General features: G+C 68.8%; 55 protein-coding genes and 2 pseudogenes (2 of these 57 only partly in view). 38 read left to right on the top strand and 19 right to left on the bottom strand.

Annotated features, from left to right (window positions below; genetic code table 11):
• Together MMSR116_RS15785 and MMSR116_RS15780 are read left to right on the top strand one after the other, a co-directional pair.
• Positions 1–900 carry the 3' portion of a bifunctional protein tyrosine phosphatase family protein/NAD(P)/FAD-dependent oxidoreductase gene (locus MMSR116_RS15785; protein WP_010682147.1) on the top strand. 801 nt of this gene lie to the left of the window's left edge, so 900 of the gene's 1,701 nt are visible here — the last part of the coding sequence; its start codon lies off the left edge, out of view; its stop codon occupies positions 898–900.
• Between the two features lie 68 nt (positions 901–968).
• A complete protein-coding gene (locus MMSR116_RS15780; protein WP_039892208.1) occupies positions 969–1,589 on the top strand; it encodes a response regulator in 621 nt (206 codons plus the stop codon).
• Between the two features lie 164 nt (positions 1,590–1,753).
• Here the strand turns inward: MMSR116_RS15780 and MMSR116_RS15775 are convergent.
• From MMSR116_RS15775 to MMSR116_RS15760, 4 genes and pseudogenes are all read right to left on the bottom strand, one after another.
• Positions 1,754–2,187 (bottom strand): annotated as a pseudogene (locus tag MMSR116_RS15775) (DUF6691 family protein).
• Positions 2,184–2,525, bottom strand: a pseudogene (locus MMSR116_RS15770) (YeeE/YedE family protein); the annotation flags it as partial. The pseudogenes MMSR116_RS15770 and MMSR116_RS15775, both read right to left, overlap by 4 nt.
• A gap of 52 nt (positions 2,526–2,577) precedes the next feature.
• On the bottom strand, positions 2,578–2,964 hold the full coding sequence (locus MMSR116_RS15765) for an ArsR/SmtB family transcription factor (RefSeq protein ID WP_010682150.1): 387 nt from the start codon (positions 2,962–2,964) through the stop codon (positions 2,578–2,580).
• Complete coding sequence (locus MMSR116_RS15760; RefSeq protein ID WP_051072109.1) at positions 2,964–3,623, bottom strand: peroxiredoxin; 660 nt, start codon at positions 3,621–3,623, stop codon at positions 2,964–2,966. Before MMSR116_RS15760 ends, MMSR116_RS15765 begins: the two co-directional genes overlap by 1 nt.
• A 228-nt stretch (positions 3,624–3,851) precedes the next feature.
• Here MMSR116_RS15760 and MMSR116_RS15755 point away from each other — a divergent pair, with 228 nt between their 5' ends.
• From MMSR116_RS15755 to MMSR116_RS15725, 7 genes are all read left to right on the top strand, one after another.
• Positions 3,852–5,276, top strand: a complete 1,425-nt coding sequence (locus MMSR116_RS15755) for a cytochrome ubiquinol oxidase subunit I (RefSeq protein WP_010682152.1) — start codon at positions 3,852–3,854, stop codon at positions 5,274–5,276.
• A gap of 12 nt (positions 5,277–5,288) precedes the next feature.
• Entirely contained in the window at positions 5,289–6,299 is a 1,011-nt protein-coding gene (gene cydB / locus MMSR116_RS15750) for a cytochrome d ubiquinol oxidase subunit II (protein ID WP_010682153.1), read from the top strand.
• Entirely contained in the window at positions 6,299–6,397 is a 99-nt protein-coding gene (locus tag MMSR116_RS15745) for a DUF2474 family protein (RefSeq protein ID WP_106428208.1), read from the top strand. Before cydB ends, MMSR116_RS15745 begins: the two co-directional genes overlap by 1 nt.
• Before the next feature lie 503 nt (positions 6,398–6,900).
• Complete coding sequence (locus MMSR116_RS15740; RefSeq protein ID WP_244625470.1) at positions 6,901–7,491, top strand: c-type cytochrome; 591 nt, start codon at positions 6,901–6,903, stop codon at positions 7,489–7,491.
• Positions 7,488–8,420, top strand: coding sequence for a c-type cytochrome (locus tag MMSR116_RS15735; RefSeq protein WP_106428209.1), 933 nt, complete (start codon positions 7,488–7,490; stop codon positions 8,418–8,420). The genes MMSR116_RS15740 and MMSR116_RS15735 overlap by 4 nt, the downstream gene beginning before the upstream one ends.
• A gap of 30 nt (positions 8,421–8,450) precedes the next feature.
• Positions 8,451–9,221, top strand: a complete 771-nt coding sequence (locus MMSR116_RS15730; RefSeq protein WP_010682156.1) for a hypothetical protein — start codon at positions 8,451–8,453, stop codon at positions 9,219–9,221.
• A gap of 8 nt (positions 9,222–9,229) precedes the next feature.
• The gene (locus tag MMSR116_RS15725) at positions 9,230–9,442 is read left to right on the top strand and encodes a hypothetical protein (RefSeq protein ID WP_010682157.1); all 213 of its coding nucleotides are present in this window, start codon (positions 9,230–9,232) and stop codon (positions 9,440–9,442) included.
• Positions 9,443–9,481: 39 nt separating this feature from the next.
• On the opposite strand, the gene MMSR116_RS15720 is transcribed toward MMSR116_RS15725, so the two are convergent.
• The gene (locus tag MMSR116_RS15720; RefSeq protein ID WP_010682158.1) at positions 9,482–10,450 is read right to left on the bottom strand and encodes a molybdate ABC transporter substrate-binding protein; all 969 of its coding nucleotides are present in this window, start codon (positions 10,448–10,450) and stop codon (positions 9,482–9,484) included.
• 448 nt (positions 10,451–10,898) lie between these two features.
• Here MMSR116_RS15720 and MMSR116_RS15715 point away from each other — a divergent pair, with 448 nt between their 5' ends.
• Positions 10,899–11,147, top strand: coding sequence for a hypothetical protein (locus tag MMSR116_RS15715; protein ID WP_010682159.1), 249 nt, complete (start codon positions 10,899–10,901; stop codon positions 11,145–11,147).
• Here MMSR116_RS15715 and MMSR116_RS15710 read toward each other — a convergent pair whose 3' ends face one another.
• The 4 genes from MMSR116_RS15710 to MMSR116_RS15690 all read right to left on the bottom strand — a co-directional run bounded on the left by MMSR116_RS15710 (position 11,148) and on the right by MMSR116_RS15690 (position 14,416).
• The gene (locus tag MMSR116_RS15710) at positions 11,148–11,843 is read right to left on the bottom strand and encodes a VIT1/CCC1 transporter family protein (RefSeq protein ID WP_010682160.1); all 696 of its coding nucleotides are present in this window, start codon (positions 11,841–11,843) and stop codon (positions 11,148–11,150) included.
• 5 nt (positions 11,844–11,848) lie between these two features.
• Complete coding sequence (locus MMSR116_RS15705; RefSeq protein ID WP_010682161.1) at positions 11,849–12,394, bottom strand: cytochrome b; 546 nt, start codon at positions 12,392–12,394, stop codon at positions 11,849–11,851.
• Between the two features lie 367 nt (positions 12,395–12,761).
• Positions 12,762–13,622 carry a Dps family protein gene (locus MMSR116_RS15700; RefSeq protein ID WP_010682162.1) on the bottom strand — a complete coding sequence of 287 codons (861 nt, stop codon included), beginning with the start codon at positions 13,620–13,622 and terminating at the stop codon, positions 12,762–12,764.
• 590 nt (positions 13,623–14,212) lie between these two features.
• Positions 14,213–14,416 carry a CsbD family protein gene (locus tag MMSR116_RS15690; protein WP_010682164.1) on the bottom strand — a complete coding sequence of 68 codons (204 nt, stop codon included), beginning with the start codon at positions 14,414–14,416 and terminating at the stop codon, positions 14,213–14,215.
• 222 nt (positions 14,417–14,638) lie between these two features.
• Between MMSR116_RS15690 and MMSR116_RS15685 the strand changes: the two genes are divergently transcribed.
• Complete coding sequence (locus MMSR116_RS15685) at positions 14,639–14,920, top strand: type II toxin-antitoxin system RelE/ParE family toxin (RefSeq protein WP_244625468.1); 282 nt, start codon at positions 14,639–14,641, stop codon at positions 14,918–14,920.
• Between the two features lie 18 nt (positions 14,921–14,938).
• Positions 14,939–16,033, top strand: a complete 1,095-nt coding sequence (locus MMSR116_RS15680; RefSeq protein WP_010682166.1) for a HigA family addiction module antitoxin — start codon at positions 14,939–14,941, stop codon at positions 16,031–16,033.
• Between the two features lie 115 nt (positions 16,034–16,148).
• Here MMSR116_RS15680 and MMSR116_RS15675 read toward each other — a convergent pair whose 3' ends face one another.
• Complete coding sequence (locus tag MMSR116_RS15675; RefSeq protein WP_010682167.1) at positions 16,149–17,435, bottom strand: Y-family DNA polymerase; 1,287 nt, start codon at positions 17,433–17,435, stop codon at positions 16,149–16,151.
• The gene (locus tag MMSR116_RS15670; RefSeq protein ID WP_010682168.1) at positions 17,432–17,860 is read right to left on the bottom strand and encodes a LexA family protein; all 429 of its coding nucleotides are present in this window, start codon (positions 17,858–17,860) and stop codon (positions 17,432–17,434) included. Before MMSR116_RS15670 ends, MMSR116_RS15675 begins: the two co-directional genes overlap by 4 nt.
• 272 nt (positions 17,861–18,132) lie before the next feature.
• Here MMSR116_RS15670 and MMSR116_RS15665 point away from each other — a divergent pair, with 272 nt between their 5' ends.
• Genes MMSR116_RS15665 through MMSR116_RS15655 form a run of 3 tightly spaced genes read left to right on the top strand, consistent with a single transcriptional unit; the run spans position 18,133 to position 22,867 of the window.
• Positions 18,133–19,854 (top strand): SIR2 family protein, encoded by a 1,722-nt coding sequence (locus tag MMSR116_RS15665; RefSeq protein WP_010682169.1) that lies wholly within the window; start codon positions 18,133–18,135, stop codon positions 19,852–19,854.
• A complete protein-coding gene (locus tag MMSR116_RS15660; RefSeq protein WP_010682170.1) occupies positions 19,851–20,429 on the top strand; it encodes a hypothetical protein in 579 nt (192 codons plus the stop codon). The genes MMSR116_RS15665 and MMSR116_RS15660 overlap by 4 nt, the downstream gene beginning before the upstream one ends.
• Positions 20,426–22,867, top strand: coding sequence for an AAA family ATPase (locus MMSR116_RS15655; RefSeq protein ID WP_010682171.1), 2,442 nt, complete (start codon positions 20,426–20,428; stop codon positions 22,865–22,867). The genes MMSR116_RS15660 and MMSR116_RS15655 overlap by 4 nt, the downstream gene beginning before the upstream one ends.
• Before the next feature lie 505 nt (positions 22,868–23,372).
• Here MMSR116_RS15655 and MMSR116_RS15650 read toward each other — a convergent pair.
• Positions 23,373–23,753: a hypothetical protein gene (locus tag MMSR116_RS15650; protein ID WP_010682172.1), complete on the bottom strand. Its 381-nt coding sequence runs from the start codon at positions 23,751–23,753 to the stop codon at positions 23,373–23,375.
• 415 nt (positions 23,754–24,168) lie between these two features.
• On the opposite strand from MMSR116_RS15650, the gene MMSR116_RS15645 reads away from it, so the two are divergent.
• Positions 24,169–24,459: a hypothetical protein gene (locus MMSR116_RS15645; RefSeq protein WP_010682173.1), complete on the top strand. Its 291-nt coding sequence runs from the start codon at positions 24,169–24,171 to the stop codon at positions 24,457–24,459.
• A 54-nt stretch (positions 24,460–24,513) separates the two neighbouring features.
• Here the strand turns inward: MMSR116_RS15645 and MMSR116_RS15640 are convergent, their stop codons facing one another.
• Together MMSR116_RS15640 and MMSR116_RS31905 are read right to left on the bottom strand one after the other, a co-directional pair.
• Entirely contained in the window at positions 24,514–24,984 is a 471-nt protein-coding gene (locus MMSR116_RS15640; protein ID WP_158168882.1) for a hypothetical protein, read from the bottom strand.
• A gap of 80 nt (positions 24,985–25,064) precedes the next feature.
• Complete coding sequence (locus MMSR116_RS31905; protein ID WP_244625467.1) at positions 25,065–25,304, bottom strand: hypothetical protein; 240 nt, start codon at positions 25,302–25,304, stop codon at positions 25,065–25,067.
• 948 nt (positions 25,305–26,252) lie between these two features.
• Here MMSR116_RS31905 and MMSR116_RS15630 point away from each other — a divergent pair.
• From MMSR116_RS15630 to MMSR116_RS15590, 9 genes are all read left to right on the top strand, one after another.
• The gene (locus MMSR116_RS15630; protein ID WP_244625466.1) at positions 26,253–26,474 is read left to right on the top strand and encodes a hypothetical protein; all 222 of its coding nucleotides are present in this window, start codon (positions 26,253–26,255) and stop codon (positions 26,472–26,474) included.
• On the top strand, positions 26,474–27,007 hold the full coding sequence (locus MMSR116_RS15625; RefSeq protein WP_010682177.1) for a GcrA family cell cycle regulator: 534 nt from the start codon (positions 26,474–26,476) through the stop codon (positions 27,005–27,007). The genes MMSR116_RS15630 and MMSR116_RS15625 overlap by 1 nt, the downstream gene beginning before the upstream one ends.
• Positions 27,004–27,318 carry a hypothetical protein gene (locus MMSR116_RS15620; RefSeq protein ID WP_010682178.1) on the top strand — a complete coding sequence of 105 codons (315 nt, stop codon included), beginning with the start codon at positions 27,004–27,006 and terminating at the stop codon, positions 27,316–27,318. The genes MMSR116_RS15625 and MMSR116_RS15620 overlap by 4 nt, the downstream gene beginning before the upstream one ends.
• Positions 27,319–27,328: 10 nt before the next feature.
• Positions 27,329–27,877, top strand: coding sequence for a hypothetical protein (locus tag MMSR116_RS15615; protein ID WP_010682179.1), 549 nt, complete (start codon positions 27,329–27,331; stop codon positions 27,875–27,877).
• Between the two features lie 10 nt (positions 27,878–27,887).
• The gene (locus MMSR116_RS15610; RefSeq protein ID WP_010682180.1) at positions 27,888–28,583 is read left to right on the top strand and encodes a hypothetical protein; all 696 of its coding nucleotides are present in this window, start codon (positions 27,888–27,890) and stop codon (positions 28,581–28,583) included.
• Between the two features lie 77 nt (positions 28,584–28,660).
• On the top strand, positions 28,661–29,422 hold the full coding sequence (locus MMSR116_RS15605) for a hypothetical protein (RefSeq protein ID WP_010682181.1): 762 nt from the start codon (positions 28,661–28,663) through the stop codon (positions 29,420–29,422).
• Positions 29,423–29,518: 96 nt separating this feature from the next.
• The gene (locus MMSR116_RS31590) at positions 29,519–30,202 is read left to right on the top strand and encodes a DUF6011 domain-containing protein (protein WP_010682182.1); all 684 of its coding nucleotides are present in this window, start codon (positions 29,519–29,521) and stop codon (positions 30,200–30,202) included.
• A complete protein-coding gene (locus tag MMSR116_RS15595; protein WP_010682183.1) occupies positions 30,202–30,561 on the top strand; it encodes a hypothetical protein in 360 nt (119 codons plus the stop codon). The genes MMSR116_RS31590 and MMSR116_RS15595 overlap by 1 nt, the downstream gene beginning before the upstream one ends.
• Positions 30,561–31,643: a hypothetical protein gene (locus MMSR116_RS15590; RefSeq protein ID WP_010682184.1), complete on the top strand. Its 1,083-nt coding sequence runs from the start codon at positions 30,561–30,563 to the stop codon at positions 31,641–31,643. Before MMSR116_RS15595 ends, MMSR116_RS15590 begins: the two co-directional genes overlap by 1 nt.
• Here the strand turns inward: MMSR116_RS15590 and MMSR116_RS15585 are convergent.
• The 4 genes from MMSR116_RS15585 to MMSR116_RS15570 all read right to left on the bottom strand — a co-directional run bounded on the left by MMSR116_RS15585 (position 31,640) and on the right by MMSR116_RS15570 (position 36,339).
• Positions 31,640–31,897: a hypothetical protein gene (locus MMSR116_RS15585; RefSeq protein ID WP_010682185.1), complete on the bottom strand. Its 258-nt coding sequence runs from the start codon at positions 31,895–31,897 to the stop codon at positions 31,640–31,642. The two genes, MMSR116_RS15590 and MMSR116_RS15585, sit on opposite strands and share 4 nt — an antisense overlap.
• Position 31,898: 1 nt before the next feature.
• Entirely contained in the window at positions 31,899–32,477 is a 579-nt protein-coding gene (locus MMSR116_RS15580; RefSeq protein ID WP_010682186.1) for a metallophosphoesterase, read from the bottom strand.
• Positions 32,478–32,649: 172 nt separating this feature from the next.
• Positions 32,650–34,203 carry an integrase family protein gene (locus tag MMSR116_RS15575; RefSeq protein ID WP_106428213.1) on the bottom strand — a complete coding sequence of 518 codons (1,554 nt, stop codon included), beginning with the start codon at positions 34,201–34,203 and terminating at the stop codon, positions 32,650–32,652.
• Positions 34,204–35,076: 873 nt separating this feature from the next.
• Positions 35,077–36,339 carry an amidohydrolase/deacetylase family metallohydrolase gene (locus MMSR116_RS15570; protein ID WP_010682188.1) on the bottom strand — a complete coding sequence of 421 codons (1,263 nt, stop codon included), beginning with the start codon at positions 36,337–36,339 and terminating at the stop codon, positions 35,077–35,079.
• Positions 36,340–36,929: 590 nt separating this feature from the next.
• Between MMSR116_RS15570 and MMSR116_RS15565 the strand changes: the two genes are divergently transcribed.
• From MMSR116_RS15565 to MMSR116_RS15545, 5 genes are all read left to right on the top strand, one after another.
• Positions 36,930–37,385, top strand: a complete 456-nt coding sequence (locus tag MMSR116_RS15565) for a hypothetical protein (protein WP_010682189.1) — start codon at positions 36,930–36,932, stop codon at positions 37,383–37,385.
• Between the two features lie 81 nt (positions 37,386–37,466).
• A complete protein-coding gene (locus MMSR116_RS15560) occupies positions 37,467–37,877 on the top strand; it encodes a FixH family protein (RefSeq protein ID WP_010682190.1) in 411 nt (136 codons plus the stop codon).
• Positions 37,874–39,424 carry an efflux RND transporter periplasmic adaptor subunit gene (locus tag MMSR116_RS15555; protein ID WP_010682191.1) on the top strand — a complete coding sequence of 517 codons (1,551 nt, stop codon included), beginning with the start codon at positions 37,874–37,876 and terminating at the stop codon, positions 39,422–39,424. The genes MMSR116_RS15560 and MMSR116_RS15555 overlap by 4 nt, the downstream gene beginning before the upstream one ends.
• Positions 39,421–42,594, top strand: a complete 3,174-nt coding sequence (locus MMSR116_RS15550) for an efflux RND transporter permease subunit (RefSeq protein ID WP_010682192.1) — start codon at positions 39,421–39,423, stop codon at positions 42,592–42,594. The genes MMSR116_RS15555 and MMSR116_RS15550 overlap by 4 nt, the downstream gene beginning before the upstream one ends.
• 41 nt (positions 42,595–42,635) lie before the next feature.
• Positions 42,636–43,382 carry a MauE/DoxX family redox-associated membrane protein gene (locus MMSR116_RS15545; RefSeq protein ID WP_010682193.1) on the top strand — a complete coding sequence of 249 codons (747 nt, stop codon included), beginning with the start codon at positions 42,636–42,638 and terminating at the stop codon, positions 43,380–43,382.
• A gap of 1,421 nt (positions 43,383–44,803) precedes the next feature.
• Here the strand turns inward: MMSR116_RS15545 and MMSR116_RS15540 are convergent.
• Positions 44,804–45,322, bottom strand: coding sequence for a MarR family winged helix-turn-helix transcriptional regulator (locus MMSR116_RS15540; protein WP_010682195.1), 519 nt, complete (start codon positions 45,320–45,322; stop codon positions 44,804–44,806).
• A gap of 120 nt (positions 45,323–45,442) precedes the next feature.
• On the opposite strand from MMSR116_RS15540, the gene MMSR116_RS15535 reads away from it, so the two are divergent.
• The 8 genes from MMSR116_RS15535 to MMSR116_RS15500 all read left to right on the top strand — a co-directional run.
• Positions 45,443–46,726: an amidohydrolase/deacetylase family metallohydrolase gene (locus MMSR116_RS15535; protein WP_010682196.1), complete on the top strand. Its 1,284-nt coding sequence runs from the start codon at positions 45,443–45,445 to the stop codon at positions 46,724–46,726.
• A gap of 10 nt (positions 46,727–46,736) precedes the next feature.
• Entirely contained in the window at positions 46,737–47,606 is an 870-nt protein-coding gene (locus MMSR116_RS15530) for an alpha/beta hydrolase (RefSeq protein ID WP_010682197.1), read from the top strand.
• A gap of 51 nt (positions 47,607–47,657) precedes the next feature.
• Positions 47,658–49,958, top strand: a complete 2,301-nt coding sequence (locus tag MMSR116_RS15525) for a xanthine dehydrogenase family protein molybdopterin-binding subunit (RefSeq protein ID WP_158168880.1) — start codon at positions 47,658–47,660, stop codon at positions 49,956–49,958.
• The gene (locus tag MMSR116_RS15520) at positions 49,955–50,827 is read left to right on the top strand and encodes an FAD binding domain-containing protein (RefSeq protein WP_010682199.1); all 873 of its coding nucleotides are present in this window, start codon (positions 49,955–49,957) and stop codon (positions 50,825–50,827) included. The genes MMSR116_RS15525 and MMSR116_RS15520 overlap by 4 nt, the downstream gene beginning before the upstream one ends.
• On the top strand, positions 50,824–52,023 hold the full coding sequence (locus MMSR116_RS15515) for a xanthine dehydrogenase family Fe-S subunit (RefSeq protein ID WP_010682200.1): 1,200 nt from the start codon (positions 50,824–50,826) through the stop codon (positions 52,021–52,023). The genes MMSR116_RS15520 and MMSR116_RS15515 overlap by 4 nt, the downstream gene beginning before the upstream one ends.
• Before the next feature lie 34 nt (positions 52,024–52,057).
• Positions 52,058–53,206, top strand: coding sequence for an ABC transporter substrate-binding protein (locus MMSR116_RS15510; RefSeq protein WP_010682201.1), 1,149 nt, complete (start codon positions 52,058–52,060; stop codon positions 53,204–53,206).
• An 83-nt stretch (positions 53,207–53,289) separates the two neighbouring features.
• On the top strand, positions 53,290–54,162 hold the full coding sequence (locus MMSR116_RS15505) for a branched-chain amino acid ABC transporter permease (protein WP_010682202.1): 873 nt from the start codon (positions 53,290–53,292) through the stop codon (positions 54,160–54,162).
• Positions 54,159–54,911: the 5' portion of a branched-chain amino acid ABC transporter permease gene (locus MMSR116_RS15500; protein ID WP_010682203.1), read on the top strand. The gene runs 282 nt beyond the window's last position; only the first 753 of its 1,035 coding nucleotides appear in the window; the start codon lies at positions 54,159–54,161; the stop codon falls past the right edge of the window. Before MMSR116_RS15505 ends, MMSR116_RS15500 begins: the two co-directional genes overlap by 4 nt.

Below are 54,911 nucleotides of genomic sequence, written 5' to 3'. Positions count from 1 at the left end.
CTCGGGCGGAACGGGGTCACCTCGAACTACCGCTTCGACCTGGCCCCCTACACTTGGGACCTCGTGCGGAACCTGCGCGCGGGACGCGCCGTGTTCACGCAGCCGCCGATGCCGATTAAGTGTGCCGGCGCCCCACAGAAGGCGATGTACCTTTCCGCTGACCACTGGCTGCGGCAGGGGCGGCTCGGGGACATCGCGGTCGAGCTCTACAATGCCGGCCCGGTGCTGTTCGGCGTGAAGGAATACGTCCCGGCGCTGATGGAGTACGTGAAGCGCTACGACGCGCACCTGAACTTCAACCACACCCTGACCCGGATCGACGGTCCGGCGCGGCGCGCGTGTTTCTCGCGCAAGGCGGAGGATGGCGCCTGCGAAACGGTCGAGACCGACTTCGACATGATCCACGTCGTCCCGCCCCAGCAGGCGCCCGACTTCGTCCGCGTCTCGCCCCTAGCCGATGCCGCCGGCTGGGTCGACGTGGACTCCGGGACCCTGCGCCACCGCCGCTTCCCCGACGTCTACGCGCTCGGCGACGCCTGCAACGCGCCCAACGCCAAGACCGCCGCCGCCGCGCGCAAGCAGGCGCCCGTGGTGGCCCACAACCTCCTCGTCGAGATGGGCCACCTGCGTGGATCCGAGGTCGCCTACGACGGCTACGGCTCGTGCCCGCTGACCGTGGAACGGGGCAAGATTCTGCTCGCGGAGTTCGGCTACGGCGGCAAGCTCATGCCGAGCTTCCCCGCATGGCTGATCGACGGGACGAAGCCGAGCCACCTCGCATGGCTCCTGAAGGAGCGGATGCTGCCCCCGATCTACTGGAAGGCCATGCTCAAGGGACGCGAGTGGATGGCCAAGCCGGAGGGAGGCGCGCCCAAGCCGGCCGGGAAGGCCGCCGCCTGAAACCAGGTCGCGCCGTATCGGTGACGGCGGCCATGCTCCGGGCCTTACCGGCGCTTCGAAGAGTGGTGATGGACCATGTCTGGAAGGAAGGTGCGGTGGTGACCCGGGGCTGCTCGCTTCTCGTCGACGCCGACACTGAGGGTTCGCAGGTCCTCGTGGAGGCACTGCGTTCGCTAGGGCACCGGGTGACCGCCTTCCCAAGCCTGCGCTACGCTCTCGATTGCGTACGCGAGCCTCCCGACGCGTTCCTCCTCGATTACGGCAGCCTCAGGGGCCGCGGTCCGTCCGCCGTCGGCATCTTGCGAGCCGGCTTCCCCGACGTCCGCATCATCTTCCTGTCGCACATCGCCTCGGTGGCCGGGGCCGTGGCGTGCATGAAAGCCGGAGCGGACGAGTTCCTGACCAAACCGGTTTCCGCCGACGAGATCGATACCATGCTCAGACGGAGCGTCGATGCCCCCGCGCGGAAGGCGGTGCCTAGCTTGGCGGAGGCGACCCGCTCGCACGCCCTGGCGACCTTGCGTGGCGTCGGCGACGACCTGCCCACGGCGGCACGCCTGCTCCGAATCAAGGTCCTGACCCTCCAGCGCATCCTCGACGGCCCGATTTCGACCGCACGACCCCAAACCTCGGCCGAAGTTCCGGACATTGAGGCCCGGGCTCGGAGCGCCCTCGGCGCGCATCGTTGAAACCGGTTGTCCAGCGGGATTGTCCGCATGGCCATTCCGAGGGTGGCCCGTCGGTCGAGCGCGCGAAGCCGGAGCCGCGCGTCGTGGCCCAGGGCCACTGGGCTCGGGCATCGATTTCTCTCGGCACCACCAGGCCTCGTGGGGCTGAACAGTTGCCGGTTAGCTCACGGCGCTCTGCGCCGGCGGATGCCAGCGAGGCCGTGAACTGACATGCCGACCAGCATCGCCGCCACGAAGAGGGTGATCTGCGGAAGTCCCAGGAAGAGCCCGGCGAACGCCGGGCCGGGACAGAGCCTGGCCAGCCCCCAGCCGATCCCGAACAAGGCGGCTCCGATCAGCAGGCGCGCGTCCGGCCTCGGGTTCGTCGGCACCTCGAACCGCGGCGCAAGGCAGGTCTGGCCATTCGGGACTTGACCGCCTAGCCGAGCGCCGAAACGCCGTCGGCACCACCGAGCACGAAGGCAAGGCTCGGGTCCCAGGGGCCGGTCGCATCGAGAAATCCCAAGACCTTCTGCTGGTCCGTCATCCCGGAGAGGGCGAGACCGAGGCCGAACAGTAGGCCGGCCGCCAGGGCGGACAGGAGGCGGAACGCGTTTATAGAAAAAAGCCGTGCCGGGTGAGGAATACGGTGAGGATGGCGGCAGCCATGAAGGTCGCCACAGCCGCGACCGACCTCGGCGCCAGACGGGCGAGGCCGCAGACCCCATGCCCGCTGGTGCGGCCCAGGCCGAGCCCGGTGCCGCAGCCGACGAGCGGCCCCGCAAGCGCCAGCAGCCGCCAGGGTTGGTCTAGATGGACTGCCGGCCAGTCCCCCGACAGGAGCCGGAACAGTGCCTGACCGGCGACGAGCCCCACGAGGAAGGCCGCCCGCCAAGCCGCATCGCGATCCGGCGGGGTGAGGAGGCCTCCGGCTATGCCGCTGATGCCGGCGATGCGCCGATCAGCCCGCCGCTCGCGAGCGGCGCGAGGAACGGGGCGAATGCTCCCATCACGGGTCCCCCACCTGTCCGAACATCGCCGCCTGGCCGAGCGCCCGCCTCCGCGCGTCCGGACCGCGCACGGGCACGCTTCTCCGGGGTCGGCCCGCGATCAGGATGTCGTCGAACGCGTCGAGGAGGGCCCGCATGCGGGCGTCGCTCAGGCTGTAGAACACCACCTTATGCTCGCGGCGCGTGGCCACGACCTCGGCGTTGCGTAGCTCCGCGAGCTGCTGCGACAAAGTCGGCTGACGGATGCCGAGCTGCTGCTCGATCTCCGAGACGGACCGCTCTCCCCCCGCCAGTAGATACAGGATGCGCAGCCGGTTCGGGTTAGCGGCGACCTTAAGGAGGTCGGCGACCCGGATAGCAGTCGCCTCGTCCGTGCCTGCGCTCATCACAGGCTTCCCAGCCGGTAGTACCAATCCTGCCCGGCGATGCCGGACTGGGCGAGCTCGTCGCTCGTGAGGGGCGGGTTCACGAGCACCTGGTCGCCGGGTCGCCATCCCTCCGGCGTCGAGACGTCGGACGCGTCGCAGGCCTGTAGCGCCTGCACCAGCCGCAGGATCTCGGCGATGCTGCGGCCCACGGTCAGCGGGTAGGCGACCAGGGCTCGCACGATGCCTTCCGGATCGATGACGAAGGTGGTCCGGACGGTGGCGCTCGACGTCGAGCCGGCTGGCAGCATGCCGTAGGCGCGGGCGATGCCCATTGCGGGGTCCTCGACGATGGGGAACGGCACCCGCACGCCAAAGCGCTGCTCGATGCTGTGCTTCCAGGCCAGGTGCGAGGACAGGCTGTCGACGGACAGGGCGAGCAGGTCGCAGTCGATGTCCTGGAAGGCGTCGTAGGCATTGGCAAACGCGACGAACTCGCTCGTGCAGACAGGCGTGAAGTCGGCCGGGTGGGAGAAGAACACCAGCCAGCGCCCGCGATACGAGGCGAGCGTCCGCGTGCCCATCGTCGTCCGCGCGCGAAAGTTCGGCGCCGCGTCCCCGATGATCGGCGGGCAAGCAGGCGATGGCGCGAGCATATCGTCGTCGTTTTCGATACTCATGGAACAAGGCTCGTGGTGAGATGGTGGTCTCGAACAACCTGCCGAAGGGCTTGCCGCCGGTCAATATGTAATTTCATACGTTGTATGGTATCGTATCATAATTTTATATTGACACGCCCGAGCCGCGGCATATGAAGGTGTGGCGACGCTTCAGCGGCGGGCCGGATTCGGTATGGTCCATGCCGGGCTTTGCGGACGTCCCCATTCCACCAGAGGCAGGGCCAGCAGATGCTTGCCGACCATCTCCCGAGTGCGCTCAATCTCGCGCGTAGCCAATTCGCCTTCACGGTCGTCTGGCACTTCCTGTTTCCGGCCTTCACCATCGGGCTGGCGAGCTACCTCGCGGTCCTGGAAGCCTTTTGGCTGGCGACGGACAAGCCGGTCTATCTCGACACCTACCGCTACTGGTTGAAGGTCTTCGCCGTGGCCTTCGCCATGGGCGTCGTGTCCGGTCTGGTGATGAGCTACCAGTTCGGCACCAACTGGTCGGTCTTCTCGGACAAGACCGCCCCCGTGCTCGGGCCGCTGCTCGGCTACGAGGTGCTCACCGCCTTCTTCCTGGAAGCGGGCTTCCTCGGGGTGATGCTGTTCGGCATGGAGCGGGTCGGGCCGCGCCTGCACTTCATGGCGACCTGTCTCGTCGCGGGCGGCACCCTGATGTCGGCATTCTGGATCCTGTCCGCCAATTCGTGGATGCAGACGCCGACCGGCCACATCCTCGACGCCGACGGTCGGTTCGCGCCCGAGGATTGGTGGGCGGTGGTCTTCAACCCGTCCTTCCCTTACCGCTTCGCTCACACCGTGACCGCCGCCTACCTGACGACGGCGATGATCGTCGGCGCGGTCGGCGCGTGGCATCTGCTCCGCGACCGGGCCAACCCCCGCGCCCGGCTGATGTTCTCCATGGCCATGTGGATGGCGGCCCTCGTCGCTCCCGTGCAGATGGCGCTCGGCGATCTCCACGGCGGCAACACCTATCACCACCAACCGGCCAAGGTCGCGGCGATGGAGGGGCATTTCGACAGTGTGGCTCGTGCGCCCTCGATCCTGTTCGGCTGGCCGGACGCGCAGGCCGCCGAGACGAAGTACGAGATCGGCATTCCCGGCCTCGCGAGCCTCTATCTCGCGCACGACCTGAACGCGAAGGTCACGGGCCTGAAGGACTTGCCGCGCGACACGTGGCCTACCAACCTGCCGTTCGTGTTCTGGGCCTTTCGGGTGATGGTCGGGCTCGGGATGCTGATGATCGGCCTCGGCCTGTGGTCGCTGTACCTGCGCTATAAGGGCCGCCTGTTCGAGACGCCCTGGCTGCACCGCTTCGCCGTGGCGATGGGTCCCTCGGGTTTGATCGCGGTGACGGCAGGCTGGGTGGTGACGGAATCCGGCCGCCAGCCCTTCACGGTCTATGGCCTGCTGCGTACGGCGGACAGCGTCTCGCCCATCGCCGCGCCGGCCGTGGCGGCCTCGCTCGCGGCCTTCGCGGTGGTCTACTTCGCGGTGTTCGGGACGGGCATCTGGTACCTGTTCCACCTGTTCAACCAGACGCCGCGTCCGCACGAATCCGGCCCGCCCGTCGGCCAGCCGGTCCGCACGGCGGGCATCACCCCGGCGCCCGCCCTGGCAGGCACCCCCCACCTGCAACCGGCCGAGTGAGGAGAGCCCACGATGGAACTCGATCTCACCCTCATCTGGGCGATCCTCATCGCCATCGCCGTTTTCCTCTACGTGGCGATGGACGGGTTCGATCTCGGCCTCGGTATCCTGTTCCCGGCGGTGCGCGGCAAGGCCGAGCGGGACGTAATGGTGAACTCGGTCGCCCCCGTCTGGGACGGCAACGAGACCTGGCTCGTGCTCGGCGGCGGCGGGCTGTTTGCGGCCTTCCCACTCGCTTACGCCACGATCCTGCCCGCCCTGTACATGCCGCTGATCCTGATGCTGCTCGCCCTGGTGTTCCGGGGCGTGGCCTTCGAGATGCGCTTCCGGGTCGCCACACCGCGCGGGCAGCTCTGGTGGGATCGGGCGTTCTCCTGGGGCAGCTTCGTGGCGGCCTTCTGCCAGGGCATCGCGCTCGGCGCCTTCGTCCAGGGCATCAAGATCGACGGCCGCGCCTATGCCGGCGGCTGGTGGGACTGGCTGACGCCGTTCTCGGTGCTGACCGGCCTTGCGCTCGTCGTAGGCTACGGCCTGCTCGGGGCCTGCTGGCTGATCTGGAAGACCGACGGCGAATTGCAGGTCCGCGCCTACAACCTCGCCAAGCCGCTGGCGGTGGCGACGCTGGTCCTCATCGCCGTGGTCTCGGCGACGATGCTCGCGATCAGCGCCCCCTTCCGCGACCGCTGGCTCGGCCTGCCCGGCCTGCTCGTCGGAGCACCGGTGCCGATCCTGGTCGGGCTCCTGGCGTGGCGCTTCACCCATGCCCTGGAGCGGAGGGAGGAGGTGACACCCTTCCTCTGTGCGCTGGGCTTTTTCCTGCTGTCCTATATCGGGCTCGGCATCAGCATGTGGCCCTACATCGTGCCGCCGAGCGTCACGATCTGGCAGGCGGCGACGCACCCGAAATCGCAGGCCTTCCTGCTCTACGGCGCGGCGGTGCTGGTGCCCCTGGTGCTGGCCTACACGGCCTACGTGTACTGGCTGTTCCGCGGCAAGGTCACGGCGGAAGCGGGGTACCATTGATGCGCAAGCTCGGCTGGTTCGTACTGCTGTGGGCGATGAGCGTGGCGAGCCTCACCGCAATCGCCCTGCCGCTGCGGTGGCTGCTCAAGTCGGTGTGAAGGGTCTCGGTCGGCCCATTGCAACCGTGATCCTGCATGCCACCCCCTCAGGATGCTTCGGCCCTTGGTCGGCCCCCTTGCGCGGTTGGGCCGAGACATACCTTTGCCATAGCGAGGCCGGAGCCACTGCCGGTTTGGCGGCTGTAGCGCTCCCGGAGAAAATCGAGCGGAGGTTGGCGCGTTCGACCAGAGGAATGTTCGTGCCGTCGTTCTCGACAGTGCATCCTCCGGCCCGGGATGCCAGCGCACCGCCGCGATGACGTATATTTGTGCTGAGTGTCTATCCATTGTTCGGCGGGGGGCAGCCCCCTTAAGCCTGGCTTAAGCAGGACGGCAAGGATGGCGGCATGCATGCACCGTCGTTCAAAGGTTCTCACCTTGCCTTTTCTGCGCTCGTCGCTGTGCTTCCGATGAATCGCAGATTGGCTCTGGCGGCGAGCAGGAGTGTCCGCATCGCATTCGGCGGACTGTTGATGTGTCTTGCTGTCTGCCCGGTACGAGCCATGGACGGGGGTGAAATCGCCCGGAACGGAACGCAGGCCGGCGTGCCGGCCTGTGCCTCGTGCCACGGGGATGCCGGGGGTGGGAATGCCGAGGGCGGCTTTCCCCGCCTCTCCGGCCTCGCGGAGGGCTACCTCGCGCACGAGCTCGACAGCTTCGCCGACGGCAGCCGGGACAACGAGATGATGGGCCCGGTCGCCCAAGGCATGACGGCGGAGGAGCGGCGGGCGGTGGCTGCCTTCTATGCCGGACTTCGCGCCCCGCCGCCGGATGGGACACCGCCGCCGGACGGCACGGCCTCGGCCCGTGGCCGGGTGCTGGCGCAGACGGGGGAGTGGACGAAAGCGCTGCCCGCTTGCGCACAATGCCACGGCCCGGAAGGGAAGGGAGTGGGCTCGGCCTTCCCGCCGCTGGCCGGCCAACCGGCCGCCTATCTCGCGGCACAGCTCTCCGCCTGGAAAGCCGGGACACGCCGCAACGATCCCCTCGGGCTGATGAAGGGGATCGCCGACCGGCTGAGCGATGGCGACGCCACCGCCGTCGCCGCCTACTACGCCGCTCTCCCTGCGGCGGCGATCGGAGGCGGCCGATGAACCCCATGACGCGCTTCACCGGACGGTCCGCAGCCTGTCTCGCGCTGGCAACGGCGATGGGGAGCCTCGCGGTCCTGACGCCCCTCGGTTCCGTAGGGGCTGAGACAACCGCGCCGCCCTTCGTGCCCCAGCCCGATTCCGCCATCCCCGACGACGACTTCGGCAAGGTCATTCGCCTGGGCGAGCGCATCTTTCGCGACACGGGCGCCGAGGCGAGGGCCTTCGTCGGCAACGATCTGCGCTGCACGAACTGTCATCTCGACCGGGGCCGCCTCGGCCATTCCGCTCCTCTCTGGGCGGCCTATCTCGTCTACCCGGCCTACCGGGCGAAGAACGGACACGTGAATACCTTCGCCGAGCGGCTTCAGGGCTGCTTCCGCTACAGCATGAATGGCAAGGCGCCCCCACTGGGCGATCCCATCCTGGTCGCGCTGGAGACCTATGCCGCCTTTCTCGCCCACGGGGCTCCCGTAGGGGTGAAGCTTCCCGGGCAGGGGTACCCGAAGCTCACCAAGCCCAAGGGCCTCGATCTGGCCCATGGGCAGGAGGTCTACGCCGCGAAATGCGCCCTCTGTCACGGTGGCGACGGTGCCGGGCAGGCGAGCCCGGACGGGACGGTCGTGTTCCCGCCACTGTGGGGGGCCCGCTCCTACAATTGGGGCGCGGGGATGAGTTCGGTCGTCAACGCGGCGGGCTTCATCAAGGCCAACATGCCGCTGAGCCAGGGCAACAGCCTCACCGATGCCGAAGCCTGGGACGTTGCCGCCTATATCGACAGCCGCGAACGTCCCCAGGACCCGCGCTTCACCGGCGATCTCGCGGCGACCCGCAAGGCCCATCACGACAGCCCTTACGATTTCTACGGTCAGGCCGTGGACGGAATGACGCTCGGTGAGGCGGCACCTCCTGCCGGGACCGTGCCGCACTGAACCGCAACTGGCCCCCATGGGAGCACGATCATGACCCTCGAACGCCGCAGCCTGCTCGCCCTCGGCGCCGGTCTCGCCGCTGGCTTGGCGGAGGCGCGCCCCGCCGGGGCAGCCACTACCGCCGACCTACCCGATGGCAGCCGAACCCTCCGGGACCTCACAGATCGCCTGGCGAAAGCCCCGCGTCGGCGGGATTTCAAGACCGTGCCGATGATCCTCGACCGGCCGGATCTCTGGGACCACGAGGCCCTGTCGGAGGTTATCGCCTACAAGGGAGGCCCCCGCCAGGTCTGGGACAACACCGACATTGGCGGGCCGTGGCTGAACCTTATGCGCAACGCCCTGAACAATCAGGTCTGGTCGTTCAACCATCCCGATTTTCTGGCCGCCTCGGCGACCCATGGATCGGCGAATGTCGCCCTTTACGACCAAGCGATGTGGGACAAGTATCAACTCACCAAGCTCGCGGGCGAGGCGTTCAAGACTAACACGCTGATCGTGCCGAAGAAAGCGGCTCAGGCGGAGGCCGAGAACTACCAGGACCCCGCGGGGATGTTCTCACCGGAGAACAACACCATCCCGGCGCTGATGGCCCGGGGCGCTGTATTCCTCTCGTGCCACAACGCGATCTGGGAACAGGCGGCGGCACTCATCCGGCGCGACCTCAACCCGGACAAGCTCTCGCACGAGGCGCTGGCGGCGGAGCTGACGAACCATCTAATTCCGGGCGTCGTCCTGACCCCCGGCGCCGTCGGCACGCTGCCCGAGTTGCAGCAGGCCGGCTTTCATTATGCGAAGTGAGGTCGACAGTGCAGGGTCTGAGTGTCGGATGTCTCGTCGGAATCCTCGTCCTCGGCGCGGTGACGGCGGTCGATGCCGCGGACCGGACGAAACGATCGGCGGAGGCGGCCATTCTGGAAGAGGCCTTCGCCCACGATCTCTGCACCCGTGACGATCGCGCCTTGCGCACGCTCAACCGCGCCCTGTCCCGTAGCCCGAAGGCCTCGCCGGTCCGGCGATGACGCGAACCGGCGGGGCATCACGACGACGGTCCGCGGACTTCAGGGCCGATATTGGCCGAAACCATAGCGGGCGAAAACCGCTCGCGCGTCGTCGCCCATGAGGAAGTCCAGCCAGAGTTTCGCCTCAGCCGGATGCGCGGCGTCCTTCACGACCGCTCCGGCATAGATGCCGGTGGCGTTCTGCTCGTCCGGAATATCGATGCGCTCGGTCGGCAGTCCAACCTGCTCTTGGAACAAGGTTTCCGAACGCCACGTGACGCCGGCTTGTGCGCGTCCCTGCATCAGCCAGACCGGCGTCTGCCGATGGTGCATCCGCGTCAGAAGCGTCGTCCCGTCGGCGACTTTCGTCTCGTAGACAGCCTTGACCAAGTCATCGCCCCCCGCCTTGGCCAGGGAGGCCTTGATCTGGCGGGCGACGCCTTCGAATTCCGGATTGGGCATGGCGAGGGTCAGTCCCGGACGCGCAAGATCAGCCAAGCTTCTGATGCCCGCCGGGTTGCCCTTAGGCACCATGATCGCAAGCTGGTTGGTCGCGTAGATCGTCGGTGGGCCGAGGAGATCGCCTGCCTCGATGAGCCGGTTGACCGCCATGAGGCCCGAAAAATACGCATCGGGCTTTGCCGTCCAAGTCATGTTGCCGACGGTGATGCGCCCGCCGGCCTTCATCTGTCGGACGAGCAGACCTGGCGGAATGGTCTCGTAGTAGATCTGGCCCTTGAGCTCAGGGTGCTTCGCCTCAAAGGCCGCCACCAGCGGCGCCATGGCGAAGAAGTAGTTGCCGCCCACATAGAGTACGAGGCGCGCGTTGGTCAGATCGCCGTGGAAGTCGGCGAGGTTGTCGGCTTCCTTAACCGTGAATTCCAGTCCCTTATCAGCGGAAGGGTTGTTGCCGCCATTCTGCCACGGTGGAAAGCGGTCCACTGGCAACTCGGTCGCGTGGCCTGAGTAAGTCTGGGCTCCCAAAATGCAAAATCCCAATGCAAGGCTGAGCCATCTCATTCGAGGCATTAGAGTTATCTCCCTTGGAACGCCGCACTCGGACAGCCCAATTAACGTTGAGACTTAAGCCAAGCTTAAGATCGTAGGGTGAGTTGTTTGGTCGACTTCCCACCGCAGTCCAGTCTCGAAGCCGGGGAAGGGCCTAAAGCCCGAGAATTTGCATATTGCAGGTCAGCAGGAGCTTTGCTTCTGTGCGGGCATCGTCATTCTGCCTCGCTCAGCCCTGGCGTTTTGAGCCTCGCCAAGTATCGAAACTCTGAAGCGACGTCCCCGAAGTGCTCGATCTCGCCTTATGCGTTGCCAATCACTATCAGTCCGGTCGCCTGTGACTTAAGAGCGCCACGTCTCCCTTGGTCGAATCAGCCTGCCTTAATCAGTTGATGCCTGCCGCGTGCTCCCTCAATCTCGGCTGGCCGAAAAGTATTCACCGCGACGAAACCATTGGGATTGGATGATCATGATCCGTACGACGTTCGCCATGCTTGCTATGGTGACGGGACTTTCCGCTGCTTTCGCCCAACAACCCGCCGCGTCGCCGGACGCGTCGGCATCCTTCGTGGAGCCGACGGATGCGGCCCACCGGCATTGCTCGGGCTCCTGCCTCAAGACCGGTGCCCTGCAGTGGTTCTGCCGGCCCGAGCAGACCTGTTCGCTCGATTGCGCGACCGCCCCACCGAAGATGCACTGCCACGACCCGAAGCCGTGATCAGACGGCCTTGCCGACCAGGCTACCGATGCCCGCCGTGACGGCCATGGCCAGCACGCCCCAGAAGGTCACCCGCGCCGTGGCCCGGGCGACGGGGGCGCCGCCCGCTTTGGCGCCGAGCGCTCCGAGCACCGCCAGGAACACCAACGAGGCCCCCGACACCGTGTAGACCGCAAGATTGCCGGGCGAGAGCGCCGCCGTCGCCAGGGGCAGCGCCGCGCCGGCCGAGAAGGTCGCCGCCGAGGTCAGCGCCGCCTGGACCGGACGCGCGGTCGTGACCTCCGACATGCCGAGTTCGTCCCGGGCGTGCGCACCGAGCGCGTCCTTCGCCATCAGCTGCTCGGCGACCTGCAGGGCGAGGGCATGGTTGAGGCCGCGGTCGACGTAGATCCGCGCCAGTTCCTCCCGCTCGGAGGCAGGGTCGTCGGCGAGTTCCTGGCGCTCGCGGGCGAGGTCGGCCTGCTCGGTGTCCGCCTGGGAACTCACCGAGACGTACTCGCCGGCCGCCATCGACATGGCACCCGCCACGAGGCCGGCGCTGCCGGCGACGAGGATCTCGCTGGTCTGGGCGGCCGAGGCCGCCACGCCGACGATCAGGCTGGCCGTGGAGACGAGGCCGTCGTTGGCGCCGAGCACGGCGGCGCGAAGCCAGCCGACGCGGTCGATGAGGTGACGCTCGCGGTGGACGGGTCGCATGGTCGTCAAGTTCTCCGGGGCAGCATGCGGCGCAAGACGGCGTCGTGCCAGAGGTAGTGGTGCACGAGCGCGGCGACCGCGTGGAACAGGGCCAACGCCATCAGAATGTTGGCGGCGAGCCCGTGCCAGTGTGTGAGCGACCGCCGCCACTCCGGGTCTCCGAGTTGCGGCAGGCTGACCGGGCCGAGCGAGACGCCGCGGACGAAGGCGTTGGCGATGCCGAGGCCTACGATGACCAACAGCAGAACGTAGAGCGCGGCGTGGGTCGCCTTGGCGAGGCGGTGAAGCGGACCGGCATCCTCCACCGGCAGGTGGCGGCCTTCGGCCCGCCGCCAGACGAGGAAGGCGACGACCAGGCCGGTGAGGACGAAGCCGAGGTCGAAGTGGGCCGACCAGATGCCGGAGCGCAGGGTCCCTTTGGGGATGAGGTCTTCGAGGAAGGTCCCGATCAGCCACAGGCCGAGCACGAGCACGGCTGTCAGCCAGTGCAGCGCGATGGTGCCGCCGTCGTACCGCTCCGTCGCGCGCATCGTTTCTCGGGGTGCCGTCATGATCGAGGTCCTGCCTACGTCGGTGATGCCGCCGGGGGATGACCGTCGCCGACGACCGGACCCGCCGGGGCGATGGCCCGCCTACCTTTGGCGCTGATGAACCAGAGCCCCTCGGAGTCCCGGCTCGACAGCCTCAGCCGGATCAGTCCTCGCTCCCGCAGGGACCGGACGGTGCGCATCTCCCACGGCTTGGGCGAGACGAGCAGCCCCTCCCTATCGAGCCGGAGAAGCATGGCCCGCTGGCCGGGCGTGAGGGGTGGCTGAGTCGCTGTCCGATCCCGCTGATCAATCGCTTGTTTGGAATTGATATAAACTGCTTCAAGGTCAAGCGAAGACCCCGCGCCTCGCAGCACGGGGTCGGATCTCGTCAGGGCTTGGAGGGCGCCAGGGCCGGGGCCTGCTGGCCCTGCAGGTCGACCGGCTTGTTGTCGTTGAGGTCCCAGCCGGTGTTCGGGTCGGTGTGCGTCCGCTGGAGCTGGGCGCGCATCTGCCACTGGTACTTGGCGATCCCGTGCTCGACCTCTTGCAGCAGGTTCGAGGTAGTCGGGTCGACGTCTTCGGTCGTCTTAATGGCCGCGTGCACCTCCTCGCCGACGCGCTTGTAGGCGTTGGTGAACCACACGAGGATCTGAGCGTCGTCGAGGAATCCGCCGGGGATCTCCGGGACGCCCGAGGTCTTCACGATGGTGTTCGCCCGCCCGTCCGCCGAGACGCCGACGGCGAGCAGCCGCTCGGCGATGGTGTCGGCGTACTTCGACAGCCCCTCGTAGTGCTCCTGCAGCAGCAGGTGCAGGGGGTAGTACAGCGTACCGGACGCGTTCCAGTGGGCCTGCTTGGTCTGCAACTGGAGTTGCTGCAACTCGGTCAGGGTCTGCTGCAGTGCTGCGACGTCCTTCTTCATGCCGTCCTCGCCGGCGCCGAGGTCGATCACCGGCTGGCGGCTGACCTCGTTCGTCGGGAAGGCCCCGAGGGGCTGACGGCTCGTCACCTGGGTCTGCGAGGACTGGCGCGCGCCGTCGGTCTTCGTGCCGGATGGCTGGGAAGCCGCGGGCGGCGTGGCGGTTGGCTCCTGCGCGACCTGCATGCGAGCGAAGATTTGGGTCGCTGACGGGGCGGCCGCCGTCGCGGGGATTGTGGCGGCCGGGGCGGCCTCGCGGGCCAGGGCCGGGGAAAGCGCCGTCGAGGCCAGCAGGAGCGTGGCCGCAAGGGCGTGGATCGGACGGGTCATCGAAAGCCTTTGGAACAGGGTGGCCCAGCACGCCTTCGGGCGATGAGCTCAATCAGGGACAAACGGGGCACCCCGCCCGTTCCTGAATGAACCCGAATTTACGAACCGGGGATTCCCGCCCCGCTTGCGGCCGAGGGCGGTCTCGGGCACCTCCTGCGGCAGTATCGGATCCGTTTTCGAAGGCCGTTCGTTGCTCGGCCGCATCGTCAGGCGCGCTGCCGCGCGGCTTCTTGGGAGGGTGCGAACCGGTGATGTCCACGCGGCGCTACGAGGTGCGGCTGGCCACCCGCGACGGACGCCGTGTCCTATCGGCAAGCGCGGAGCGCGAGGTCGCGCTCATGGCCGAGTCGGTGATGAGGCGCTACGGCGACGAAATCCTCGACGTGGGCTTCTCAGTCGCGGCCCCCGACCCGGCGGCAGCCGGCGGATCGCCCTCTACCTCTCGACGCTGGTCCACGAACTCGACCCGGCCTGAAGCCGGCTCTCCTGCCTCGGGGGGAACGCCCCGCTATGGCGCCACCGCGTAAATCTATTGCTGCCGTGCGTTATAGTGAAAGCCCGGGGACGGTCGCGTCCCCGGGCCGCCCGGCTCAGGCCTTGCCGGTGACCTTGTCGGCGACGTGCTTGGCGCCGTCCTTGACGTCCCCGGTCGCCTTCTGCGCACCGCCCTTGAGTTCCTGGGCGTGGCCCTCTGCCTTCAGCTTGTCGTTGCCGGTCGCGTTGCCGATGCCCTGCTTCACGTTGCCGACGGCCTCGTTGGCCAAGCCCTTGATCTTGTCGGTGGTGCTGCTCATCGCGGTTCTCCGTCGCGGCCGGATCGGTCAGTCCTGTTCGTCGCGGTTGAGGCGGAGGGGGTAACCACTCCGGCGCCGCGAAAGGACTCGTCCCGCGGCTGCGACCGTGTTACCTCTTGGGTAACGCGGCGCGGAGTATTACCTTGCGGGTAACGGAATGGTGCGATGAAGATCCGCTTCCGGTCTAGGCGCCTGGAGAAGGACCTGTCGGACGCGAAGCCCATGGCGAAGGCCTACGGCGACAGGGCGAAACCGATCCGGAGGCGGCTGGACGTCCTGAGGCTGGCGGCCTGCCTCTCGGACGTTCCGACGGGGCCACCCGACCACAGGCATCAACTCGGCAATAACCGGAACGGCCAACTCTCGGTCACGATCAAGGACAACTGGCGTATCGTGTTCTTGCCCGATCACGACCCGGTCCCGAGGTTGCCCGACGGCGGCCTCGACACCGGTCAGGTCACGGCGGTCGAGATCATCGAAATCGTCGACTACCACGGCAACTGAACGACGGGGATCCAGGGGATGACAACGCAGGAAAACTGGGCGCCGCAATGGGCGACCCATCCCGGCGAACACCTCGAAGAGTACATCCAGGAGCGCGGCTGGTCGCAGGCCGAGTTCGCGCGCATCGCCGACATGACGCCCAAGCTGGTCAGCACGATCATCAACGGCTCCAATCCGGTGACGCCCGAGACCGCGATCAAGCTGGAGCACGTGCTCGGCCTCAAGGCCTACATCTGGACGGGTCTCCAGGCGAATTGGGACCTGTTCCAGGCCCGGGAGCGGGAGCGGGAGGCGGCCGCGCGCGAGGCCGAATGGCTTAAGGGCTTTCCGGTCAGGGAGCTGAAGGCGTGCGGACGGATCCCCCAGACCACCGATCCCGGCGGGATCATGGACGGCCTGCTGGGCCTCCTCGGGATCGGGACGCCGCACGCCTACGAGGCGAAGCTCGGCTCCCTGGCCGTGTGCCACCGCAGGGCGAAGGCCGGGACGACCTCGCCCCACCACATGCTCTGTTGGCTGATGCTGGGCGAGGAGCAGGCGCGGCGCCTTAGCCTGCCGGCCTACGACCCGGACCGGTTCGTCGAGGGCTGTCATGAGATCCGCGCGCTCACCGTGGAACGGCCGGAGACCTTCGAGCCGCGCATGAAGCAGCTATGCCACGCCGCCGGCGTGGCCCTAGTGTTCCAGAAGCCCCTCAGCAAGACCTGTGTTTTCGGCTCGGCGCGGTGGATGAACGACGAGCGCCCGCTCATCCAGATGTCGCTGCGCATGAAGAGCAATGACCACTTCTGGTGGACCTTCTTCCACGAGGCGGCGCACATCGTGCTGCACCGGGGCAGGAACTTCGCCGACGACCAGAACGGCGAGGGCGACCATGTCGAGGCCGAGGCGGATGCCTGGGCCGAGGAGGTGCTGGTCGGGCGCGAGCGGATCGGCGCCTTCGCGACCACCTGCCCGGGGACCAAGCAGGACATCGTCGCCTTCGCCGGCGAGGTCGGCCTCCATCCCGGCATTGTGGTCGGCATGCTGCAGCACCGCCGAATCGTGCCTTTCAGCCACCTGAACGACCTAAAGGTCCGCTTCGCTTGGGCCGACGAGGTCGCCACGGCCTGAGGGCGGCCTGGCATCATCGGACGACGGCGGCTGAAATGGTGTCGCGGTGGCGTCGGAGCGCGCGACATCGCGCTGGAAGCGCCGTGCACGGGCGAGACGGCCCTGTGCAGGGGGCTCAGGCCGCCACGACGGGGATCTCGTCCAGGCGGGTCGTGTAGCGCGGCGAGCGCATCTCGAACTTCGTCGACCATTTTCGCGACGGCGCGAACCCAGCCGCGGCAGGGACCACCGCCCCGCGCCCGAAGCGCCGGTTGCAGGCGTCGAGTGCCGCCATCAGGGCCGCTCCCTGCTCGCGGTCGAGCTGCCCAAGCCCCGGCATCGCGCGCTGCGAGGCGTGGAGCGGCAGGAGGTCCGTCGTGACCACGCCGGCCTTGGAGTAGCGGAAACCGTCCCGCCAGGTCCTCCGCACGCCGTGCAGGGCGGCCTTCAACAGCACCAGGGTGTCGTTCGACGATTCCGGCAGGGTCACCACCGTCGAGACCGATCGCTGCGGCCGGGTCCGGTCGTGCTCCGAGGTGTGGAAGAAGACCGTGACGTGGTCGGTCCCCAGCCCCTCCCGGCGGAGCTTCTCCCCGAGCCGGGTCGCGTGCGTGGCGACCGCCTGCTCCATCGTCGCGCGGTCCTCGACCCGGTCGGAGAAGCTCCGGGTGACGGCGCAGCCCTTCCGGGTCGCGGCGACCTCTTCCAGGTCGAGGCAGGCCACCCCGCGCAGCTCCTGCACGAGGCGCTCGCCCACCACCGTCATGGCTTTGCGCACGAGGCGCGTGTCGAGGTCGCGGACGTCGGCGGCGCTCTCGCAGCCGAGCGCCCCCAGCTTGCGCGCGTTCGCCGGCCCGACGCCCCAGATGTCCTCGGGCGGGATCCGGGCCATCCAGTGGTCGTAGGCGGCAGGGTCGGTCAGGTCGCAGACCCCGCCGAGCTCCGGGTTCTTCTTGGCGACGTGGTTGGCGAGCTTGGCCAGCGTCTTGGTCGGGCCGATGCCGACGCAGGTCGGGATCCCCGTCCAGGCCCGCACCGTCTCGCGCATGTCGCGGGCGAGCGTCACCCGGTCGGCGACCCGCACGTCCGAGATGTCCAAGAAACTCTCGTCGATCGAGTAGATCTCGATGCGCGGGGAGAAGTCCCGGTACACCGCGTTCACCCGGGCCGACATGTCGCCGTAGAGGGCGTAGTTCGACGAGTAGACCCGCACGCCCTTGGCCTTGCACAGGTCGCGGATCTTGAACCACGGGTCGCCCATGCCGATCCCCAGGACCTTGGCCTCGGCGGTCCGGGCGATCGCGCAGCCGTCGTTGTTCGACAGCACGATCACCGGCACCCGCGCGAGCCGGACGTCGAAGACCCGCTCGCAGCTGCAGTAGAACGAGTTGCCGTCCGAGAGCGCGTAGGCCAGGTCGCTCACTCGCTCCGGCGCCTCGGGTTCACCGAGCCGGAGACTACGCCCCAGACCTCGATCACGGCGTCCGGTGAGAGCTGGAACTCCGGGAAGCGTGGGTTGGCGAAATGTAGGGTCACCCGGGGGCCCTGACGGCGCCAGACCTTGAACGAGCGCTCCCCGTCGACGTCGACCACCACCACGTCGCCGTTGCGCGGCTTGAGCGAGCGGTCGACCACCGCGATGTCGCCGTCGTAAAGCTTCGCCAGAAGCATGCTGTCGCCGGCGACCCGCACCAGGAAGGTCGCCGGGCGGTTGGCGATCAGCAGCCTCTGCAGGTCAATCTCGTCCTCGATGAAGTTGTCGGCCGGGCTCGGGAAGCCGGCCCTGACCGACCTTGCGAGGATCGGAATGGGTGTGGGCAGTCCGATCGTGACGTTAAGGACCTGCATGCGCTCGCTCCGAATCTTGCGGAACGAAAGATGAACATGCATGATGGGTTCGCGCCAAGTGGCGGGCGCGTTCAGTCGAAGGATCCTTCGTCGAGGCGCAGCTTGGGTGTGGACGGGTGTGGATAACTTTCTGGCATAGTTCCGCGACGATCGGCGGGGTCGGGTGACGTCGTCGACGGGGATGCGTGCCTTCAATCGCGATGGGCCGAGTTGTACGATATCCGATGCGCGGCTGCGGCCCGTGCCAACGAGACAAATTTCTGAGGAGTACGATGCCGCCACCGCCGGCTGCGACGATCACGATCCGCGAGACGCTGGCTATGCTCGACGGACCGAAACGAGCGATCGCCGAGGGCGTCGCGAACGATCGGTACGTCCTCTGGCTCGGCTCTGGCATCTCCCGGGAACGCATGCCGGACCTAAAGGACTTGGCGAAGAACGTCCTGCGGACGCTGCAGGTTCGCATCGACCAGGCTGACCCGGCATGCCGCTACCGGCGAGCCCTGAACGAGGTCCTGGAGAGGGCGATGCCGAGCGCCGAGGAGTGGGCCGCGGTCGATTACGGGCAGTCCGTCGATCTCTGGCCCATGCTCGACGTGCTGGCGGGACGGCTGGTGAGCAACTACGCCCGCATGCTCAACGTCACGGTCGATGGCGAGGAACCCGACTTCCTTTTGTGGGACGTCCTTGACGCGGCGAGAACCTACTCGGATCCCGCGATCCAGCCCGACGCCGAGCATCTCTGCCTTGCGGCTCTCGCGATCGAGGGCGTGGCGTCCGAGATGCCCACCGCGAATTGGGACCCCCTCGTGGAACGCGCCGTCGCAATCCTCGCCGGAGACCGCCCCGTGCTGCGTGTGGCCGTGGCGCCCGAGGATACCAGGCGGCACCGGAGACGGGCCAACCTCTACAAGTTCCACGGTTGCGCGGAAGCCGCCCGCTCCGATCCCGACAGATACCGCAGGCTCCTCGTGTCGCGGTATAACCAGATCAATGGCTGGGCCGCCAACAACCCGGTGATGGCGGGCGAGCTCATCCACCTCATCCTCACGAAGCCGACGCTCATGCTCGGCCTGTCGGTGCAGGATTCCAACATCCAGGCGTTGTTCGCGGCGGCTCAAGCGCGGATGCCGTGGCGCTGGCCGACGGAGCCGCCTTCGGATCCCCCTGCCTACGCCTTCGCGGAGAACGCGCTCGGCGGAGACCAGGAGAGCCTGCTTCAAAACGTCTACAAGGATGACCATACGCCCGCCACCCGGAACCCCATCAAGGCAGAGGCCCTGGTCCAGGCCTATGCCAAGCCGCTCCTGCTGGCGCTGTGGCTCTACGTGGTGACGGCCAAGCTTCGACTGCTCGTCGATCATGGCTTTCCGGGACTGTCGCCGGCAGACCGCGAAAAGCTTCGCGAGGGGCTGGGCCACGCCCGCGACTTCGTCGCCGACGGCCTGGTCCCGACCCCCGAGGTCGTCCTCGAACTGCTCGAATCTTTCGGTCGGCTGATGGCGATGTTCCGGCAAGGGGGCCTGCCGGCTGCCGCGGAAGGCGTCTACAGCCCGATCTCCGCAGATCCGCTCCATGCGATGCCGGCCGATCCTTCGTTGAACGGATGCGGCATCATCCAATTCGCCCTCGCCGCCGGCCTGATCGGGCTGGGGCTGCAACGCGCGCATTGGTCCGCCGGCAAGGCGCCCGCGGCGGATCCGGCGCCCGGCGCTTTCGTCCTCACGGGACGAAGCGGTCCGGCCAAGGTCTACTTCGCCGCAACCCCGCAGGCCGCCATCCTCTTGGGCGTCAACGGCCTCGTCGCCGACAACGACGACGCCGTCATCGTCCACAGCCAGATGAACCCGCCCGCCATGCAGCGTTCGCCGCGTCGCCCGCCCGGCCGCACGGGCTTGGCCGTGATGAGGGAGGTCAGCGTGCCTGACCTGCTCGCCGACGGTGCGGAGGTCGAGGACCTGTTGGACCGGTTCCGCGTGGCGGTGGCCCTATGACCATGCTCCCAGCCGAGAGGGTCGCCGGCGTCCTGCTGGAAGCGGGGTACCGAAGATTGGACCTGCCTCTACAGATCGCGGGGCTCTCGTTCGACGTAGCCGGCGCGTTCGTCGGCGTGGGTCATGTCGCCGACCTCGTGGTCATCGGCGACACGGGGACCGATACCGAACGGAAAGTCGTGCAGCAGATCGAGGGCATCTCCCGTGCCCTCGACGTGATGCGGTCGCAACGCCCGCTCACGTCCGTCATCCTGGGACCGAGACCCGTCGGCAAGGCGCTCGACGCCATCGCGCAGGTCAGCCGGATCCTCGCCGTCGGGGAAGCCGACGATCCCGTCGGGCTCCGGGACGGTCTGGCGATCCTGCTTCCCCTGAAGCTGCCCGCCCCCCGGTCTGCGGATCGCGATCTCGGTGCCGGCGAGCATCTCGTCCTGCCTGATGTCGCGATCGCCTCAGACCTGTACGAGGCCTCGGCGCTCGGCGAGGACGCCGTGCGGGCGTGTCTTCACGATGCCCTCAACGCGATCTTCGAGCCCGAGCCCGAGCCCGAGAAAGACGGGAGTATGGTCGGATGACCTGGCTGAAGTCCCTTCACGTCGAGAACTTCCGTAGCATCGCCGGCGATGCCGACGTCTCGCTGGATGCGCCGATCGTCCTGATCCACGGACCGAACGGCGCCGGCAAGACGAGCCTGCTGTCGGCCATCGAGCTGGCGCTCACCGGTGACGTACCTTCGCTGTCCCGTGCCGAGCCTGGGTATCACGCCTATCTGCCCCACCGCGGCCGGGAATTGGGACGGGTGCGCCTCGACGTGGTCGGTCCGGACGGAAAGCCCCGCATCGGCGACATCAAGGTCACTGCCGGTGGGGTGGTTGGCAAGCATATCCTTGACGCGGCGGACGCCGCCTTCTTCAGCGAACGAAGCTATCTGGCGCAGTCGACGCTCGGACGCCTGCTAGAGATCTATCAGCACTCCGGAAAGAAGTCGCAGTCCCCCCTCACGCGCTTCGTCAAGGAGCTGCTCGGGCTGGATCGCATGGAGGCGCTCATCAACGGCCTCGGCACCGCCGGCCACATCTCCCGCCTCAAGGGACCGGTCCCGGCCTACGGCAAGGTGAGGGAGGAGATCCCGCTGCAGGAGAAGGCGCTCGGCGATATCGATCGTGAGGCTCAAGAAGCCGCGGCGAAGCTCTCGACGCTTCGAGGCTTGCTGAGCGAGCGCATATCGCAGGTCGGTGGGCAGCCCGTGGAGACGCCACTCGGCGAAGATCCCGCGGTCCTTCGCGACCTGGGCCGGTCCTTGGCGCTCGACGCAGAGGAGGCGGCGCTGACCGATCTCGTCCGCGCGAGACGTGAGGTCGAGGCTTCCGAGGCGGTCTGGAAAAAGGCGAGCGCCGCCCCCGGGATCGCCGAACGGGAGAGGCTGGAGGCTGAGGGACAGCGCGCGCGGGTGGTGTTCGACGCCTGGACAAAGCGGGACGGCAACCACGTCGAGGGTCTGCTCGGTCGCGCCGGAACGCTGTTTGCGGACTTCGCCCTGTCGAGGGAGAGCGGCTACGGCGAGCGCGCCCGATCGTTCGCCGCGCGGGTCGAGACCGACCTCAAACGCGTCGAAGCCGTACTGGCCGCACACGACGCGGGCCAAAAACGCCGGGACGCCATCACGCAGGAACTCCGGGAGGTGCGCACGCGCATCGGTCGAATGGACCTCCAGGTCAACGAGGCAGCCGGGACGAACGAGGCCTATGCCAAGGCGCTCTCCGAACTTGCCGTCCACATTCACGGCGACACCTGTCCCGTCTGCGACAGGGACTTTGGGGGCAGCGAAGGCATGTCGCTCGCCGTGCATGTCTCGGCGAAGATCAGCCGCTTGGTGGAGCAGGCTGGACGCCTCCAGGCGCTCGCAAGGGATCGCGGGAACTCCGCCGCCGCCGCCGCACAGCTCGAACGTCAGCTGGCCACGGTCCAGACCCAGCTACTGCCGGAGCCCGACCTGAGCCTGACGAAGGCCCGGGCTGCCGATCTCGTGGAAGTGTCGCGCCAGCTCGCGGCTGTGATGCCGGCGATGGAGGAAGGCGATCGCCTCCGCGGCCAGGTCGCGCGTGTCGCCGGGTCCCTGGCCGCAATGCGCGATGCCGAACAGGTCGGGCTCACGCTCCGGGAAAAGCTGACCGGCCTTTGGCTGCGTCTGGGCGGGGACCCCTTCGAGGAGGTGCCGACGACAGAACTCCTCCCCCGGCTGAGAACCCTGATCGAGGGGCGAGAGGCCGAGCTCGGGGAACGCCAGCGGGCGCGCAGACTCGCGGCGGACACGGTGGCGTCCCTCGTCGCCCTGACGCGCGAGGTCGCCGATCGGAAAGTTCGGCGTCAGGAGGTCGAGAAGACGCTTCTGGCGATGCGGCGAAAGAAGGAAGACGCCGACAAGCTCATCGAGCTTGCCAAGGATCTCGTCCGGCAGACACGCGAGGCGAGGGGGAGCGTCGTCCGGAACGTGTTCAACGACGAGCTCAACGCGATCTGGCGGGACCTTTTCGTCCGTCTCGCGCCCGAGGAGCCGTTCATCCCGGCCTTCGCCATACCGGACGGTGCCGGGTCGGAGATCGAGGCCGTCCTGGAGACGCACCACCGCCGGGGGGGCAGAGGCGGCACCCCTCAGGCGATGCTGAGCGCCGGTAACCTAAACACCGCCGCCCTGACGCTATTCCTGTCCCTACACCTGTCGGTGGAGCCGAGGCTGCCGTGCCTGGTGATCGACGATCCCGTCCAGAGCATGGACGAGGTGCACATCGCCCAGTTCGCCGCTCTGCTCAGGACCTTCTCCAAGCAGATGGAGCGCCAGGTCGTCATCGCCGTCCATGAGCGGTCACTCTTCGACTACTTGGCCCTCGAACTGAGCCCGGCCTTCGAAGGGGATCGCCTCAACATCATCGAACTCGGACGCAACGCCGTCGGCGAGACCACTTGCCGTTGGGACGCAAAGACGTTCGTCGAGGACAAGGCGATCGCGGCCTGACAGGCTTGGGGGCGTTCGCCGGACCGGCCTCGCATCCCTGGGTCTGTCGGTGGCATGCGCTGGCGACGGTGGGGCGTTCGTGCCTGGGCCGCTATGCCCGACCGCAGTCTCGGCGGAGATCAAGCCATCCTCGTGCCGCGCCAGCCGCTCCCGCAAGCGCGCCATCTCCGCCTCGGCCACGTTGAGCTGCTCCAGCGCCTAGTCCATGATCTTAAGCGCCGCCCGCCGGTCGGCATTCAGCCGCTCGCGCTTATCGACCAGCTCCGTCGCGGTCTTCGCCCGCGCCGCCAGCCACATCTCGGTCACCGCGCTCGCCAGCGAGCCACAAACCCGCTCCGGCAGACCCTTTGCCTCCAGCTTCGCCTAGCAGTTTCTCTGGGCCTTCCACTCTCTAGCCGGCGCCCTCAACGCGCGGTGCGACCCGCCGTCCCTCAGTTCCGGGATCACCGCCCGCACCGTAACCCGAGGAAACGGGCGGTGATCATCTTATAGCCTGCGTAGCTCCTTAGATCGGGCAGGCGACCCCTGGAGCGAGCCTACTGTGCAGCTGCTGGAGCGCCTCGGCTCGGGTCATCCCAAGCGTCTCCAGGCGGTCCCGAGCCACGCGCAAAACGTCCTTCACCGTGAACCTCGGCTCCTCGCTGCTCCCGGTCCGCTTCGCCACCTGCTCAGCCACATATCCCGCCGTGACCAACGCATCCACGATGGCCGCATCGCGGGCGGCCTGCCGGCGGACGGCGGCCTCCTCTTCGGCCCGCCGGGCGCGCCAGTCCGCCGTGCGGGCGGCGGCCTCTATGGCGAGGCGGCGGCGCTTCTGCTGGGGCGTCTCGGGGGCGACCTCGACCTCGTCGGTCTCAACACCGGCGGTGGGGATCGGCATGCGCATCGGGGGTCTCCTCGCTGGCCGTGGCGGCCATGATGAGAGACTGCCATATATGTATGCATACGAGAGAACGGGTGCTGCGGGGCGGCCGACGTCACGAGATAGTACGTAGGGGCAAAGTCCTACGTTGCACTGGATAGGAGTAATGGGGGGAGAAGTCGTGGGGCAGAAATCCACTCGACTATACGAGAGCAATAGACATGCTGGCTGGTAACGCGATCTAGGGGTCTGTCAGAGGTGGATTATCTGTGGTGGGCGCAAATAGGCTGACGTGCGCCCTATTCGGGCGCACCGGGCAAGGCACAATAGCCCAGGACAATTTTTACCGTATTTTGTGGACGGCCCGGACGGATTCTTGACGGCGACTCCAGCCCAGGCCCATCTTTTGGGTACGAGATCGCCCAGCCTGGAGAGAGCCATGAGCAACGTTAGCACTCACGTCATGGCCGACGTCGCTGGCCGCGGGCTCCAGGCATTCGGGCTCATGCACGCCGCGGTTGACGGGATCATCGGCTCGATCCAGGACCAGCAGGCGGACGACCGCCACGCCGTCATCGACCTCGTGGCCGAGCTCGGCCGGGCCCGCCGCGCCGCCGCGGCCGCGCAGGCCGAGGCCGCCCGCCTCGCCGCCGAGAACGCTGCCCTCCATGCCGCCCTCGCGCGCAGCCGGGCCGCCCTCCGGGGCTACGCCGCCGCGCTGTCCGCCTGAACGGAAAAGGCCGCCCCGGTTTCCCGGGACGGCCTTGTCGGTAGAGCGGTCCGCTCAGGCGAGGCGGGCGAACGCGGCGAAGGTCTCATCGTCCTCTGAGCGCCTCACCGGCCGCAGCTTCCGCAGCATGGCCAGCCCGGCCGCCTCGATGTCGGCATCGGGCCCGGCCGGCCCGGCCGCGGCGGCGGCGGTCTCGGCGCGGAAGCGCGCTTCCAGTTCGGCCGGCTTCAGGTTCGCGATCTTCACCACGGCTTCCTTCGACTGCCGGGACAGCCACGCCGCGGCGTCAGCCGGCAGCGGCGGGCGCGCCGGCCGGTTGCGGTCGTAGCCCTCCACCCGGTCCCACGCGTGCAGCCGCAGCAGTTGCCCCAGCGTGAGCTCGCGGGGCGCGGCCGCCGGGCCAGCCTCGGCCAGAGCGGACCTTGCGACGTCGGCCGCCGTGACGCCCCCGCCGATCCCGAGCACCCTCAGTGGGAAGGTCACCGCCCCCATCAGAGCCCGCATGAGCCGGGCCAGAAACCTCATCATCGTGGTCCCCCTTGTCCTGTGGGCGGCCCCATGATCGGGGCCGCCTCTGCGTGGAGTGTGCACCCGGCTGCTGAAAGTCAGAGGGCGAGGGAGGGGGTGGCAGGATCGGCGGGGCGGCCCCGGCGGGTGGGGGCCGAGCCGAAAAGAACGATGCAAAGCTCGTCGGGGAGCTGGCGGCGGTGCTGGTGCAGCAGGCCCAGCGCGTGGGCGGCCTCGGCCTGGTCGAGGACCTCGCGTTCAGAGAGCGTGTGCCCAGTCCAGCACGTGCTCTGCGACCATCCGCGCCCGTTCTCGACGGCCGCCCAATCGCTGTCCAAGGCGGACAAGATCTTACAGCCGGATAGGGCGGCCGCCCGGACGTCGGCATCCTCGGCGCGGGCGAACCAGGCCGCGGGGGGACCCGGCCGAGGCGCTGGGCCGCCCGATGGATGTTGCCATGGGCGTTGCTGAGCAGGCGCTGGCCCAGCGAGAGATGATGACGCGTCCAGCTGCCAGGGTCCACCAGTTCGCGTGCCTCTGTAAGGTGTCGCCCCAGTGCCCACGGGCGGCTCTCAACGAGGGTTAGGAGCTCCGCACGAATCGGGGTTGCGATCGGGGCGACCTCTGCCACCTCTTGGACGTGCCGCTCATGGGCGGCGCGAGCCTTCTCTGTCCGGGTGTCGGCGGCATCACGGATTGCGCGGTCCGAGGCATTGGCCAGCGCGCACAGGTCGACGGGGCCAAGGTCCCACCAGCAAACCCGTAGGCCCGGGCCATCGTGGCCACGGTCGGTCCAGCTGTAGCCGGAGGTCACGAGGATCTCACGGGCGCCCTTGTAGGCGTCGAGGAAGCCCTGGCTCGCGGTATCGGCGAGCCAGAGGTTGAGGGTGTGCCCGTAGCGCTGGTGCGTGCCGACGTGGCGCCACGTAGTGCCGAAGGCGATCGGCGGGCGGGCGTTCATGGATGTGCTCTGAGAAACCATTGTGGCGGGCGGTCGGCCCGGCCAGCGAATACGCCAGCCCGCGTAATGTCCCACTCGGGCATCCCTATTTCAAGGGCATGTTTAACCAACAAAAATGACGGCATCCCCAACACGAAGATGAACATCTGTTGGGGAAACAATTTTCTGAGCGTTGTTCAAACAACCTCTATCACCGATACAGCATGCAAAAGTGTCGCAGGCCATGGATTCTGCATCGCGACCGCGCTTTACTATCGCATGTCGTATAGGCGGATCGGCCAATAGCCATCCATTATGAGGAAATTGCACAATGACCAGGAGACCGATGCGCCGGCCGCTTGGGGAGGCCCTGCGCCGGCTGGATGAGTGCGTCGAGAAGGCCGGCTCTGCGCGGGCGTGGGCCAGGTCGGTCGGGCTGTCCGAGGCCTACGTGTGCGACGTGCGATCGGGCCGGAAGGCCCCGGGTGCCGGTATGCTCCTGGCGCTCGGGCTCGTCCGGGTCGTCAGCTACGCCCCGGCCCCCGGCTCGCAGCGGGAGGCACGCTGATGCCGTGGGATCCCGCTCACAAGGCGCGCGCCCTGGAGCTGTGGCCTACCGGCTGCGGCACCCCGGCGATCCGCGCGGTCCTACTCTCCGAGTTCGGCGTCGAGAAATCGAAAAACGCCATCATCTTGATCGCCTTCCGGGCCGGCCTCGCCTTCCAGGGGGCCCGCCACCGCAAGGCACCCTCGAAGCCGTCGCGGGTCATCCTCACGCCCGAGGAGCGCGCCGAGCGCGAGCGCGCCCGGGCTGCCCGGCGCCGGGAGCGGTCCGCCGTCGCCGCGGGGCGGCCCGTGCCGCCGCCGAGGCCGCGCGTGCAGCCGGCGGGCGTGCTCGTCTCGCTGGGGATCCTGCTCACGGACGTCAGGGATGGCCAGTGCCGCTACATTGCCGACGACCCGCGCGCAGGGCCGGCCACGTGCTGCGGGCACACGACCGTGCCTGGTTCGCCGTGGTGCCCGGGGCACTGGCTGATCTGCACGGCGCCGGCGCAGCGTCCGGTGAGCCTGTGGGTGCCCGGTTTCCGGAGGGTCGCATGATCCCCGACGACATCCGCCGCGAGGTCTATGGCGACCCGGTCGAGCATGAGCCGACCTTCGCCGACGGTGGCGTCCTGCGCCGCCACACCGCCAGGAAGCCGGGCCGCTGCGACGGCTGCCCAATCGGCCGCGGCGTGCAGCCGGGCGAGCGGTACACCGTCTATGTCGCGCTGACGGAACACGGGTTCTATTCACACAGGAGCTGCGCCAGCCGGCCGGCAGAGTGCCAGGCTGCGGATCCGCCCATCGAGCGGCGTCGGGACCCCCAGGGCCCATGCATCCCCTACGACCCCGACAACCTGCCGTTCTAAGGAGCGCACGATGAGCCGGATGGGACAGTACGTCGTCGAGCAAGAGATGCTCATGACGCAGGAGCAGCTCTGGGACAGGGAGAGGGAGCGCCACGAGAGCGATGAGGCGGCTTGGGCCGGCGTCATCGAAGACCTGCGCGAGCGCGGCTTGCCGTTCCCCCAGGCCGGCGTGCCGGTGATCTCCGAGCAGCCGCTTGACCTCGCCGCGCTGTGGCGGTCCCTCCCCGAAGAGGACCGCGCCCACCTCGGCGAGATCGCCCTCGGCATGGTCGTGGGCGGCCTGATTGGCGCCTACGCCGAGGCGACGGCCCCGGCTGCCTCCCGCGCCGGGGCACAGTGCTACCACGAGAGTCTGGAAGCGCTGTCCACCGAGATCCCTGACAGCGTCGTTGCCGCCCTGCGCGGCCCTTCATGGAAAATCCCGGACCGGCTCGGGCCTGTCTGCCTGAGCTGCGGGTGCAGTGAGGACGATGCCTGCGCCGACGGCTGCCGCTGGATGGACGATCGCCGGATCCAGTGCACCGCCTGCGGCCGCCCCGAAGACCACCTGCCGATCTGAGGGGCGCACCATGGACAGCGAGCTCCACGCAACCGAAGTCAAGTGCAAGGACGGCGTCACGTTCTCCGTGCACGCTCCCGGCCCCAGGCTGACGATCGTCACGGCGCCCAATACGGAGATGACCGCAAACTCCGCCATCGGGCCCTACCGGCGGGAGGTGTCCCCCGGGAATGGAACCGCCCTGTACGGCGGCATGCCCGTCGAGGCGGTTCGTGCATTCTGCGTGATGCACGGTGGCGTCGCCCAGATCGGGACGACCGCGCAGGACCTACTGCAGGCCCTACCAACCGAGGCTGACCTCGCCGCTGCGCAGGCCCGGCCTGCGGATCCGCCCATCACCGACTCGCCCGCCGAGGTCTCGCTTGTGCGTTCCGGCTTCGAGGCCGGCACGCACGACTTCCTCGGCCGCCCCCTGCCGGACCGCCTGCCCGTGGACCACCTCACACCCTTCGTGATCGAAGCGCGAAGGGTCGTCGCCGAGGTCGAGCGCCCCCTCGTGCCAGGCCTCGGCCACGCGGGGGCGAGCCCACGTCAGGCGGCCCTGGAGTGGCGGGCCGAGCAGGCCGCCATCGCCAAGAGCAACCTCAGCATCATGGAGCGCGCCCAATACGCGCGGCACCCCCTGCGCAGCGAAGCGGCCGCTCTGACCAAGAGGCTGGCCAAGGCGCGGAATGGGGCGCTGGCGGAGATTGCCAGAGAAGCTTGACAACTCCTTAAACGTGCGTACATCGACGCACGTTGAGCAGGCCTTGCAGGCTCACATATCGAAGGGAAACCGCGATAATGAACACCGCTACCGCCACCCCCATCACGATCGACAAATCGCTGCTGCTGAAGGTCACGTGGACCCGGGCCTACGAGGCCGCCCTGTCGGCTGGCACGTCCGTCCGCGAGCACCTGTCGGCCGCCATGCGCTCGGCCTGGGCCGACTGGCGCGAGTGCATCGCCGAGGGCGAGCTCCGCTGCACGCTGACCCGGGAGTACGACGACCGCTACGGCCGCACGGACCGCGCCATGATGCGGCGCCGGCTTGCCGCCGCGAAGGCGGCCGCTGCCGAGCAGGCTGAGGTCGAGCAGGAGCCCGTCACGGAGCAGGTCCCCGAGATCGACCTCAGCTACAGCTACAAGCTTGGCCGCCTCGACAAGCGGTGCCGGGGTTGGGAGCGCGTGATCCGCGAGAGCGTCTCCCTGCCGGCGCCAGAGGACGTCAACGGCGCGGGTGACCTGCCCGGCGCATATGCCCCGGACCGCGGCGAGGAGGAGCTCTTCGGCCTCGATGCCGTGATGCAGGGCGAGGAGAACCACCATAGGCGATCGCGCGGCTGGACGTACTGGCTGCATGTCCGCAACCCGGCGACGGGCGAGCTCGTCACGATGAAGCCCACCGCGGAGCGGAAGGCCGCCATCAAGGCCGCGATCCGTCACGGCCGGATCGACTTGCCGGTCGAGATCCTCAAGGGGGCGGGCGACATCGCTGGGATGGTCCGCATGCTCGCGGCGATCCGCGCCGGGCTCCCCGTCGGAGAGCTGCTCGCCGCCGAGTGAGCCGATACCAGCCGGGTCCGACCCCCGGCCTCCTCACTCACCCGCGCAATCGGCTGGCGCTGCCGGCCTACCCCCAGCGAAGGGACCCCAATCACCATGCTCAACAAAAACCAGCCCGCTTCGGATTTGGAGCAGGACCGTGCTGACCTGCTCGACATGATCGAGGGCACGGAGCACCTTCAGGGCCTCATCCAGCGTGAAGTCGACCGCGCCGCGGCCGGCATCGGGGCGACGAAGGCCACGCAGGACAGCGTCGAGGCGCTCCGGCTGCACGCCGTCGACCTGCGCCGGCAGCTGGCCGCGATGCCGGTGCCGGTGCCGATGGTCCAGCAGGTCGCCCAACAGCAGCAGGCGAACGCCGGCGCGCGGCTCACCGTTGTCACGAACCCGACCCCGCCGACGCACTGCTCGTGCTGCGGCCGCCGGCTCACCGACCACATCAGCGTCCGCCACGGCATAGGACCGATCTGCCGGGCGAACGGCGCGGCGCGGCCCCGTGACTTGTTCACGACCCGCAGCGACTACACCGTCGAGGACCTGCTCGACGTCGTCCTCGTCGTCGATCTCGACCGCGGCGGCCGCTCGGTCAGCAACGACGCATCGGGGGTCATCGATGACCTCCGCAAGGCGGGCCTGATCCGGCCCGGCGTACCCGTCGTCTACAGGGACTCCAGCGGGACGTGGGACCAGCTGCGCGTCAAGGACGGCAAGTTCGCGGGGTTCTCCTCGGTAGGGGTACTCACGCGCGAGGAAGCCATCACCCGGGCAAGGTCCAACTGATGGCCCGCCGCACCCGCCTCCTGCCACCCGAGGCGCTGGACCGCCGCACGCTGGAGCAGGCCGCGCGCCTGCTCCTCGGCGCCGAGTGGAAGCGCCCCCTAGCCAAGATGCTGGGCCCCCACCACCCAGACGGCCCCGTCGCGAGCATCGATCCCCGGCTCCCGTTCAGGTGGATGATGGAGCCGCCTGAAGACAGCACGGCGAAGTTCAACGGTCGCCCGATCCCCGATTGGGTCTGGCCTGTGTTGAGGGAGCTGCTGCACCAGCGTGCCCTCGATCTGGCCTCGCAGTCCCGCGAGGCTCAGCGGCTCTACGGGGACCTAGGCGTCCTGCTGTACGAAGCCGGGAGGAAGCGCTGATGGCCCGCGAGGTCTTCAAAGTCGGCACGCCGCCCGAGGTCCTGTCCGCCTGGATCGCCGAGGCGCAGGCCGCCCGCTACGTCGGCGAGATCGAGCTCCCGATCGTGCGGCGCCCCAAGGCCGAACCGCCCCCGCCGATGGACAGCCTGTTCGACAGGCTGCCCGTCCAGCGGAAGGGCGAGCGCCAGCGTCCGGCGCCCCCGCCGCCGGGCACGCCGCTGCATGTCGTGGTGTCCGGGATCTTCGAGGGCGCCCTCTCGCCGCCGAGCCCGCTGGCCGTGAAGAGGCGCGAGCGCAGGGAGGAGCGTGCCGCCGTGGCGAAGGCGGAGGCGCGGGAAGCCAAGGCCGCCGCGCGGGAGGCCAAGGCCGCTGCCAAGGCCAAGGCCGAGGAGGCGCCGTCGACTGAACCCGACGCGATGGAGCGCCTGGTCGCATCCGGCATCTCGAACGAGTACCTGGCGGGCCTCGGCGCGCTGCAGGATCCGGATGCCCCGTACAAGCCTCGCTCAATCGCGTTCCCGGTGACGCTCAACCGTGTCGGCGGTCGCTTCCAGCCGCAGACTTCACCGAGGATCTGGGAGCTCCATCTCAGCACGCCGGCCTGTGCTGACCTGCCCTTTGTCCGCAAAGTCGAGGAGGTCACCGGCCTCAAGGCTCAGTGGATCAGCGGCGCACTGGGCCAATGGCACCACGCAGTCGACCTCGCCACCGACGTGGACTGGGAGCGGCTGGCCTCCTCGATGGAGCATACCGAGGAGCACATGGTTGACCGTGCGGTCGGTATGCATGTCGTCAACGGCAGCCTGACCGTTGGTAACGCATCCCGGTTGCTGATGGCTGTGGGCGTGCAGGAGCCGGAGCACCGGGTGTGCCCGAACCTAAAACCGAACCCTGACGGAAGTCTGGTGACCTCTCTCGGCGGATGGGAGGCGGTCTACGCCGTCGAGGACCGCCTGATCGTGCCTGGGATCCCGAAGCGGAACACGTACGCCCGGGTCACGGACGCCGGGTGGCGCAGCGTCGGGAATGTCCCCCCGACGCCCGATGAGCTCAAGGCCGCCAGGAAGGCTGCACGCTGCTAAACGCCCTCGGCCAGCACGTAGCCCATCGTCGCCCCGTCCGGCACGTCCCCGATCCGGGCGGGCCGGTACCGGGGGGCGCGGCAGCACGTGAAATAGTCGAGCCCGATAGGCTCCTCGCCCGGCAGCAACCGGGAATTCACGCGTGCGACGCGTGCCTCCGTCTCGGCCCTGGTCATCCCGATCGAGACGAGGCCGCACGACAGGCAAGTCACCGCGCCGGCCGGGGGCTCGGAGTATGAGTGGTCGCCCCACATGTCAGGCCGCCTCCGCCATCTGGACGACGGCGGCGGCCCCGGCCTCCCGCGCCGCCACGTCGGCGAGCAGTTCGAGGATCTCGGGGATCGTCACCGGCCGGAAGACCCAGCAATCCACGCCGACGTCGCATGACTGCGCGGTCGGTGGGATCGCCCCGTGGCTGTGCCCGAAGAGATGGATGCGGCCGCGATGTCGGCCCTCCCACGTGATGTGTGCGTAGTGGCTGAGCCACAGGTCGACCGCCTTCGGCATGCCGGCATCCTGCACGGTGATGCGGGCCACGTCCCGGACCGGTTCGGCCCACGGGAGGGCCTCCGACCGCGCGTCGTGGTTGCCCCGGATCAGGAGCTTCCGCCCGTTGAGGCGGTCGAAGATGGCACGGGCATGCGCACGGCTCGCCCCGTAGCTGAAGTCACCGAGATGCCAGACCGTGTCGTTCCGCTTCACACGGTTGTTCCATGCAGACACAAGGTGCTCGTCCATCTCCTCGACTGTCCGGAACGGCCTCGGCCTGCCCATGCGATCGCTCAGCATGCCGGCATGCCCAACGTGGCTGTCCGCGGTGAAAAAGGTCGTCATGGGGAAGCCCCCCTCTCATAGTCGAACGCGCGTGTCCGGATTTCCGGACGATGGGTTGGCTCAGGCCAACAGGCGTTTCGCTAGGAGGAAGGCGGTGCTCATGGGTGCAGGATGGCTCAAGCCGGGGCAGCCCGCAAGGATAGGCCAGCGGGGTGGTTGACGTATCCCTGGGCTATGCTGCAAGATCTTTATCGTCATCGGCGGCCGCGGCCTCGGCAGCCTTCTTCGCCGCCGCCTTCGCCGCGCTCTTGGCCTTGCCATCCTTCTCCCGGGCGCGCCGGCGGGCTGAAATCTCAGCCGCGAGCTCGGGCAGCGGCGGGAATCCCGCGGCCGCCGCCGCGGCCTGCTCGTCGCACCAGGCGAGCCACCGCTCCATCACGGGTCGCTTCAAGTCGAGGCGGTCGTCCTGAGTGTAGTGCCCTTCGAGGACGTCGTCCGAGCTGATCCCCTCGTTGTGGTCCATGACCAACTTCACGCTGTCGCGAGGCAGCCGGAGGGTCTTCTGCGCGTGCGTGGAGAACCCGCGGCGGATGTCGTGCGGGGAGGCCTTCACGCCGAGGTCGAGCAAGCGGTGGTTCAACCCGGCCTCGTTCATGTGGCCACCGACGGTGTCCCCGAGCTTCCATGCGCGGATCTGAGGGAAGAGGTGCTCAAGGCCGCGCTCGCTGCAGGCCTTCAGCTGCTGGGCGATCCGCAGCCACAGCGCCGGCGGGAGCGGCAGCGCGTGCCGGGACTGGTCGTCGCGCTTGTCCGCGGTCTTCCGGTGCGCAGGACCCATCGACCAGACGCCCCAGCCCGGAACCTCCGACCACGGCACGAAGTCCTCGACGCGCGCATCGACGACCGGGCGCCGGCGCTGCGCCGTCAGGACCAGCAGCTCAAGGGCGAGGCTGACGGTCGGGTCGAGGATTCCGACCCGGGCCACGCCGATGACCGTGCCGATCTCGCCGGCGGTCGCGACGTAGCGCCCGGCGATCTTCCCGTTAGAGCGGACCTTGCGGGCCGACGACTTCGGGGGCGCGGCTAGCTTCGACATGTCGGCGCCCACGCCCTCGATGCCGATGCCGCTGCGGGTCCTGATGTGCGGCTGCCACATCCATCGCCACATGGGCCTCAACGCCGAAGCCAGGTTGACAGCGTGCGTCTCCCGGCCGGAGCGGTGGACCTCGTAGACGACGCCGGCAAGGTCCTCCAGGCTGATGCGTCGGACGGCCTTGCCGGAGACGATTGCCAACTCCGGGGATCCGAGCTTCGCCGAGTAGTCCTTCCAGGTCGCCTCGCGGAGGGTCCGCTTCACCTCGGCTAGGTACTCGGCCCTCGCGGTCTCCCAGGTCCAGAACGGGATGTCCGCGATGCTGCGCTCGCGCTCGGCGACGAGGGCTGGGTCACGGGGCGGCGGGGCCGGCTTCGGCGCGACCTTCCCGAGCCTGATAAACTCGCCCTCCAGGAACCTGTCGTCGGGGATCGCGGTCCGGTTGGCAACGTGCCGTTGTGCGGCCGCGACGATCTCGCGAGCCTCGTCCAGCGTCAGGCCGGGAGGGGACCCGAGCGTAAGCCGGTATGTGGTCTTCGAACGGACGATCTTGAACGCCCATCGCGCCCCGCGGGGGCCGACACGCAGCAACAAGCCGGGCTGCTGGGCGTCGATGAGATCGTATGTCAGCGCGCCACCAGCGACGTCCTTAAGGGCTTTGTCGACGTGTGTCTTGCTCAGACGGACGGCCATTGGACCAACTCGGGCTGCTCTCGGGCTGCGCAGCCCGAGATCCTCCGTGCCCTGTACACCCCCGCGCGTCACCGCGCCGTTAAGGCAATCCCCAGCATTCTCAAGCATTTCCGGGCTCCCGCCGTTAACCGTCTACGTCTCGATCTCGGGCTGCGGGGCGGGAACAATAGAAATCATAATCCTTGTGTCGGGGGTTCAAATCCCTCCCTCGCTACCATCGGTTCTGCCCGCCCTGTCAATGACTTGGCGGGTTTTTCATTGCCCGTAACGTGTCCGACACGGCTCGCAACACGCTGCAATACCGAGTGTGGTATTACAGTACGTTGCAACTCTGCGTAGGCTGCTCGGCGACGCGATTGGCACAGCAGTGCATCGAACCTGCCTTTGAACTCTCTTGATCAGCTTCGCGAAGCGCGCAAAGCGCGTCCCGCCACCTGAACGGCGGCACGCGGATCGCGCTGGGCGGCCTGACCGGCGATCCGAGCCGTCAGGTCCGCGGGGCGTCGAACGCGGTGGCCGGGGCGCGCGCAGCACGCTCACGGCCGGGCCCGCGGCCGCGCCGAGAACTGCGTCGAGGACGGAGGTGCCCTGTCTCACGGGGTCCGGATCCGCGCCGACCACCTGATCGACGACGGACGGCACTACGCCGAGGAAGCCCGCCACCGGGTGAGCACCCACGGCTGCCGCCCGATCCGTCACACCGACGCAAACCGCACCTCGACGCTACGCGCCGTCTTCGACGTCGCCTTCGCACTGGGCCGGCTTGCCCGATTCCCGGGCTGAGGCCGCCTGATCCTAAAGATCCCGACGATCCGGAAGCGTCGCACCGCCTTTTCCGCCGCCGAGGGCAATCGCCTTCACCTCGCGCAGCGTTCAGCGGACGGAGAAGGGTGACTGATAGGGACGGCCGAACGGCACACCGTTGTTGACTGTCTGCACCGGCGCCAGAAAGCCCTTGCCGTCGCGTCGGTTGTTGCGCGTGTCCACCATCGAGAGCGGGCGCTCGACCCACTCCATCACCGAGACATCGCCGGGCGCGCCCACTTGCAGAGTTCCGAGCTTCGGCACCCTGTCGATGATGCCGGCGGGCTTGTGGGTCGCCATCGCGATCACCTGCTCCAGGCTGAAGCCCAGCGGCAGGAACTTGCTCATCACCACCGGAAGGAAGGGCATGCCGGGGGTGTTGCCGGAGAAGACATGCAGATCCGAGGAGATCGTGTCGGGCGGCGCACCCTGCGCGATCGCAGCTTCGGCGACGGTGAAGTCGAACGAACCGCCGCCGTGGCCGATGTCGAACACGACGCCCCGCCGCTTGGCCTCCAGGGCAGCCGGCAGCAACTTGCCGTCCTGGACGATGTTCGTGAACTGACCGGCGCTGTTGGGCGCACCCGAGTAGCAATGCGTGAGGATATCGCCCGGCCGCAGCAGATCGAGGATCTGGCTCATCAGCGCCGGCGTCTCGACGCCGCCGATATGGACCATCACCTTCGCCGGCCGCCCCGACATCTCGCAGGCCTGGATGGCGCGCTTCAGCGGTTCGGCCCCATGCTTGAAGATGACATTTTCGGACATCCGGACCTTGGCGCCGATGGCGAAGTCCGGGTTCTCGGCGATCGCCAGGGCGCAGGCCTCCACCTGCGCATTGTCGAGGTTGTACAGCTCGGCCACCGGAAAGGCCGACAGGCCGTTGTTGGCGATGTGGATGAAGGCGAACATCCGCGTGCGTGTCTGGGCCGCGATGTGGCGCCGGAGCGCCGCGATGTTGTTGGCTCCCGCGTCGCCTGCCGAGACCACCGTGGTCACCCCCGAGAACGGGACGGTCTCGTCGGCTGGGATGCCGATCGCCGAGCCGTAGGGATAGGTGTGAGCGTGCAGATCGACGAGTCCCGGCAGCACGAGCTTGCCAGAGGCATCAATCGTCTGCTTGGCGCGTTCAGCGGGAATATCTGGCTCGAGGGCGGCCACCACACCGAAGCGGATCCCGACGTCGCGCTTCGCCCGCAGCGACTGGCTCGGGTCGATGACCTCCCCGCCCTTGATCAGCAGGTCGAACCGGTCGGGCACGGCGGCAGCGGGCCCCACGGCCGCCAGGGCGCCAGCGAGGCCGAGCCAGCTACGACGCGACAAATCGGACATGGTCCAACCTCCCTCGGGGCGCGGCCGCGTGCCGTTGGTCGGCGCTTCGGCCTTCTGGCCCAGTTGCACGGCGCTCGTTGCTCGACGGCGCCGCGTTGGAGCGTAGATCTCACCATAGTCAAGCTGCAAGGTTTCGGCGACATCGCGCCTTGATGATCACCGAAGATTATACCGGTAGCCGGCGGGCCCGCCCCCGGCCAGCGTCGCCGCCTGCGCTCCGGAACGGCAGACGAGCAACAGGGCATCGCTGGCCGAGATACCGTCGTCGAATTGGTCGATGAGCGCGGCAAGCGGCGACCCGAGATTGGACCAACTCCATGATCCGCCGGCGGCCCGAGGAAGGGCCGTTCTCAGGTTTTTTCCGTGGCGATCAGCGTGAATGGGTCGGGTTGTGCGCTCTCGCAGCGGCAATGTTTGCTTCGATGACATGTCCGGTGCGGTGAGGCCGGCCGACCGGACCGCGCAGGCCATGAGCTGGGCTGGCTACCCGGTCGAGCCTGATTGAGGGTCGGCGCGACGCGGCGAGTCCGACGTTCCCGCTGCTGCCGGACGGACTTCCACACCGGCCCAGAATTTGGCATCCTAGACCCGTGACCCTCTGGCTCGCCCTTCGGCGACTGTTGCCGCTCCTGGCGGTCCTCAGCCTCGCCCTGACACCGGTGACCGCACCCGCGGCAACCGCCGGCATGCACGCGTCGATGGCGTGGAGCGGTCACGCGGCCACCACGGATCACCACGGCAAGGCCGGGATGGACCATGCCGCGACGGGCCACCATGCGGCCGCGTCGGTCGACATGGCCGGCATGGACATGGCCGGCATGGACATGGACGACATGCCCTGCTGCCCGAAGTCCGATGCCGCCAAGCCGGACTGCGCGAAAGGGTGCCCGCTGATGGCCCTGTGCCTGGCGAGCGTGGCCTCGCTGCTGCCGGGCACGGAGCCCGTCCCGGTGCCCGTCGCAGTCCACGCGGACGTGACTTGGCCTGACCCCGCGGCCTTCGCCAGTGTGCACGGGTCGCCGTTACCGGAGCCCCCTCGAGCCTGAACCCGATGCCGCCGGCGCCTGCGCCGGCACGGTGACGCGCGCCCGCGCAACGCCATCCATCGCGTTCAGGAGATAGCACCTGTGACAAAGAACCCATTCGCGTGCGCCCTACCGGCCGCACTGCTCGGCGCCGGCCTGTCCGCGTCGGCGATGACCCTGCCCGCCCAGGCCGACATCAAGGACTACCAGTTCCAGCTCGTGCAGCAGGAGGCGAAGGTCGGCGAGACCGTTGTCGCCGTGCGCATCGTCGACAGACGCAGCGGCAAGCCGGTGCCCGACGCCGTGATCTTCGCCAAACGGCTCGACATGGCTCCCGACGGCATGGAGGAGATGGTCACCAAGCTTGATCAACTACCCTCCACCGAGCCCGGCATCTACCGCTTCAAGGCGAAGCTCTCGATGGCCGGCGGCTGGCGCCTGTCCCTTGGGGCCAAGGTCCAGGGCGAGACCGGTACGGTCGAGGACAAGCTGATCTTCCAGGCCGTCAAGTGAGCCGGTCTGCATGGCTCGCCGGGACCCTCGTCGCACTCGCGGCGGGGGGCGCCGGCTACATCGCCGGGCACGAGAGTGGCTCCGTACCGGCCCTTGTTGAACGGGCCCGTTCCGAGCTGGCGGCCGCGCTGCCCGGAGTGGTGCAGGTGCGGATCGCCGACTGGCTTCCGATCATCGCGGGCCGCCCGAACGCGGCTGCGCAGCCCGCAAAGGCGACCGGGCCGGTGGTCTACTACCAGGACCCGGACGGGAAGCCGGTCTACTCGGCCTCGCAGATGGTGACCGACGACGGCCGGGAATTCCGGTCTGTCCGGGCCGGCGAGGACGTCAGCTTCGACGGTGCCGAGGACGGCGATGCCAAGCTATCCGGGACGTCCGGCCACGACATGTTCAAGCACGGCATGGCGGCGAGCGAGGCAGCCAAATCCGCGGGCGGCGACCGCAGAGTTCTCTACTACCGCAACCCGATGGGGCTGCCGGACACCTCGCCGGTGCCGAAGAAGGACTCGATGGGGATGGACTATATCCCCGTCTACGCCCGTGAGGGCGACGGCGGGACCACCGTGACCATCTCGCCCGGCAAGGTACAGCGCACCGGCGTGCGCACCGAGACCGTCGAGCAGCGCGTGGTGGCGCACCCGGTGCGCGTGCCCGGCACCGTGGCGCTCGACGAGCGGCGCGTCACCGTCGTGGCAACCCGCTCCGACGCCTTCGTCGACCACGTCGAGAACGTCACGACCGGCGACCGGGTCCGGAAGGGCCAGGCGCTGGTGCACGTCTACTCCCCCGATATCAACGCGGCGGCCGCCCAGCTCATCGCCAACCCTGGCTTCGACGGCGCCCGGCGACGCCTGCAGAACCTGAACGTATCCGAACCCGTCATCGACGAGATGGAGCGCACCCGGAAGGTGCCCATGGCCATCACGTGGGCTTCGCCCCGCGACGGCGTCGTCCTGCAGCGGAACGCAGTCGAGGGTATGAAGGCGGCGGCCGGCGACACCCTGTTCCGAATCGGCGACATCTCGACGATGTGGGTGCTGGCCGACGTGCCCGAGCGCGACCTCGCCGGGGTACGGGTCGGCCAGCCCGCCACCGTGCGGCTCCGCTCGGCCCCCAGCCGTAGCTTCTTGGGCAAGGTCGCGGTCGTCTACCCGCAGGTGAACGCCGACACTCGGGCCACCCGGGTCCGGATCGAGCTGCCGAACCCGGACGGTGTGCTCCTGCCCGACATGTACGCCGACGTCGAGATCGCCACCGGCGATGCCAAGCCGGTGGCGACAGTTCCGGACGACGCGGTCATCGACACCGGCGAGCGCCAGGTCGTGCTCCTCGACCGCGGCGAGGGCCGCTTCGAGCCGAGGGTAGTGACGGTCGGCGTCAGCGGAGGAGGCTACACCGAGATCCGCCACGGCGTAGCGGCGGGCGAGCGGGTGGTGACGGCTGCGAATTTCCTCATCGACGCCGAAAGCAACCTGAAGACAGCGCTCCAGTCCCTGGCCACCCCGAAGGACGACCGGCAGGCGGCGAACGCGGGAGGCAATCCGTGATCGCATGCCTCATCGGCTGGTCGGCCCGCAACCTCGTCCTGGTGCTGGTCGGTACGATCTTCGCCGTCGCGGCCGGCTTGCTGGCGCTCCGGACGCTGCCGCTGGACGCCATCCCCGACCTCTCGGACGTGCAGGCCATCGTCTACACCGAGTATCCGGGTCAGGCCCCCCAGGTGGTGGAGGACCAAGTCACCTACCCGCTCACCACCGCCATGCTGACGGTGCCGAGGGCCAAGGTCGTGCGCGGCTTCTCGTTCTTCGGGGTCAGCTTCGTCTACGTCATCTTCGAGGACGGCACCGACCCATATTGGGGCCGCTCACGGGTTCTGGAGTACCTCAACGCAGCCGGGAGCAAGCTCCCGGCCGGGGTAAATCCGACGCTCGGTCCCGACGCCACCGGCGTTGGCTGGGTCTACCAGTACGTCGTGGTAGCCAAGGAGCGGACGCTCGCCGAACTGCGCTCGATCCAGGATTGGGTGATCCGCTTCGCTGCCTCTCGGGCCGAGGGTGTGGCCGAGGTCGCTGGCGTCGGTGGCTTCGTGAAGCAGTACACCGTCGTCGTCGATCCGAATCGCCTGCGGGCCCAGGGCATCCCCCTCAACAAGCTCCGCGACGCGATCCGCGCGAGCAACGCCGACGTCGGCGGACGCACCGTCGAGCTTTCGGAGTTCGAGTTCATGGTGCGCGGGCGCGGCTACCTTAAGGGCGTCGCCGACATCGAGAACATCGTTCTCAAGACCTCCGGCGGCACGGCGCTGCGGGTGCGGGACGTCGCCCGCGTCGAGCTCGGGCCGGACGAGCGGCGCGGCATCACCGAGATGAACGGCGACGGCGAGGTTGCCGGCGGCATCGTCCTGCAGCGCTTCGGTGCCAACGCCCTCAGCGTCGTCGAGGGGGTGAAGGCGAAGCTCGCCGAGGTCGCGAAGAGTCTGCCGGCCGGCACCGAGATCCTACCGGTCTACGATCGCTCGCAACTCATCGACGCGGCCATCGACACCTTGCGGCACACGCTGGTTGAGGAGAGCGTCGTCGTCTCTCTGGTCTGCGTCGTGTTCCTGCTCCACCTACGCAGCGCGCTCGTGGCGGTTCTGATGCTGCCGGTCGGCATCCTGATGGCCCTCGCCGGCATGAAGGCGCTCGGAATTGGCGCCAACATCATGAGCCTTGGGGGCATTGCCATCGCGGTCGGCGCCATGATCGACGCTGCCATCGTGATGATCGAGAACGCCCACAAGCACTTGGAGCGCGCGCCCCCGGGCAAGCCGCGGGTCCTGATCCTGGTTGAGGCCGCGTCCGAGGTCGGCCCGTCGCTGTTCTTCTCGCTCCTCGTCATCACCGTGAGCTTCCTGCCGATCTTCACCCTGGAGAGCCAGGAGGGACGGCTGTTCGGGCCGCTCGCCTACACCAAGACCTTCGCCATGGCGGCGGCAGCGCTCCTCTCGGTCACGCTGGTGCCGGCGCTGATGGTGCTGTTCGTGCGCGGGCGGATCGTCCCGGAGCACCGCAACCCGCTCAACCGCCTTCTGATCTGGCTGTACCGGCCGCTCATCGCCAGGGTGCTGCGGGCGCGAATGCTGACCATTCTGATCGCCGTGGGCGTGCTGGCGGCAACCGTGTGGCCGGCCCGGCAACTCGGCTCCGAGTTCATGCCGGACCTCGACGAGGGCAGCCTGCTCTACATGCCGACGACCCTGCCCGGGATCTCCGTCACCAAGGCGGGCGAGCTCCTCGCGACCCAGGACCGCATCATCAAGAGCTTCCCGGAGGTCGCCTCGGTTTACGGCAAGGCGGGCCGCGCCAACACGGCGACCGACCCGGCTCCGATGGAGATGTTCGAGACCGTCATCACCCTGAAACCCAAGACGGAGTGGCGCCCCGGCGTCACCCGCGCCAGCCTCAAGGCGGAGATGGACGACGCTTTGCAGTTCCCGGGTGTCTCGAACGCCTGGACGCAGCCGATCCGGGCCCGCATCGACATGCTCTCGACCGGCATCCGCACGCCGGTCGGCATCAAGGTGCTCGGGACCGACCTGAAGCAGATGGAGGGCGTTGCCCGGCAGGTCGAGGCGGTGGTGCGCGCTGTGCCGGGCACGTCGAGCGCCTATGCCGAGCGGGTCATCGGCGGCTACTTCCTCGACATCACCCCCGACCGGGAGGCGCTGGGCCGCTACGGCCTGATGATCGGCGACGTGCAGGAAGTGATCGCCACGGCGCTCGGCGGCCAGGCCGTGACGACCACGGTCGAGGGCCGCGAACGCTACACCGTGAACGTGCGCTACCCGCGCGCCTTCCGCTCGGACCCCCGCGCCATCGCCGACGAGGTGCAGGTGCCCCTTCCGGCAGGGGGAACGGTTCCGCTTCGAGAGGTCGCGAAGGTCGAGCTCGCCCGGGGGCCGACCTCGATCCGGACCGAGAATGGTCAGCTCGCGGTCTACATCTTCGTCGACATCACCGGCCGGGACCTGGGCGGCTACGTCGCCGAGGCGCGCGCGGCAGTGGCGAAGGAAGTCCAGCTGCCCCCGGGCACGACCCTCCAGTGGAGCGGGCAGTACGAGTACCTTGAGCGGGCCGAGGCACGCCTGCGGATCGTGGTGCCGCTGACCTTGCTCGTCGTGTTCCTGCTCCTCTATCTGAACTTCCGCCGCCTGACCGAGACGTTGATCGTCATGCTGTCGCTGCCCTTCGCCCTGGTCGGCGGGGTGTGGCTGCTCTGGTTCATGGACTTCAACCTATCGGTTGCGGTGGCGGTCGGCTTCATCGCGCTGGCCGGCGTCGCCGCAGAGACCGGCGTGATCATGCTGGTCTACCTCGACCACGCCTGGGACGAGATCCGGTCCGGATGCGCGCGGGAGGGCCGCCCCCAGACGCGGGCTGACCTGCGCCGCGCGATCATGGTCGGCGCGGTCGAGCGGGTGCGTCCGAAGATGATGACGGTCGTGGCCATCATGGCCGGGCTCGTCCCGATCCTGTGGAGCAGCGGCTCGGGCTCAGAGGTCATGCAGCGCATCGCCGTGCCGATGATCGGCGGGATGGTCTCCTCCACCGTGCTGACCCTCGTGGTGATCCCCGCCGTCTACGCGCTCGTGAAGGGCTGGAGGCTGCCGTCCGGCAATCAGGCTCAGGCGAACGGCGTCGAGGAGTCGACACCTCACCGGGCCGCCGCCGAGTAGCGCCGGCGCGCCCCCCGCCCCACATCGGAAAGGAGCCGCTCATGTTGTCGCCTGCCCGTAAGGCCGTCCTGTACCGGATGGTCACCCCCGAGCACACCTGTCCCTACGGACTGAAGGCCAAGGACCTCCTCGAACGCAAGGGCTTCGAGGTCGAGGACCACCTGCTGACGGACCGGGCGGAAACCGACCGGTTCAAGGCCGAACATCAGGTCAAGTCGACGCCGCAGACCTTCATTAACGGCGAGCGCGTCGGCGGCTTCGACGACCTGAAGCGCCGCTTCGGCACGGCCGCCAATGACCCGAACGAGCCGACCTACGTGCCTGTCATGGTGGTGTTCTCGATGACGGCGCTCATGGCCCTGGCGGCGAGCTTCGCCGCCTACGGGACGCCGCTCACGATGCGCGCCGCGGAGTGGTTCATCGCCTTCAGCATGTGCGTGCTCGCGCTGCTCAAGCTTCAAGATGTCGAGAGCTTCTCCTCGATGTTCCTTGGCTACGACCTGCTCGGGCGGCGCTGGGTTCGCTACGCCTACGCCAACCCGTTCCTGGAGGGTATCGCCGGCGTGCTGATGGTGGCGGGCGCCCTCAACTGGATCTCGATCCCCGTGGCGCTGTTCATCGGCACGGTCGGGTCCTTATCGGTCTTCAAGGCGGTTTACGTCGACAAGCGCGACATCAAGTGCGCCTGCGTGGGCGGGTCGAGCAAGGTGCCGCTCGGCTTCGTCTCGCTGACCGAGAACGTGATGATGGTCGCCATGGCCCTCTGGATGCTGGCGGCGCACCATTGAGCGCCGCCTTCGCCACCTCGGGCTGGCTCCATGACCTTTCCGTCGCATCCCTGCTGCTCGGGCCGTCTGGTGGGGGAATTTCCATCCGCAGTGCAGGCCGCCATGGTGGCAGGCTTCCTCGCCAGCTTCCCGGTAAATGACCGCGCGTGGGAGCCAGCATCGAAGAGAAGATGTGAAAGGCGTCGCCAGATCTTCTTTTGCAATCATCATGCTGAGATCTGCCCTTCTGCCCGTCCGGCTCGATGAGGGCTTTTCGGCTTTAGGCCGCCGTCCAACCGGCGTCGGACGCCCATCAGATGTTTTTGCGCCTGCGAGCAGATTGGCAGATCCGACTATGTTCAACCGTCACAGACACCGAACAGCGAGACGGAAGCTGACTGTGAGCGATTGATCGGCTCTTGAGCAGATCTGTCCAGAGAAGCAGGCATTCCTGTGAACCGACCACTAACGTGTTGGCCGCTCATGAAGCATCTCGATCGCGGTGATCCGCCTCCGAGTCAGCATTCCGCGGTCGGTCCAGTACCTTCGACGGGAGTGTTCAATTGAACTGCCTTCGGTGTCCTGTCTTACCGTCGGCGACACATGGCTCCTTCCTCACGACCCCCGGTCACGACCTTCCAGCGGATGCCGCACGTCAAGCTCGGCCACGGGCGCAAGACGGTCAGCGTCGAACCGAATCCCGCAGCGTGCGCGCCACAGGCGAAGATCGGTGCGTGCGCGTCTCCCGGGGGGCGATATGCCTCGCCAACGTCCAGTCCGTAGTAGCCACGCACTGAATAGTCCGACTGGCTTTTTCAACTCGAACGCCTAGATGCGCTTCGCAATTCGACGAGGGACCGTGCATGCTGTCGCGATCTACCAAGTTAGGTCTGTCCGCATTGGCGCTCGTCGCAAGTTCGGCTCACGCGCAGCAGCCGACCGGTCAGATGGAATTGGACTGCTCCCGATTTACGCGCAACCCAGACGGATCTTGGAGTGTGCAGCAGCCCCTCGAACTCTTAAGCGACAACGGTCGTGTCCGGATCTCTCCGGGTCCGCCATTCAAGCGCGGCATGTCGTTCGGAGGCCTCGACATAGCGAGGATGCTCGATCGGCAGTGCAGATAGCTCGATGCTCAATTTCTCGCTTCAGAGCAAAGTCCGAGCCTGATCGGGATTGCACTCTTCGTCGAACCCGTTCTCGCGCCAGGACAGATCACCGGGCACGCCTTTGTCACCGATGGCGACACGCAAATGGTCTACGACACGCGGCTCTGACCGCACGGGATCGATGCGCCGGATAGCAAGTAACTCTTCCAGGTTCTTGCGCAGAAGGGTCCATCGCGATGTAGTCTGGCTGAAAATGCGTATTCTATTACAAAAAGGTCAGTCGAGGTAGCGGAAGAGGCCCAAGCCTGATCGCGCCGTAGGCATAGGCACATCTCACTCGATGATGGCCTGTCCTCGCCGGTGTTCGTGCCCACTTATGACGCGTCTCAGGAGTTCGGTCAGGTGCTCTTGTTCTTTCGGCGTGAGCGCTTCGATGGTCAGAGCATGCGCCAGCCGCGCTGCCGGCTCCATTGCGCTGTGGAGGGCCACGCCCTCTGCTGTGAGGCGACAGAGCTGGGCGCGACGATCCATGAGTGACTTCGAGCGAGTGACGAGGCCGCGCGCCGCAAGCCGTTTCAGGGCGCCGGTTGTCGTCGTTCGGTCGAGGGCGACTGCGCCCGCGAGCGTCGTCTGATCCGCTTCCTCGAGGTCACGCAGAACAGAGAGCAGACTGTACTGCAGCGGAGTGATGTGGAAAGCGGCACATCGCTCGGCAAAGAGGCTGACGTGGATCTGATGTATGCGGCGGGCGAGGAAACCGGGGCGCTCGGCCAGCGGCCACTGATGCGGACCCGCAGTCGCCTCTGCTTCCGTCGGCTCCTCCGCGATTCCGGTCGGTAAACGCTCGTCCATCTATCGCTCCCCAGATCAGTTCCGGTCTTGGCACGCCCTATGCGTCGCCGGAATACGAAGCGTGCTTCGCATCCGGCAAGAACGGGGCCGGCGTCGGTCGGTCAGGATCACGAGGTCGAGATGGACAAACACCGCTACGATCTGGTTTTGCGGGGCGGGCGGGTGATCTGCCCCGCCTCCGGCGTGGATGGCATCCGCGACGTGGCGGTGCGCGACGGGCGCATCGCGGCCGTGGAGGAGACCATCCTGCCGTCGGCCGCAATCGAGGTGGTCGACGTCTCGGGCAAGCTCGTTCTGCCCGGCATGATCGACACGCACGCCCACGTCTACCAGTACGTCACCGGCCGCTTCGGCCTGAATCCCGACATGGTCGGCGTGCGCTCCGGCGTCACCACGGTGGTGGACCAGGGCGGTCCCTCCTGCATGACCCTTCCGGGATTTCGCCATTTCATTGCCGAGCGCTCCGAGACGCAGGTGCTCGCCTTTCTGTCGGCTTATCTCGTCGGCGGCTTGGAAGGGCATTTCTATCCGAACCTCTACAGCCCGGACGGCGTCGACATCGACGCGACGGTGAAGTCCGCCACCGAGAACCGCGACCTCGTACGTGGCATCAAGGGCCACGCCGAGATCGGCGGCTTCGCCCGCTGGGGCATCAAGGTCATGGAGATGGCGGCCGAGATCAGCCGGCGCGCCGACCTGCCGCTCTACGTGCATTTCGGTCAGCTCTGGGGCCTGCCGGAATCGGGCGCCAACGGCGAGGATGCCGACACCATCGTCGAGCGGGTGATCCCCCTGCTGCGGCCGGGCGACGTGCTGGCCCACCCCTTCACCCGCCACCCGGGCGGCTTCATCAACGAGCAGGGCGAGGTCCACCACATCATCCGCCGGGCGATGGAGGCCGGGCTCAAGGTCGATGTCGGCCACGGGAGCCACTTCTCCTACCGCGTGGCCCGCGCGTCCCTGCCGGCGGGCGTGATCCCCTACACGCTCGGCGCCGACATGCACGGCTACAACACCGAGGTCCCCGAGGTGAAGAAGCCCGCCGGCACCCCGGACGAGCACCACGACGACGAGAACCACCCGTTCCTCGGGCAGGCCCGGTTCAGCCTCACCCAGGCGATGAGCTCGATGATGGCGCTGGGCATCCCGCTGGAGGAGGTGGTGCCGATGGTGACGTCGCACCCGGCCGAGATGCTGCGCATGGGCGACCGGATCGGCGCCCTCAAGATCGGCTACACGGCCGATGTCTCGGTGCTGCACGACGATCGCGGCCGCTTCCTGCTGCGCGACAACGAGGACACGCGGGTGATCGCCGACCGCCTGCTGCGACCGGCCTTCTGCCTGCGGGCAGGGAAGCGCTTCGAGGCCGACTCGCCGATCCTGCCCCAGGCGATCGCGGCCTGAGGTGGCGCCGGTGCCCGCCTTCGTCCTCGACGACCCGACCCCGCCGGACCCGCGCCGCCGCTGGGACAGCCTGGACTTCGCGGCCCGGGGCGCCTGCTACGACAACAACGCGGGCGTGCCCGACAGCGCCGCGCAGGTCGCGGCCCGCAACGCGGCCTCCGCGGCCTACCGCGCGGCGCACCCGGCCGGGCTCGACATCCCCTACGCCGCCGGCGCGCGCACCGGCTTCGACCTCTACCCGGCGGCGGAGACGGGGGCGCCCTGCCTCGTCTTCGTCCACGGCGGCTACTGGCAGCGCAACGCCCGGGCCGATTTCGCCTGCTTCGCGGAAGGGCTGAACGCCGCCGGCTGGTCGGTGGCGATGCCGGGCTACACCCTGGCACCCGAGGCGAGCCTTACCGGGATCGTCGCCGAGATCGGGGCCGCCCTCGACTGGCTCGCCGCGCACGGGACGGCGCGCGGGATCGGCGGCCCGATCGTCCTCGCCGGCTGGTCCGCGGGGGCGCAGCTCGCCGCGCTCCATCTCGGGCATCCCGCCGTGTCCGCGGGTTTGGCGATCTCCGGCGTCTACGACCTCGCGCCGATCCGCGAGACCTACCTGAACGAGAAGCTCGGCCTGACCGACGGGGAGATCGAGACCCTGTCGCCCCCGCGGCTGGCCGTCGTGCCCAAGCCCATGACGGTCGCCTACGGCAGCCGGGAGCTGCCCGCCCTCGTCCGCGACGCGCGCAACCTCCACGCCCTGCGCAGCGCCGCCCACGCGCCGGGCATCCTGCTGCCGGTGCCGGGCGCCGACCACTTCTCGATCCTCGACGAATTCCGCCGGCCCGACGGCCTTCTGGTCCGCGCCGCGCAGGATGTTCTCGGAGGCGCCCGATGAGCCGCGAGGGCGTCGGGGGCTCCCCTGCCCCGCAAGGAGGACGACCGCCTGATGCGCGGGCGCGGCCAGTATGTCGGCGACCTCCGGCTGCCGGGGATGCAGGACGTCGCCTTCGTGCGCAGCCCGCTGGCCCATGCCCGGATCCGCGGCATCCACGTGCCGGAGGCCTACCGCGACCGCGTCTTCACCGCGGCCGACCTCAACGGCGTGCTGCCAATCCGGGCGGTCTCGGGACTGCCCGGCTTCAAGGTCTCCGAGCAGCCGGTGCTCGCCACCGGCAAGGTCCGGCAGGTCGGCGAATTGGTGGCGATGTGCGTCGCCCCGACCCGCGCGGAGGCCGAGGACATCGCCGCGGCCGTCGTCCTCGACCTGGAGGAGCTGCCCGCAATCCACGACATGCTGGCCGCGCGCGCGCCGGGCTCCGCCCTGGTCCACGAGCACTGGGGCGACAACGTCTTCCTGGAGACCCTGGTCGATGTCGGCATCGAGAGTGCCCTCGACGCGCCGATCAAGGTCAGCCGCACCATCTCGACGGGCCGCCAGTGCATGGCGCCGATCGAGGGCCGCGGCACCCTGGTGAGCCTCGATCACCGCCTCGACCAGCTCGTCGTCCACACCGCGAGCCAGATGCCGCACATCGTGCGCAACGGCCTCTCGGAATGCCTCGGGATCGAGCAGGGCCGCATCCGCATCGTCTCGCCGGATGTCGGCGGCGGCTTCGGCTACAAGGCGATCCTGCTCGCCGAGGACGTGGCGCTGGCGTGGCTCGCGCTCCGCTGCGGCCACCCGGTCCGCTGGCTGGAGGACCGGCGCGAGCACCTGACCGCCAACGCCAATTGTCGCGAGCACCATTACCGGATCACCGCCTACGCGGAGCGGGACGGGACCCTGCGCGGCATCGATTGCGAGGCCACCGTCGATTCCGGCGCCTACTCGGCCTACCCGTTCTCGGCCTGCCTGGAGGCCGCGCAGGTCGCCAGCATCCTGCCCGGCCCCTACGATTTCCCGGCCTATCGCTGCCGGACGTGGTCGGTGGCAACCAACAAGTGCCCGATCCTGCCCTACCGGGGCGTCGCCCGCACCGGCGTCTGCTTCGCCCTGGAACTGGTGCTCGACGCCGTCGCCCGCGCGGCGGGGGTCGCGCCCGAGACCGTGCGCGAGAAGAACCTCGTACGGCCCGACCAGATGCCGTTCGAGAACATCACGAAGAAGCACTTCGACAGCGGCGACTACCCGGAGGCGCTCGCCCGGGCGCTGAAGGCCATCGACGTGGAGGCAATCCGCGCCCGCCAGCGGCAGGGCGAGCCGGACGGGCGCCGGATCGGCCTCGGCCTCGCGATCTACTGCGAGCAGGCCGCGCACGGCACCTCGGTCTATTCCGGCTGGGGCATCCCGATGGTGCCGGGCCACGAGCAGGCGAGCGCCCGCCTGACCCCGGATGGCGGCCTGGAGCTGCGGATCGGCGCCCATTCCCACGGCCAGGGCCTGGAGACGACGCTGGCTCAGGTCGCCCACGAGATCCTCGGCGTTCCGGTGGCGCGCACCCGCCTCGTCCACGGCGACACTGCCATGACCCCCTACTCCACGGGCTCCTGGGGCTCCCGCGTCATGGTGATGGCGGGCGGCGCCGTGGCGGCGGCCTGCGAGGCGTTGCGCGACCGCGCCGTCCGGATCGGCGCCCACCTGCTCCAGGCGAGGCCCGAGGAATGCCGGTTCGAGGGCGGCCACGTCGTCGGCCCCTCCGGCGACGTCCCGCTCGAGGCGATCGCCCGCACCTGGTACCGGCGCCCGCAGGACCTCGCCCCCGACACCGATCCGGGCGGCCTCGAAGTCACCGCCGGCTACAAGCCGGTGCGCGATTCTGGCACCTTCTCGTACGCGGCGCACGCGGCCGTGGTGGCGGTCGATCCCGATCTCGGGGCGGTCGAGATCCTCGACTACGTCATCGTCGAGGATGGCGGCACGCTGGTGAACCCCCTCGTGGTCGACGGCCAGATCTACGGCGGCCTCGCCCAGGGGATCGGCACGGCCCTGTTCGAGGAGATGCGCTTCGACGCCCGCGGCCAGCCGCTGGCCTCGACGTTGGCCGACTACCTCCTGCCCGGCGCCGCCGACGTGCCGATGGCGCGCATCGACCACATGGAGACGCCCTCGCCCTACACGCGCTTCGGCCAGAAGGGCATCGGCGAGGGCGGCGCCATCGCGCCCCCGGCGGCGCTCGCCAACGCCATCAACGATGCGCTGGCGCCGCTCGGCGTCGAGATGCTGCATTCGCCCCTCACCCCCCGACGGATCGTGGAGGCGGTGCTCGCCACCCGCGCGCCCGCCGAGACCGCGCGGGAGGCCGCATGAAGCCCGCCGCCTTCGCCTGGGAGCGCCCCGACAGCCTGCCCGCGCTGCTGGCGCGCCTCGCCGAAGCCCCCGCGGGCGTGAAGCTGATCGCGGGGGGCCAGTCCTTCGGGCCGATGCTGAACCTGCGCCTCGTCGAGCCCACCCTGATCCTCGACATCACTGGCATCCCCGAACTCCGGGACGCGCGGGTCGAGGGCGACACGCTCGTCCTCGGGGCCTGCGTGACCCACGCCGACGTCGAGGACGGGCGCGTCCCGGACCTCACCGGCGGCGCGCTGCGGCGGGTCGCGGCCGCCATCGCCTACCGGCCGGTGCGCAACCGCGGCACGATCGGCGGCAGCCTCGTCCACGCCGACCCGGCCGCCGACTGGGTGAGCGCTCTGACCGCCCTCGGCGCCGAGGTCGAGATCGCCGGGCGGAGCGGCCGCCGCACCCTGCCGGTGGAGCGTTTCGTGACCAGCGCCCTCGAAGTGGCGCTCGGCGCGGACGAGATTCTGGTCGCGGTGCGCGTCCCGGCGCTGCCGGCGGGCGCGGCCTGGGGCTACGTCAAGCACTGCGCGAAGATCGGCGAGTTCGCCCACGCCATCGGGGCCGTGCGCCTCGAACCCGGGGCGGGCCGCGGCCGGGCCGTGATCGGCGCGGTCGAGGGGCCGCCCGTGCTCCTGGCCGATGCCCGCCCGCTCTTCGGCGGCCGCATCGGCGCCGACTTCGCCGCGCGCTTCGACGCCGGGGCCGCCGACCTCGCGCTGCGGGATGCCGGCATGGCCGACGCGGTCGAGCGGCACGTCCACGTCACCGTCCTGAGCCGCGCGGTGGCCGCGGCGGCTGCGCCCGATCCCCGATCCGACACCCTTCCGGAGGCCGCATGAGCGCCGCGCTGGTCGAACCCGGGCCGTCGCGCATGGCCCTGGCGCTGACGGTGAACGGCCGGGCCGTGCGGGTCGCGGCCGAGCCGCGCAGCCATCTCGGCGACGTGCTGCGCGACGGGCTCGACCTCACCGGCACGCATCTCGGCTGCGAGCACGGCGTCTGCGGCGCCTGCACCGTCCTTCTGGACGGCGAGCCGGCCCGCGCCTGCCTGACCTACGCGGGGGCCTGCGCGGGGGCCGCAGTCACGACGATCGAGGGCCTCGACGCGGACGCGATCGCGGGCGAGTTGCGGGCCGCCTTCAACCGCGAGCACGCGCTCCAGTGCGGCTACTGCACGCCCGGGATGCTGGTGGCCGCCCGCGATTTGGTCCTGCGGCTGCCCGAGGCCGACGAGCGGCGGATCCGCGTCGGCCTGTCGGGCAACCTGTGCCGCTGCACCGGCTATGCCGGCATCGTCCGGGCCGTGATGGCGGTGATCGCGGAAAGGCGCGGGCGCGGCATCCCCCCGGAGACCGGTGCGGCGCGGCCGCTCGGCCCGGTCGGCGCCCGGATCGGCGACGCGGCTTTCGCGCCCCTGGAACCGCCGGCGGATCGGATCGCCCCGGCGGCGCCCGCGGCCGTCGCGGACCTATCCGACGCGTTCACGCCGGCCCACGGCTTCACGCAGGTGCTCGACCTCCTCCACCCGCCGGAGGCCGTCTTCGCCCTGCTGGGCGACCTCGCGGCGGTCGCCGCCTGCCTGCCGGGCGCGGTGCTGACGGCGCGGCCCACCCCCGACACGGTCGAGGGCGGCCTGCAGGTGCGGATCGGGCCGATCGCCGCGACGTTTCGCGGCCGCGCCCGCCTCGAACGCGACGAGGCCGCGCGGACCGGGGCGGTCCACGGGGCCGGCAGCGACGCGGGCGGCCGCTCGGCGACCGAGGGCCGGATCCGCTACCGGGTCGAGGCCGGGCCGACGCCCGGCACCGCCCGGGTCGACCTCGACGTCGGCTACACCCTGACCGGGCCGCTCGCGCAGTTCGGCCGGCCCGGCCTCGTGCGCGACCTCGCCGGCCGCATCGCCGCGGAGTTCACCCGCAACCTCGATGCCCGGCTCTCGGGCGTCGCGGCGCCGGCGCCCGCCGGCCTCAACCCGCTCCGCCTGCTCCTCGGCCTCGCCCGCGCGCGCCTCGCGGCATGGTTCGGCCGCGCCTGATCCCATCCCGCCTCAACGCACCGGAGACACGCGAATGCCCAGCAGGTTCACCCTCACGACCGCGATCCTGCTGGCGCTGACGACGACGGGCGCCCGGGCGGAGGCGATCCGCATCGGCGTCAACGAGCCGCTGACCGGGCCGTTCGCGGCCTCGGGCACCTACGTGGTGAACGGCGCCAAGATCGCGGCCGACGAGATCAACGCCAAGGGTGGCGTCCTCGGAAAGACGCTCGAACTCGTGATCGAGGACAACAAGAGCAACCCGACCGAGGCCGCCGCGGTCGCCGAGAAGCTGATCACCAGCGACAAGACCCCGGTGATGATGGGTGCCTGGGGCTCCAGTCTGACGCTCGCCGTGATGCCCAAGCTCACGGATTACGAGACGCCGATGCTGGTCGAGACCTCCTCGTCCGGCAAGATCACGACCTCCGGCAACCCCTACGTGTTCCGGATCTCGCCGCCCTCGTCGCTGGAGGCCGAGACCTTCGCGCCGATGGTGTCTCGCCTCGGGCTGAAGAAGGTCGACTTCCTGGTCCTCAACAACGATTTCGGCCGCGGCGCCGCGACCGATTTCGGCAAGATGCTCAAGGACAAGGGCGTGACGGACGGCCTCGTCGAGACGATGGACCAGGGCGCGCAGGACATGAGCGCCCAGCTCGCCAAGCTGAAGGCGTCGGATTCCGACACGATCATGATCACGAGCTCGGTCGATCAGCTCGTGCTGCTGTTCAAGCAGATGGCGGCGCTCGGCCTGAAGAAGCGGGTCATCACCACCGGCGGATCCCAGAACCCGGACCAGATCATCGCCCAGGCCGGCGCGGCCGCCGACGGCACGATGCACCTGACGACCTTCCTGCCCTGGTCGCCCGACAAGACGCCGGACCCGAAGGCCACCGAGGCCTTCATCGCCGCGTGGAAGAAGCGCGGCTTCGAGTTCGCCGGCGTCACCGAGAGTTTTCGCGGGTACGACGGCATCCGCGCGATCGCCCATGCCATCGAGAAGGCGGGCTCGGCCGATCCGGCCGCGATCACCAAGGCGTTCTGGTCGGTCGACTTCGTCGGGCTCAACGGGCCGATCCGCTTCGCCAAGGCCGGCCCCGCCGGGAAGGAGAGCGGGCAGAGCAAGCCCGACGTCTACCTCATCGAGATCAAGGACGGGAAGGTGATCGTGCCGACGCTGTGAGCGCCTCCGGACCGGCGGCCCGACGCCGGTCCCCTCGCCCGTCCACCGGCCCCCTGGCCGGGGCGCACTCTCGGAGGCCGCCCGTGAACGAACTGATCCAGCACCTCGTCAACGCGCTCATCCTCGGCGGCACCTACGCGCTCTTAGGGATCGGCCTGACGCTGATCTTCGGGATCATGAACGTCGTGAACTTCACCCACGGCGCGCTATACACGGTCGGCGCCTATGTCATGTACCTCGCGGTCTCGGCCCTGGGACTGAACTTCTTCCTGGCGCTGCCGGTGGCGATCGTCGGGGGGCTCCTGCTCGGGGCCGCGATCGAGCTGGTGCTGCTGCGCCCGTTCCGGGGCTCGGACATCGACACCACCATGCTGGTGATGATCGGTGCCGGCATCATCCTGCAATCGGGCACGCTCTGGACCTTCGGCGGCGTCGCCAAGGCGATCCCCGCGCCCTTCCCCGAGGCGCCGCTGCAGATCGGCCCGGTCTCGGTCTCGTGGCTGCGGCTGTTCGTGCTCGGCGCGGCGCTGGCCCTGATCGCCCTGACCTACGCGCTGATCAACCGGACCAAGCTCGGGCTCGCCATGCGCGCCGCCTTCCAGGATGCCGACACGGCGGCGCTGATGGGCGTCGACGTCCGGCGGATCTACACTGCCACCTTCGCGCTCGGCTCGTCGCTGGCCGCGGCCGCCGGCGCCCTGCTCGGGCCCGTCTACGTGGTGTTCCCGCAGATGGGCGGCCTCGCCGAACTGAAGGCCTTCGCCATCGTCATCCTGGGCGGCCTCGGCAACGTCACCGGCGCGGCGATCGGCGGCTTCATCCTGGCGCTCGCCGAGGAGCTGGGGGCCGGCTACGTCTCCTCCGGCTACCGCGACGCGATGGGGTTCCTGATCATCATCGCGGTCCTGCTCTACAAGCCGACCGGGCTGTTCGCGAAGGCGGAGCGCATCGGATGATCCGGCTCCTCCCCCTGGCGCTGCTCGCAGGCCTCGTCGTCCTGCCGCTTGCCCTCACGGGCAATCCCTATCTCCTCAACGCGCTGATCGTGATGGGCATCCTGACGATCGGCGCCATGAGCCTGAACCTGCTCCTCGGCTTCACCGGGCAGCTCAGCCTCGGCCACATCGCCTTCTTCGGCATCGGCGCCTACGTCAGCGCGCTGACGAGCCTCGGCTTCGACGTCGATCTCGGGTTCGGCATCCGCGCGGTCCACGAGCCGTGGCCGGCAGCGGTCGGGTTCCTGCTGGCGACGGTCGCGGCGGGCGGCTGCGGCTACCTGATCGGACGGCTCTCCTTCCGGGTGCGGGGCGCCTACTTCGTGATCGTGACGATCTCCTTCGCCGAGGTCGTGCGGCTCGTGGCACTCAACTGGGTGGAGCTGACGCAGGGGCCGCTCGCGCTCACCAACATCCCGGCCATCACCCTCGGCCTGCCGGGCCTGGGGATGTGGACGCTCAAGACCAAGCTCCAGAACTACTACCTCGTGCTGGCCGTGGGCACGCTCTGCTACGCCGTGATCGCCCGCCTGGTCGGCGGACGCTTCGGCCGGGCGATGCGGGGCCTCAAAGAGAACGAGCCGCTGGCGCTGTCGGTCGGCATCAACGCCACCCGCACGCTGACGGTGGCGGCGGTGATCTCGGCCGCGATGGCCGGCGCGGCCGGCAGCCTCTACGCCCATTACCTGCGGATCATCGATCCCGACGTG

It is taken from the genome of Methylobacterium mesophilicum SR1.6/6, assembly GCF_000364445.2.
GTDB classification, from domain to species: Bacteria; Pseudomonadota; Alphaproteobacteria; order Rhizobiales; family Beijerinckiaceae; genus Methylobacterium; species Methylobacterium mesophilicum_A.
The sequence above is the reverse complement of the archived record's forward strand: the minus strand, read 5'-3'. Positions and strand labels throughout refer to the sequence as shown.

Bases quoted from the DNA above. Each gene is read 5' to 3' on its own strand.
- MMSR116_RS15780 (WP_039892208.1), top strand. From the start codon at position 969: ATGGACCATGTCTGGAAGGAAGGTGCGGTGGTGACCCGGGGCTGCTCG.
- MMSR116_RS15765 (WP_010682150.1), bottom strand. From the start codon at position 2,964: ATGAGCGCAGGCACGGACGAGGCGACTGCTATCCGGGTCGCCGACCTC.
- MMSR116_RS15760 (WP_051072109.1), bottom strand. From the start codon at position 3,623: ATGAGTATCGAAAACGACGACGATATGCTCGCGCCATCGCCTGCTTGC.
- MMSR116_RS15755 (WP_010682152.1), top strand. From the start codon at position 3,852: ATGCTTGCCGACCATCTCCCGAGTGCGCTCAATCTCGCGCGTAGCCAA.
- cydB (WP_010682153.1), top strand. From the start codon at position 5,289: ATGGAACTCGATCTCACCCTCATCTGGGCGATCCTCATCGCCATCGCC.
- MMSR116_RS15745 (WP_106428208.1), top strand. From the start codon at position 6,299: ATGCGCAAGCTCGGCTGGTTCGTACTGCTGTGGGCGATGAGCGTGGCG.
- MMSR116_RS15740 (WP_244625470.1), top strand. From the start codon at position 6,901: ATGGACGGGGGTGAAATCGCCCGGAACGGAACGCAGGCCGGCGTGCCG.
- MMSR116_RS15735 (WP_106428209.1), top strand. From the start codon at position 7,488: ATGAACCCCATGACGCGCTTCACCGGACGGTCCGCAGCCTGTCTCGCG.
- MMSR116_RS15730 (WP_010682156.1), top strand. From the start codon at position 8,451: ATGACCCTCGAACGCCGCAGCCTGCTCGCCCTCGGCGCCGGTCTCGCC.
- MMSR116_RS15720 (WP_010682158.1), bottom strand. From the start codon at position 10,450: ATGCCTCGAATGAGATGGCTCAGCCTTGCATTGGGATTTTGCATTTTG.
- MMSR116_RS15715 (WP_010682159.1), top strand. From the start codon at position 10,899: ATGATCCGTACGACGTTCGCCATGCTTGCTATGGTGACGGGACTTTCC.
- MMSR116_RS15710 (WP_010682160.1), bottom strand. From the start codon at position 11,843: ATGCGACCCGTCCACCGCGAGCGTCACCTCATCGACCGCGTCGGCTGG.
- MMSR116_RS15705 (WP_010682161.1), bottom strand. From the start codon at position 12,394: ATGACGGCACCCCGAGAAACGATGCGCGCGACGGAGCGGTACGACGGC.
- MMSR116_RS15700 (WP_010682162.1), bottom strand. From the start codon at position 13,622: ATGACCCGTCCGATCCACGCCCTTGCGGCCACGCTCCTGCTGGCCTCG.
- MMSR116_RS15690 (WP_010682164.1), bottom strand. From the start codon at position 14,416: ATGAGCAGCACCACCGACAAGATCAAGGGCTTGGCCAACGAGGCCGTC.
- MMSR116_RS15685 (WP_244625468.1), top strand. From the start codon at position 14,639: ATGGCGAAGGCCTACGGCGACAGGGCGAAACCGATCCGGAGGCGGCTG.
- MMSR116_RS15680 (WP_010682166.1), top strand. From the start codon at position 14,939: ATGACAACGCAGGAAAACTGGGCGCCGCAATGGGCGACCCATCCCGGC.
- MMSR116_RS15670 (WP_010682168.1), bottom strand. From the start codon at position 17,860: ATGCAGGTCCTTAACGTCACGATCGGACTGCCCACACCCATTCCGATC.
- MMSR116_RS15665 (WP_010682169.1), top strand. From the start codon at position 18,133: ATGCCGCCACCGCCGGCTGCGACGATCACGATCCGCGAGACGCTGGCT.
- MMSR116_RS15660 (WP_010682170.1), top strand. From the start codon at position 19,851: ATGACCATGCTCCCAGCCGAGAGGGTCGCCGGCGTCCTGCTGGAAGCG.
- MMSR116_RS15655 (WP_010682171.1), top strand. From the start codon at position 20,426: ATGACCTGGCTGAAGTCCCTTCACGTCGAGAACTTCCGTAGCATCGCC.
- MMSR116_RS15650 (WP_010682172.1), bottom strand. From the start codon at position 23,753: ATGCGCATGCCGATCCCCACCGCCGGTGTTGAGACCGACGAGGTCGAG.
- MMSR116_RS15645 (WP_010682173.1), top strand. From the start codon at position 24,169: ATGAGCAACGTTAGCACTCACGTCATGGCCGACGTCGCTGGCCGCGGG.
- MMSR116_RS15640 (WP_158168882.1), bottom strand. From the start codon at position 24,984: ATGAGGTTTCTGGCCCGGCTCATGCGGGCTCTGATGGGGGCGGTGACC.
- MMSR116_RS15630 (WP_244625466.1), top strand. From the start codon at position 26,253: ATGCGCCGGCCGCTTGGGGAGGCCCTGCGCCGGCTGGATGAGTGCGTC.
- MMSR116_RS15625 (WP_010682177.1), top strand. From the start codon at position 26,474: ATGCCGTGGGATCCCGCTCACAAGGCGCGCGCCCTGGAGCTGTGGCCT.
- MMSR116_RS15620 (WP_010682178.1), top strand. From the start codon at position 27,004: ATGATCCCCGACGACATCCGCCGCGAGGTCTATGGCGACCCGGTCGAG.
- MMSR116_RS15615 (WP_010682179.1), top strand. From the start codon at position 27,329: ATGAGCCGGATGGGACAGTACGTCGTCGAGCAAGAGATGCTCATGACG.
- MMSR116_RS15610 (WP_010682180.1), top strand. From the start codon at position 27,888: ATGGACAGCGAGCTCCACGCAACCGAAGTCAAGTGCAAGGACGGCGTC.
- MMSR116_RS15605 (WP_010682181.1), top strand. From the start codon at position 28,661: ATGAACACCGCTACCGCCACCCCCATCACGATCGACAAATCGCTGCTG.
- MMSR116_RS31590 (WP_010682182.1), top strand. From the start codon at position 29,519: ATGCTCAACAAAAACCAGCCCGCTTCGGATTTGGAGCAGGACCGTGCT.
- MMSR116_RS15595 (WP_010682183.1), top strand. From the start codon at position 30,202: ATGGCCCGCCGCACCCGCCTCCTGCCACCCGAGGCGCTGGACCGCCGC.
- MMSR116_RS15590 (WP_010682184.1), top strand. From the start codon at position 30,561: ATGGCCCGCGAGGTCTTCAAAGTCGGCACGCCGCCCGAGGTCCTGTCC.
- MMSR116_RS15585 (WP_010682185.1), bottom strand. From the start codon at position 31,897: ATGTGGGGCGACCACTCATACTCCGAGCCCCCGGCCGGCGCGGTGACT.
- MMSR116_RS15580 (WP_010682186.1), bottom strand. From the start codon at position 32,477: ATGACGACCTTTTTCACCGCGGACAGCCACGTTGGGCATGCCGGCATG.
- MMSR116_RS15575 (WP_106428213.1), bottom strand. From the start codon at position 34,203: ATGGCCGTCCGTCTGAGCAAGACACACGTCGACAAAGCCCTTAAGGAC.
- MMSR116_RS15570 (WP_010682188.1), bottom strand. From the start codon at position 36,339: ATGTCCGATTTGTCGCGTCGTAGCTGGCTCGGCCTCGCTGGCGCCCTG.
- MMSR116_RS15545 (WP_010682193.1), top strand. From the start codon at position 42,636: ATGTTGTCGCCTGCCCGTAAGGCCGTCCTGTACCGGATGGTCACCCCC.
- MMSR116_RS15540 (WP_010682195.1), bottom strand. From the start codon at position 45,322: ATGGACGAGCGTTTACCGACCGGAATCGCGGAGGAGCCGACGGAAGCA.
- MMSR116_RS15535 (WP_010682196.1), top strand. From the start codon at position 45,443: ATGGACAAACACCGCTACGATCTGGTTTTGCGGGGCGGGCGGGTGATC.
- MMSR116_RS15525 (WP_158168880.1), top strand. From the start codon at position 47,658: ATGCGCGGGCGCGGCCAGTATGTCGGCGACCTCCGGCTGCCGGGGATG.
- MMSR116_RS15520 (WP_010682199.1), top strand. From the start codon at position 49,955: ATGAAGCCCGCCGCCTTCGCCTGGGAGCGCCCCGACAGCCTGCCCGCG.
- MMSR116_RS15515 (WP_010682200.1), top strand. From the start codon at position 50,824: ATGAGCGCCGCGCTGGTCGAACCCGGGCCGTCGCGCATGGCCCTGGCG.
- MMSR116_RS15510 (WP_010682201.1), top strand. From the start codon at position 52,058: ATGCCCAGCAGGTTCACCCTCACGACCGCGATCCTGCTGGCGCTGACG.